At 45.0% G+C, this 57,671-nt stretch carries 55 protein-coding genes, 1 pseudogene and 1 riboswitch (2 of these 57 running past the window's edge); of the genes and pseudogenes, 25 read left to right on the forward strand and 31 right to left on the reverse strand.

Going from position 1 to position 57,671, the window contains the following annotated elements; all coding sequences use genetic code 11:
• The 6 genes from R7Q47_RS08825 to doeA all read right to left on the reverse strand — a co-directional run.
• Positions 1-19, reverse strand: the 5' portion of a protein-coding gene (locus R7Q47_RS08825; RefSeq protein WP_186585493.1) for a DUF2058 domain-containing protein. Its footprint begins 503 nt before the window's first position; 19 of the gene's 522 nt are visible here — the first part of the coding sequence; its start codon is at positions 17-19; the stop codon falls past the left edge of the window.
• Positions 20-191: 172 nt separating this feature from the next.
• Complete coding sequence (locus tag R7Q47_RS08830; RefSeq protein WP_053304591.1) at positions 192-1,595, reverse strand: aspartate aminotransferase family protein; 1,404 nt, start codon at positions 1,593-1,595, stop codon at positions 192-194.
• 41 nt (positions 1,596-1,636) lie between these two features.
• Positions 1,637-3,157, reverse strand: coding sequence for an NAD-dependent succinate-semialdehyde dehydrogenase (locus tag R7Q47_RS08835; protein ID WP_256902798.1), 1,521 nt, complete (start codon positions 3,155-3,157; stop codon positions 1,637-1,639).
• A gap of 155 nt (positions 3,158-3,312) precedes the next feature.
• A complete protein-coding gene (locus R7Q47_RS08840; RefSeq protein WP_005373784.1) occupies positions 3,313-3,792 on the reverse strand; it encodes an Lrp/AsnC family transcriptional regulator in 480 nt (159 codons plus the stop codon).
• 123 nt (positions 3,793-3,915) lie between these two features.
• Complete coding sequence (gene doeB / locus R7Q47_RS08845) at positions 3,916-4,923, reverse strand: N(2)-acetyl-L-2,4-diaminobutanoate deacetylase DoeB (protein ID WP_005373782.1); 1,008 nt, start codon at positions 4,921-4,923, stop codon at positions 3,916-3,918.
• A gap of 54 nt (positions 4,924-4,977) precedes the next feature.
• Complete coding sequence (gene doeA, locus R7Q47_RS08850; RefSeq protein WP_005373780.1) at positions 4,978-6,165, reverse strand: ectoine hydrolase DoeA; 1,188 nt, start codon at positions 6,163-6,165, stop codon at positions 4,978-4,980.
• A gap of 271 nt (positions 6,166-6,436) precedes the next feature.
• Here doeA and R7Q47_RS08855 point away from each other — a divergent pair, with 271 nt between their 5' ends.
• On the forward strand, positions 6,437-7,870 hold the full coding sequence (locus R7Q47_RS08855) for a PLP-dependent aminotransferase family protein (protein WP_137282804.1): 1,434 nt from the start codon (positions 6,437-6,439) through the stop codon (positions 7,868-7,870).
• 20 nt (positions 7,871-7,890) lie between these two features.
• On the opposite strand, the gene R7Q47_RS08860 is transcribed toward R7Q47_RS08855, so the two are convergent.
• Positions 7,891-8,913, reverse strand: coding sequence for a helix-turn-helix transcriptional regulator (locus R7Q47_RS08860; protein WP_154204212.1), 1,023 nt, complete (start codon positions 8,911-8,913; stop codon positions 7,891-7,893).
• A 131-nt stretch (positions 8,914-9,044) separates the two neighbouring features.
• Between R7Q47_RS08860 and R7Q47_RS08865 the strand changes: the two genes are divergently transcribed.
• From R7Q47_RS08865 to R7Q47_RS08875, 3 genes are read left to right on the forward strand one after another with little or no spacing between them, the layout of a single operon-like run.
• The gene (locus tag R7Q47_RS08865) at positions 9,045-9,806 is read left to right on the forward strand and encodes an SDR family NAD(P)-dependent oxidoreductase (protein ID WP_053313809.1); all 762 of its coding nucleotides are present in this window, start codon (positions 9,045-9,047) and stop codon (positions 9,804-9,806) included.
• A gap of 40 nt (positions 9,807-9,846) precedes the next feature.
• A complete protein-coding gene (locus R7Q47_RS08870) occupies positions 9,847-10,359 on the forward strand; it encodes a 2,4'-dihydroxyacetophenone dioxygenase family protein (RefSeq protein WP_154204213.1) in 513 nt (170 codons plus the stop codon).
• Between the two features lie 4 nt (positions 10,360-10,363).
• The gene (locus R7Q47_RS08875; RefSeq protein ID WP_025506853.1) at positions 10,364-11,422 is read left to right on the forward strand and encodes a zinc-binding dehydrogenase; all 1,059 of its coding nucleotides are present in this window, start codon (positions 10,364-10,366) and stop codon (positions 11,420-11,422) included.
• An 83-nt stretch (positions 11,423-11,505) separates the two neighbouring features.
• Here the strand turns inward: R7Q47_RS08875 and R7Q47_RS08880 are convergent, their stop codons facing one another.
• The gene (locus R7Q47_RS08880) at positions 11,506-12,630 is read right to left on the reverse strand and encodes an alkene reductase (protein WP_318088928.1); all 1,125 of its coding nucleotides are present in this window, start codon (positions 12,628-12,630) and stop codon (positions 11,506-11,508) included.
• 10 nt (positions 12,631-12,640) lie between these two features.
• Entirely contained in the window at positions 12,641-13,270 is a 630-nt protein-coding gene (grxB, locus tag R7Q47_RS08885; protein WP_021452472.1) for a glutaredoxin 2, read from the reverse strand.
• A gap of 199 nt (positions 13,271-13,469) precedes the next feature.
• Between grxB and R7Q47_RS08890 the strand changes: the two genes are divergently transcribed.
• Positions 13,470-14,405: a LysR family transcriptional regulator gene (locus R7Q47_RS08890; protein WP_042523243.1), complete on the forward strand. Its 936-nt coding sequence runs from the start codon at positions 13,470-13,472 to the stop codon at positions 14,403-14,405.
• Here the strand turns inward: R7Q47_RS08890 and R7Q47_RS08895 are convergent.
• Positions 14,358-15,269, reverse strand: a complete 912-nt coding sequence (locus R7Q47_RS08895) for a LysR family transcriptional regulator (protein ID WP_318088929.1) — start codon at positions 15,267-15,269, stop codon at positions 14,358-14,360. The two genes, R7Q47_RS08890 and R7Q47_RS08895, sit on opposite strands and share 48 nt — an antisense overlap.
• A 220-nt stretch (positions 15,270-15,489) precedes the next feature.
• Here R7Q47_RS08895 and R7Q47_RS08900 point away from each other — a divergent pair, with 220 nt between their 5' ends.
• Positions 15,490-18,369 carry an MGH1-like glycoside hydrolase domain-containing protein gene (locus R7Q47_RS08900; RefSeq protein WP_318088930.1) on the forward strand — a complete coding sequence of 960 codons (2,880 nt, stop codon included), beginning with the start codon at positions 15,490-15,492 and terminating at the stop codon, positions 18,367-18,369.
• Between the two features lie 103 nt (positions 18,370-18,472).
• On the opposite strand, the gene R7Q47_RS08905 is transcribed toward R7Q47_RS08900, so the two are convergent.
• Entirely contained in the window at positions 18,473-20,041 is a 1,569-nt protein-coding gene (locus tag R7Q47_RS08905; RefSeq protein WP_154204218.1) for a DEAD/DEAH box helicase, read from the reverse strand.
• Between the two features lie 148 nt (positions 20,042-20,189).
• Here R7Q47_RS08905 and R7Q47_RS26890 point away from each other — a divergent pair.
• A pseudogene (locus R7Q47_RS26890) lies at positions 20,190-20,267 on the forward strand (VOC family protein); the annotation flags it as partial.
• Positions 20,268-20,326: 59 nt separating this feature from the next.
• On the opposite strand, the gene R7Q47_RS08910 reads toward R7Q47_RS26890, so the two are convergent.
• Positions 20,327-21,037, reverse strand: coding sequence for a biotin/lipoate A/B protein ligase family protein (locus tag R7Q47_RS08910; protein ID WP_005373753.1), 711 nt, complete (start codon positions 21,035-21,037; stop codon positions 20,327-20,329).
• A 224-nt stretch (positions 21,038-21,261) separates the two neighbouring features.
• Here R7Q47_RS08910 and R7Q47_RS08915 point away from each other — a divergent pair, with 224 nt between their 5' ends.
• Positions 21,262-21,588, forward strand: a complete 327-nt coding sequence (locus tag R7Q47_RS08915; protein WP_017633591.1) for a DUF4156 domain-containing protein — start codon at positions 21,262-21,264, stop codon at positions 21,586-21,588.
• A 79-nt stretch (positions 21,589-21,667) separates the two neighbouring features.
• Here the strand turns inward: R7Q47_RS08915 and R7Q47_RS08920 are convergent, their stop codons facing one another.
• Complete coding sequence (locus R7Q47_RS08920; RefSeq protein WP_186585477.1) at positions 21,668-22,696, reverse strand: hypothetical protein; 1,029 nt, start codon at positions 22,694-22,696, stop codon at positions 21,668-21,670.
• Between the two features lie 412 nt (positions 22,697-23,108).
• Positions 23,109-24,257 carry a PLP-dependent aminotransferase family protein gene (locus tag R7Q47_RS08925; RefSeq protein ID WP_248486507.1) on the reverse strand — a complete coding sequence of 383 codons (1,149 nt, stop codon included), beginning with the start codon at positions 24,255-24,257 and terminating at the stop codon, positions 23,109-23,111.
• Positions 24,258-24,382: 125 nt separating this feature from the next.
• Here R7Q47_RS08925 and R7Q47_RS08930 point away from each other — a divergent pair, with 125 nt between their 5' ends.
• Both R7Q47_RS08930 and R7Q47_RS08935 read left to right on the forward strand, forming a co-directional pair.
• On the forward strand, positions 24,383-25,252 hold the full coding sequence (locus R7Q47_RS08930; protein ID WP_005387011.1) for a GyrI-like domain-containing protein: 870 nt from the start codon (positions 24,383-24,385) through the stop codon (positions 25,250-25,252).
• Between the two features lie 80 nt (positions 25,253-25,332).
• On the forward strand, positions 25,333-26,229 hold the full coding sequence (locus R7Q47_RS08935) for a LysR family transcriptional regulator (protein WP_005387010.1): 897 nt from the start codon (positions 25,333-25,335) through the stop codon (positions 26,227-26,229).
• A gap of 81 nt (positions 26,230-26,310) precedes the next feature.
• Here the strand turns inward: R7Q47_RS08935 and R7Q47_RS08940 are convergent, their stop codons facing one another.
• Entirely contained in the window at positions 26,311-27,348 is a 1,038-nt protein-coding gene (locus R7Q47_RS08940) for a DUF4382 domain-containing protein (RefSeq protein ID WP_248486505.1), read from the reverse strand.
• A 232-nt stretch (positions 27,349-27,580) separates the two neighbouring features.
• Here R7Q47_RS08940 and R7Q47_RS08945 point away from each other — a divergent pair, with 232 nt between their 5' ends.
• Positions 27,581-27,820, forward strand: a complete 240-nt coding sequence (locus R7Q47_RS08945; protein ID WP_005373737.1) for a YdcH family protein — start codon at positions 27,581-27,583, stop codon at positions 27,818-27,820.
• Positions 27,821-27,893: 73 nt separating this feature from the next.
• Here R7Q47_RS08945 and R7Q47_RS08950 read toward each other — a convergent pair whose 3' ends face one another.
• Positions 27,894-28,565 carry a cupin domain-containing protein gene (locus R7Q47_RS08950; protein WP_248486503.1) on the reverse strand — a complete coding sequence of 224 codons (672 nt, stop codon included), beginning with the start codon at positions 28,563-28,565 and terminating at the stop codon, positions 27,894-27,896.
• A gap of 208 nt (positions 28,566-28,773) precedes the next feature.
• Between R7Q47_RS08950 and R7Q47_RS08955 the strand changes: the two genes are divergently transcribed.
• The 6 genes from R7Q47_RS08955 to R7Q47_RS08980 all read left to right on the forward strand — a co-directional run bounded on the left by R7Q47_RS08955 (position 28,774) and on the right by R7Q47_RS08980 (position 35,584).
• Positions 28,774-29,916 (forward strand): hypothetical protein, encoded by a 1,143-nt coding sequence (locus tag R7Q47_RS08955; RefSeq protein WP_182015828.1) that lies wholly within the window; start codon positions 28,774-28,776, stop codon positions 29,914-29,916.
• On the forward strand, positions 29,906-30,832 hold the full coding sequence (locus tag R7Q47_RS08960) for a metal ABC transporter solute-binding protein, Zn/Mn family (RefSeq protein ID WP_213871436.1): 927 nt from the start codon (positions 29,906-29,908) through the stop codon (positions 30,830-30,832). The genes R7Q47_RS08955 and R7Q47_RS08960 overlap by 11 nt, the downstream gene beginning before the upstream one ends.
• A gap of 3 nt (positions 30,833-30,835) precedes the next feature.
• Positions 30,836-31,630, forward strand: a complete 795-nt coding sequence (locus tag R7Q47_RS08965; protein WP_005373725.1) for a metal ABC transporter permease — start codon at positions 30,836-30,838, stop codon at positions 31,628-31,630.
• Positions 31,631-31,930: 300 nt separating this feature from the next.
• On the forward strand, positions 31,931-32,650 hold the full coding sequence (gene fabG / locus R7Q47_RS08970; RefSeq protein WP_248486501.1) for a 3-oxoacyl-ACP reductase FabG: 720 nt from the start codon (positions 31,931-31,933) through the stop codon (positions 32,648-32,650).
• Between the two features lie 312 nt (positions 32,651-32,962).
• Positions 32,963-33,691 (forward strand): hypothetical protein, encoded by a 729-nt coding sequence (locus tag R7Q47_RS08975; protein ID WP_025767960.1) that lies wholly within the window; start codon positions 32,963-32,965, stop codon positions 33,689-33,691.
• A gap of 519 nt (positions 33,692-34,210) precedes the next feature.
• Positions 34,211-35,584: a carbohydrate porin gene (locus R7Q47_RS08980; RefSeq protein WP_239938773.1), complete on the forward strand. Its 1,374-nt coding sequence runs from the start codon at positions 34,211-34,213 to the stop codon at positions 35,582-35,584.
• Between the two features lie 63 nt (positions 35,585-35,647).
• Here the strand turns inward: R7Q47_RS08980 and R7Q47_RS08985 are convergent, their stop codons facing one another.
• A complete protein-coding gene (locus R7Q47_RS08985; RefSeq protein WP_248486499.1) occupies positions 35,648-36,634 on the reverse strand; it encodes a LacI family DNA-binding transcriptional regulator in 987 nt (328 codons plus the stop codon).
• A gap of 235 nt (positions 36,635-36,869) precedes the next feature.
• Here R7Q47_RS08985 and R7Q47_RS08990 point away from each other — a divergent pair, with 235 nt between their 5' ends.
• From R7Q47_RS08990 to R7Q47_RS09000, 3 genes are all read left to right on the forward strand, one after another.
• Positions 36,870-38,309, forward strand: a complete 1,440-nt coding sequence (locus R7Q47_RS08990; protein WP_025767958.1) for a sucrose-specific PTS transporter subunit IIBC — start codon at positions 36,870-36,872, stop codon at positions 38,307-38,309.
• Positions 38,310-38,474: 165 nt separating this feature from the next.
• Entirely contained in the window at positions 38,475-39,398 is a 924-nt protein-coding gene (locus R7Q47_RS08995) for an aminoimidazole riboside kinase (protein WP_151515747.1), read from the forward strand.
• Between the two features lie 31 nt (positions 39,399-39,429).
• Positions 39,430-40,884, forward strand: coding sequence for a sucrose-6-phosphate hydrolase (locus tag R7Q47_RS09000; protein ID WP_154204223.1), 1,455 nt, complete (start codon positions 39,430-39,432; stop codon positions 40,882-40,884).
• A gap of 126 nt (positions 40,885-41,010) precedes the next feature.
• Here the strand turns inward: R7Q47_RS09000 and R7Q47_RS09005 are convergent, their stop codons facing one another.
• On the reverse strand, positions 41,011-41,544 hold the full coding sequence (locus tag R7Q47_RS09005; RefSeq protein WP_154204224.1) for a dihydrofolate reductase family protein: 534 nt from the start codon (positions 41,542-41,544) through the stop codon (positions 41,011-41,013).
• A gap of 99 nt (positions 41,545-41,643) precedes the next feature.
• Between R7Q47_RS09005 and R7Q47_RS09010 the strand changes: the two genes are divergently transcribed.
• From R7Q47_RS09010 to R7Q47_RS09025, 4 genes are all read left to right on the forward strand, one after another.
• Positions 41,644-42,210, forward strand: a complete 567-nt coding sequence (locus R7Q47_RS09010; protein ID WP_154204225.1) for a TetR/AcrR family transcriptional regulator — start codon at positions 41,644-41,646, stop codon at positions 42,208-42,210.
• Between the two features lie 216 nt (positions 42,211-42,426).
• On the forward strand, positions 42,427-43,284 hold the full coding sequence (gene yghU / locus R7Q47_RS09015; RefSeq protein ID WP_005373705.1) for a glutathione-dependent disulfide-bond oxidoreductase: 858 nt from the start codon (positions 42,427-42,429) through the stop codon (positions 43,282-43,284).
• 1,183 nt (positions 43,285-44,467) lie between these two features.
• On the forward strand, positions 44,468-45,637 hold the full coding sequence (locus R7Q47_RS09020) for a D-alanyl-D-alanine carboxypeptidase family protein (protein ID WP_137283143.1): 1,170 nt from the start codon (positions 44,468-44,470) through the stop codon (positions 45,635-45,637).
• 212 nt (positions 45,638-45,849) lie between these two features.
• Positions 45,850-46,257 carry an SPOR domain-containing protein gene (locus tag R7Q47_RS09025; RefSeq protein ID WP_005373701.1) on the forward strand — a complete coding sequence of 136 codons (408 nt, stop codon included), beginning with the start codon at positions 45,850-45,852 and terminating at the stop codon, positions 46,255-46,257.
• A gap of 50 nt (positions 46,258-46,307) precedes the next feature.
• On the opposite strand, the gene R7Q47_RS09030 is transcribed toward R7Q47_RS09025, so the two are convergent.
• From R7Q47_RS09030 to R7Q47_RS09050, 5 genes are all read right to left on the reverse strand, one after another.
• Positions 46,308-46,781: a peroxiredoxin gene (locus R7Q47_RS09030; protein ID WP_005373699.1), complete on the reverse strand. Its 474-nt coding sequence runs from the start codon at positions 46,779-46,781 to the stop codon at positions 46,308-46,310.
• Between the two features lie 126 nt (positions 46,782-46,907).
• On the reverse strand, positions 46,908-47,924 hold the full coding sequence (locus R7Q47_RS09035) for an adenosine deaminase (protein ID WP_017819853.1): 1,017 nt from the start codon (positions 47,922-47,924) through the stop codon (positions 46,908-46,910).
• Positions 47,925-48,013: 89 nt separating this feature from the next.
• Positions 48,014-48,113, reverse strand: a riboswitch (purine riboswitch).
• Between the two features lie 237 nt (positions 48,114-48,350).
• Positions 48,351-48,491 (reverse strand): PA3496 family putative envelope integrity protein, encoded by a 141-nt coding sequence (locus R7Q47_RS09040; RefSeq protein ID WP_017633782.1) that lies wholly within the window; start codon positions 48,489-48,491, stop codon positions 48,351-48,353.
• A 50-nt stretch (positions 48,492-48,541) separates the two neighbouring features.
• On the reverse strand, positions 48,542-48,751 hold the full coding sequence (locus R7Q47_RS09045; RefSeq protein ID WP_005373692.1) for a hypothetical protein: 210 nt from the start codon (positions 48,749-48,751) through the stop codon (positions 48,542-48,544).
• A gap of 240 nt (positions 48,752-48,991) precedes the next feature.
• On the reverse strand, positions 48,992-49,201 hold the full coding sequence (locus R7Q47_RS09050) for a cold-shock protein (protein ID WP_005373691.1): 210 nt from the start codon (positions 49,199-49,201) through the stop codon (positions 48,992-48,994).
• A gap of 401 nt (positions 49,202-49,602) precedes the next feature.
• Between R7Q47_RS09050 and R7Q47_RS09055 the strand changes: the two genes are divergently transcribed.
• The gene (locus tag R7Q47_RS09055; RefSeq protein ID WP_318088931.1) at positions 49,603-50,451 is read left to right on the forward strand and encodes a pirin family protein; all 849 of its coding nucleotides are present in this window, start codon (positions 49,603-49,605) and stop codon (positions 50,449-50,451) included.
• Between the two features lie 142 nt (positions 50,452-50,593).
• Here R7Q47_RS09055 and R7Q47_RS09060 read toward each other — a convergent pair whose 3' ends face one another.
• From R7Q47_RS09060 to R7Q47_RS09095, 8 genes are all read right to left on the reverse strand, one after another.
• Positions 50,594-51,442 carry a patatin family protein gene (locus tag R7Q47_RS09060; protein ID WP_248486495.1) on the reverse strand — a complete coding sequence of 283 codons (849 nt, stop codon included), beginning with the start codon at positions 51,440-51,442 and terminating at the stop codon, positions 50,594-50,596.
• A gap of 255 nt (positions 51,443-51,697) precedes the next feature.
• Positions 51,698-52,036, reverse strand: a complete 339-nt coding sequence (locus R7Q47_RS09065; protein WP_017635147.1) for a hypothetical protein — start codon at positions 52,034-52,036, stop codon at positions 51,698-51,700.
• Between the two features lie 692 nt (positions 52,037-52,728).
• The gene (locus R7Q47_RS09070) at positions 52,729-53,160 is read right to left on the reverse strand and encodes a YccF domain-containing protein (protein ID WP_005373685.1); all 432 of its coding nucleotides are present in this window, start codon (positions 53,158-53,160) and stop codon (positions 52,729-52,731) included.
• Between the two features lie 218 nt (positions 53,161-53,378).
• Positions 53,379-54,311: a Gfo/Idh/MocA family protein gene (locus R7Q47_RS09075; RefSeq protein WP_248486493.1), complete on the reverse strand. Its 933-nt coding sequence runs from the start codon at positions 54,309-54,311 to the stop codon at positions 53,379-53,381.
• 123 nt (positions 54,312-54,434) lie between these two features.
• Positions 54,435-56,090 (reverse strand): phosphoethanolamine transferase, encoded by a 1,656-nt coding sequence (locus R7Q47_RS09080; RefSeq protein WP_170893114.1) that lies wholly within the window; start codon positions 56,088-56,090, stop codon positions 54,435-54,437.
• A gap of 21 nt (positions 56,091-56,111) precedes the next feature.
• Complete coding sequence (locus R7Q47_RS09085) at positions 56,112-56,468, reverse strand: diacylglycerol kinase (RefSeq protein ID WP_017635149.1); 357 nt, start codon at positions 56,466-56,468, stop codon at positions 56,112-56,114.
• A gap of 127 nt (positions 56,469-56,595) precedes the next feature.
• Positions 56,596-56,988 (reverse strand): hypothetical protein, encoded by a 393-nt coding sequence (locus R7Q47_RS09090; RefSeq protein ID WP_005385575.1) that lies wholly within the window; start codon positions 56,986-56,988, stop codon positions 56,596-56,598.
• A 119-nt stretch (positions 56,989-57,107) separates the two neighbouring features.
• Positions 57,108-57,671 carry the end of an ATP-binding protein gene (locus R7Q47_RS09095; protein ID WP_318088932.1) on the reverse strand. Its footprint extends 735 nt past the window's final position, so the window shows 564 of its 1,299 coding nt (coding positions 736-1,299); the start codon falls outside the window, past its right edge — the gene reads right to left on this strand; its stop codon occupies positions 57,108-57,110.

The following is a 57,671-nucleotide window of genomic DNA, read 5'->3' on the forward strand; positions in this document are numbered from 1 at the left end:
GAAGGGTAAGTTTTGCCATGTTTTATCCAGTTAGTGCGCAATTTTGGGCATTTTACCCACTATTGCCACTTGTAGTAAATAATAGTGCTTTCTATGGGTCTAAAATGTTTGGTTGGCTTGTTATCTCTTTAATGGAAAGTGCAAAGCGGGCCTTCTCCAAAGCCCGCGAGCATTACTGAAATCTAGGTGGGTTATGGCTGCCACTGTTTAGATGTGACGAGGTTATCCATCACTTTGTTTACCGCTTGATGCGCTTTGTCGACAATGGTGTCTATATCGTTGCGATTCGCGATAAGCGGTGGAGCAAAACCGAGGATGTCACCATGTGGCATAGCGCGAGCGATTAAGCCTTGCTCTAAACAGGCTGCCGCGATTTGCGGACCTACTTTCAAGTTTGGATCAAAGTGTGCTCGGCGTAGTTTGTCTGAAGAAAACTCCAACGCATGCAACAAGCCAACGCCACGAGTATCACCGACCAATGGATGATCGTTAAACGTCTCCGCCATACGTTGCTGCAAGTAAGCGCCGACTTCGGCTGCGTTTTGCACCAGGCCTTCACGTTCAATGATATCGAGGTTGCAGTTCGCGGCTGCCGCTCCCATTGGGTGACCAGAGTAGGTATAACCGTGTCCGATAGCGCCCCATTGGTCGGTGCCGTTTTCTAGCACACTCCAAACTCGTTCACCGACGATCACGCCAGACAGCGGTTGATACGCCGAAGTTAATCCTTTCGCTACCGTGATGAGATCTGGTTTCATGTCGTAGTGCAGTGAGCCAAAATCGGAGCCGAGGCGACCAAAGCCACACACCACTTCATCCGCAATCAAGAGTACATCGTATTTGTCGAGTACTTTGCGAATCGCCTGCCAGTACCCTGCTGGTGGTGGCACAATACCGCCAGTACCGAGCACTGGTTCTGCAATCATTGCTGCTACCGTTTCTGGGCCTTCTTCCAAGATCATCGCTTCGAGTTGATCTGCGCAATATTGAGAGAATTCAAGCTCAGACATACTCTCGTCTTCACGGCGATAATAATATGGCGCGATGGTGTGTTTGATACGCTCAAGTGGTAAATCAAAATGGGCGTGGAACAGCGGCAAACCTGTCATTGAACCGGACGCGATACTTGAACCATGGTAGCCGCGGTCACGCGAAATGATTTTTTTCTTCTCTGGTAGACCACGAGCATTGTTGTAATACCACACCAACTTAAGTTGAGTTTCGTTCGCGTCGCTGCCTGACATGCCGTAGTAAACTTTGCTCATGCCTTCAGGCGCCATTTTGATGATGCGATCTGACAGTGTCACGAGCGCTTCGTTCGTATGGCCGACGTAAGTGTGGTAGTACGCCAGTTCTTTGGCTTGCTCATAAATCGCATCGGCCATTTCGGTCCTGCCATAGCCAATGTTCACACAATACAACCCGGCAAAGCCGTCTATCAGCTCGATGCCTTCTGAATCGGTGATGCGTATTCCGCTTCCGCTCGAGATAATTCTTCCCGGAAGCTCCCCGGCCGCATACTGCTTCAGGTGGGTTGAGGCATGAAATACTCTCTGACGATCGATCTCTAAAAGTTGTTGGGTTTTGTTACTCATGATCCTTCTCCTCGAATAATTGGATATCCATATTTCGTGTCTCAACTGCCACTGACGGTTGGTAAAGCGCCTAAGCAGCAGTATTTGATTTCACTGTATTCTTCAAATCCGTGACGGCTTCCTTCTCGTCCAAGACCAGACTGTTTCACGCCGCCGAATGGGATAGGGTGCCCTGTCATTTTAACGGAGTTCACGCTCACCATGCCAAACTCCAAACCGCGCATGCAGTGCCAAATTTGGTGAATATCGTGACCATAAACATAGGCAGCTAAGCCGTACTCAGTGTCGTTGCTCATTTCAATCACGGTATCTAAGTCTTGGTAAGGCAATACGCCTGCCACAGGACAAAAGTTCTCTTCGCGATACACCGCCATTTCAGGGGTTACATCGGCTAGCAATGTCGGCGCGAAGAAGTTTTCGCCTGGTACGGGCTGGTGGTATCCCGCTACCAATCGCGCGCCTTTGTCGAGCGCGTCACGCACCAAATCATGCGCTTTATCCACCGCAGTGCGATTAATAAGCGGTCCCATGGTGGTTTTTTCATCTAAGCCATTGCCCAAAACGATGTGGCTCATTTCTTTGGCAAACGCTTCCAAAAACGCTTCGTACTTATCGTCAGGGACGAAAATACGGTTTGCGGCCAAGCAGTCTTGTCCTGCGGTTTGAAACTTCGCATCCACGGCGGCTTTGGCTGCTTGCTCGACATCCATATCTGGCAGCACGATGAAAGGGGCGTTACCACCGAGCTCCATACTGCACTTCTTCACGGTTTGTGCCGCGTCGCGTAGCAATAGTTTGCCCACTCGAGTTGAGCCTGTGAACGAGAGTGCTTTGACTTTATCGGAGTGACACAAGGTTTGTGACACCATCACCGCATCGCCAGTGATCACGTTAAATACACCAGATGGAAAGCCAGCTCGGTCTGCTAATTCTGCCAACGCTAACGCAGAAAAAGGCGTTTCACTGGCAGGCTTAATGAGCACCGGACAGCCTATTGCTAGTGCGGCAGCGGCTTTGCGTGTGATCATGGCATTAGGAAAGTTCCATGGCGTAATCAGTGCTGCGACACCAATTGGCTCGCGCACCGTTGATAGCTGCGCATTCGGAATATGACTTGGGATGGTTTCGCCATAACAGCGGCGTGCTTCTTCGGCAAACCAACGAACAAAGGATGCGCCGTAGTCAATCTCACCTACAGCATCACCTAGTGTTTTTCCTTGCTCCATCACCATCAAATGAGCAAGGTCTTGCTTTGATTCTAGAATCAGGTCGTGCCAACGCATGAGAATTTCAGCGCGCTCTTCTGCTTGCATTTTTCGCCATTGACGAAAGGCTTGGTCGGCTTCATCAATCGCTTGATAGAGTTGTTGCTGAGATAGCTTAGTGATGTAACCGATGACCGTGCCATCTGCTGGATTATCCACCGGATGAAATTGATCACCACTTACCCATTTGCCATTCACGTACGCTAAACCTCTCACCAAACGTACGTCTTTCATTATCGCCATCATGTCGTGTGAGGCTTTTAATTCTTCAGCGTGTAAGCTGTGCAGTGCTGCCATGAGTCCTTCTCCCAGCATCGTTGTCCATAATGAAACTGTAATGGAGAAGTGACCGAAATAATTTCTGATACCGAGGTTTAAAACGTCAGAACTTTCTTTTTAGTGCCGTAAAATATTGTGTTTTTTCTGTTCACGCCTGATACGCATTTTTCCTTTTATAACAAAGCGTTTTGGTTTACTTCGAATGTGCCCGCATCACGTTTGATTGTTTTTGTCACAATGTAAGTAAAGTAGCGCTCAATGCCCACATCTGAGTCTAACCAGTTGTCGATAAGCCGCTGATATTGGTCGATATCTTCTGACTGAATTTTAAGGATGTAATCGACACCACCGCCCGTGGCATAGCAATCAGTGACTTCTGGTGAATGTTGAACCAGTTGCTCGAAGCGTTTGAACGCTTGGGCGTTGTGTTCTTTGAGCGTAACTTCAACCATAACTGACGTTCGTTTGAACAAAATATCGGTATTTACTTTTGCTCCGTAACCTTCAATGATGCCTGCTTCTTCCAGTTTTTTGACGCGCTCCCAGCAAGGGCTCACGGATAGGTTGATGGCCTCGGCAAGGTGAGATTTGGTGATACGACCATTATCATGAAGTATTTGTAGAATTTTTACGTCGTAGCGATCGAGGCGCATTATGAGTCTCCCTGTTGAATACTAATCATTTCATAAAGGCTGATGACTGGTCGCTGTTATAAGGTGCTTTCCAGTTTGCTTCTGGTATGCCATTTGTTTTGATTTCTTTAGTTGGCTTTTCAATCAGCCTATCTCGCCGCAGTCTTCGGCTATAACTGCGATAGTGTCACCGATATTCACCATAGCAGGAAAACGACGTGCCGCGAAAATACCATTGCGCTGTGACTTGTACTCAACGGGGGCGGTACCTGTGCGCTCGGTCGAGAAGATTCTCACTAATACATCGCCCTTTTTGACGGTATCGCCAAGATCAAATAAGTATTCTGTGATGCCGTGGTGCTGGCTTTGCACATAACAACTTGCATCAGGCATATCTAATAACTTAGTTGGTTGGGTTGGTTGTTCGTAGTCACCGGGCAAGTTGCCTGAGAAGCGTAAGAAGTTGCGAATGCCACGGTCGGAATAAGCGATGGTTTCTGGAGTGCTGGTTCCGCCTCCTCTTAGTTCGGTGGTAACAAAGATTTTTCCCTGAGACTCCACGGCAGTGTCATACAGGCTGGTGGCGTCCATTTCGAGCAAGATCATGGTGTAAGGTGCGCCAAACAGTTTTGCACCTAATATGCAGGCTTCTTCTTGATCGAGATTGTCGAGACGATGGGCAGCGGCGAACGGCACGATATCTAACGTTTTACCACCTGAGTGAATGTCTAACGCAAAATCGCACTTAGGAACTAGGTAACGAGTAAAATAATCCGCAATTTTCTCGGTCACTGTGCCTATGGGGTTGCCGGGAAAGCTGCGATTTAAATTCCCTTTATCGATAAACGACGTACGTGAGGCATTTTGTACCGCAGGTAAGTTCATCATGGGTACAATAATGACACGACCTTGGATTTGATCTGCCTGAAGCGAGTTCGTCAATTTTAGCAGGCTGGTGATGCCTTCGTATTCGTCTCCGTGATTACCGCCAGTAAGCAGTGCGGTTGGTCCGTGACCATTTTTGATCACGGTGATAGGTATCATAATACTGCCCCAAGCGGAGTCGTCATGTGAATAGGGCAGCGTTAAAAAGCCGTGCTGTACACCTTCTCGGTCAAAGTCTATGGTGGCTGTGATCGAGCTTTTTTGCATATCAAGTCCTTTTAGTTCTCAGACCTGGCTCAACAGAGCTTAAGGTTTGAAAAATTAGTGTTTAACAAATAAGTGGCGTGGAAAGTCACACAATGTTTTTGCTCCATCATGGGTAATGACGATACTTTCCGTTGTTTCTAACCCCCAATCTTTGAACCACAGCCCCGGCATAAAATGGAATGTCATGCCTTCTCTCAAGATGGTTTTATCGGTGTCTCGCAAACTCATGGTTCGTTCCCCCCAATCTGGCGGGTAGCTCAAACCTATTGGATAGCCACAACGGGCACCTTCGCGTGAGAATCCCGCTTTATCGAGAACCTGGTTTAGTGCATTGGCGATGTCGGCGCAGGTATTTCCGGGCTTTGCCACTTTTAGGCCTGCTTCAAGTCCTAAAGTTAGGGCTTCGTCGGCTCGTTTGAACTTGTCGTCAGGCTCGCCAAGAAAAATAGTGCGTGAGAGTGGACAATGGTAACGGCGGTGCGCCCCTGCAATTTCAAAAAACGTCCCTTCGCCTTTCTTGAAGGGTCTGTCATCCCAAGTCAGGTGAGGTGCGGAAGCATCAGAGCCTGATGGCAAAAGCGGCACAATCGCGGTGTAATCGCCAAAGTGGTCTTCATGCCCGAGCACGGCTTGGCGGTTAATCTCGGCAACAAGGTGGTGTTTCGGTAATCCTGGTTCAATCATGTCGAACGCGACGCGGTGCATATTTTCAACAATGCGAGCGGCACGGTACATGTATGCCAGTTCTTGATCGGATTTAACGGCGCGGCACCAGTTGACTAGTCCGGTTGCATCGAGAAGTTGAGCATTCGGTAGGTGCGTAGTGAGTGATTCGTAAGCGGTGGCGCTAAAGTAATAGTTATCTTTTTCTACGCCGATGCGACCACGATCCCAAAGGCGCGGAGCCAGTACGGCTTCGACCAGGAAATCCATCGGGTGTAACGGCGGGTTCATTACATAATGGTCTGGATAGTAGGTAATGTTTTCTGCCGACATATACGCAGTCCTGTATGCTCCGTTGGCATCTTGGCAGCGTCCAAACCAAACAGGTTCATCAGATGGACCAACAACGACACATTGTGGCACGTAAAAAGACCACCCATCATAGCCTGTCAGCCACGCCATGTTAGAAGGGTCATGAATGATAAGGACATCCAATTCTCTTTCTTCCATCGATTGCCGAACTTTCGTTAACCGATCCTGGAACTCATCCAGTGTAAAATGCAAAGCAACGCCTCTCATATTTTCTCCTTGTTAGAAATCCGACGCCTTATGGGCCTTCGGAGACGCTGAGGTATTTCTACCTTCTACCAGCTAGCCAGATCTGCGTTAAAAATGATTGCAATTTACCTCTGGGGTTGTATTTGGATTAAACGATGCTGTTTAACATGTTTGTTTAACCCATACATTTCATGTCAATCATTACAATTGTGGTTTATTTTTGTGCATTTCACCTCGTTTTGTGAGTTAAAGTTCGCCATTTGTTAAATGGAAGTTACAATGAGCGTTAAAAATGAATCAATTAAAATATTGTGTCATGACAATTTCTTTGAACCCGATCATTCGGCCAGGCACCGCTAAGTACATCTCCATTGGCAACTATCTTGTCGAATGTGTCCGCAGTGGTTATCTAAAACCGGGGACTCGATTACCCACACATCGTGAGTTTGCAGAGCAAATTGGCGTCAGCGTACAAACGGTGAGCCATGCATATGGTTATGCAGAGAAAAAAGGGGCGATCGAGTCTTGGGTTGGGAATGGTACTTTTGTCAAATCAGGTTTTGTGGATGAAAGTACGGACACGGAGTTCATGCTGACACAAGAGATGAAAGAAACGCCGGATGAAATTGATATGTCGATTGCACATCCAGTGGTGACCGATCGCCACATTACGCTTTTTAATCAGGCGTTAATGGAGATTGCTGGGCAAACAAACAATCGTGGTTTGATCAGTAAAGCAAAGCCGGTAACAGGTCAGCCTCATCATATTGAGTCAGGAGCACGATTTCTAAGTAGCCAAGGGCTGGATGTGGGTGCCGATCAAATATTACTCACAAATGGTGCATGCCATGGTTTAACGTTGGCTTTAAGCACAGTTGTTGAACACGGTGATTTAGTTGCTTGTGGTCACTTGGTTGATCATGGCTTGATCTCTCGCTCGAGAATGCTTGGATTTAAGTTGCAACCACTTGAAATGGATGAGTTTGGTATAACGCCGGATGCATTTGAATGGGCATGTAAACACAAACCAATCAAGGTATTGTGTTGCACACCGAGCATGGCTAACCCGACTAGTGCGCATATGGATGTTGAACGCCGAGAGGCGATAGCGAATATTGCGCAGAAATACGACATCTATGTCATTGAAGATGACGTGTATGGAGCACTAGAACCTAACCGTGTCCCACCCCTTGCCACATTGTTACCCGAACAAGCTTTCTATGTCACCAGTTTAACCAAAGTTGTAGCGCCAGGCATGCGCACTGGCTATCTGACGGTCCCACGTCATTTTTTGCAGCACGCGATTGGTCGTTTAGCGGCAACGAGTTGGTCCGCGACTCCATTACCATTTGAAGTCGCTCATTTGTGGATCGAGAACGGTACGTTAAATCGACTTATTCGCTTTCAAGTCAATGAGTTTGCTAAGCGACAGCGAATAGCAAAAGCCGCTTTAGAAGGGCATGTTTATAGCTCGCACCCGAATGGACAGCACATTTGGTTGAGACTACCCGAGCAGTGGAATAGCGATGACCTGGTTGCTTCGGCAAAGCGTTCAGGGGTGCAGATCACGGGATATAAACCGTTTGTTCTCGATACTAATCAACCAATGCCTTACGTGCGAATCAGCTTGGGAGCAGAAACAAACCGAGGCTACATCAAACACGGGTTATCTGTGATTGCTGAAATTCTCGATACCAACCCTCCCACCTCACACTTTTTGGTTTGAACGATAGGTTATTTATGCTTTTAACTGATGGGCTTAAACGTTTGTAACTGAGTTTTTTCTTGTCGCCATTGCCTTGGCGATTTTCCCGTCCAGCGACGAAAGTGGCGGCTGAAGACCGCAGTTTCTGCATAGCCCAGTTGCAACGCGATATCGGTAATACTCTGAATATTCTCACTTAAACGCTGCTCGGCGAAATCCTGACGCACTTGCTGCAATAGCTGTCGATAACTCGTGCCCTGCTGCTTTAGCTTGCTTTGCAGCATTCTCGGGTGTAAATCCAATGCTCTGGCGACACGCTCCACGCTGCATTCTCCAGTCGATAGCAAACGACCAATCATGTTTGCCGCTTGGTCACTGAGATTGTTTGGGTAACGGGTTTGCAGCTCTTTGAGGTGCTGTTGAAAATGGCGCTCTAGTGCGTCTTCATCTTGGTGGTTCTTAGCGTTAAGCAGAGTCGCTTTAAGTAGGATACCGTCAAACTTATCACCGAAACGCAGTTTGTTCTGCTGGGCAAACTTGCTTTTTTCTACTTCCAATGTTGCGTGTTGAGTCAAATGTAGCGCGAAGTGACTTGCTTCAATATCAAGCAGACTGGCAATAAACATCGCCAGATGCGACACACTGAGCTGCATCAACTGCGCGATACCTCGTTCGCTGTGCACATCAATATTGAGCGACAACCGTACCCAATCATCTTGTGGCGTCATGTTGAGAGTGACCCCTGACGAATGCAGATAGAGAAAATCATTCACCCGCGCCAAAGCTTCACCGACCGTTTGCGCCCGGGAAACCAGCATTGGCAAGTCTCCCAAGCTCTGTAGGTTTTGACGCTCGGCGAGCAACACGCCAAACAGCGGTTGCTGACAACGAGCAGCCGCTTCCTCCAGCAATTCAGCCAACCTTGGATAAGCGAGATAGGTATCGGGATCGCGAAATTGCGCCGCAGACAGCCCGGCGGCAGCCATGATCTCAACCGGATTCTGCCCTAGTTCGGAAACCAAGCTATCAAATTTATCGGCGGCGCCACTTCGTACGATATACATGTCTCGATTTTTAAATGTTAATAAGTTGTAAATCGCAATATATCAAATTTACTTCGCAAAAAGTCAAGTGAGTGCCAGTGAGTTGATCTAAGTTACATTTTGATAACAACAACGCATGGATGAGAAGCAGTATGGAACTTATCAATAAAACGGCCATTGTGACTGGGGCGGCTGGTGGAATTGGCCAAGCCATCATTGCAAAGCTGAGAGAGCAAGGAGCCAAAGTGCTTGCTGTCGATATTTCAGAACAATCACTGCAAATGTACACAAGTTTTGACTCAAAGCAGTTGGGAACCTTTGTCGCGGACGTCTCCGATTACCAACAAGTTGAAGCTATGGTGAAGTGCGCGGTCGAACAGTTTGGCTCGCTTGACATCATGGTCAACAACGCAGGCATTGGCGCGCCGAAACCTCTGCTTGACCACGACCCAATTGCCGATTTTGAGCCGATCTCAAAGGTCAACCAAAATGGTGTCTACTACGGCATTCTCGCCGCTGGGCGACAATTCCAAGCACAAGGCACACCGGGCGTAATTCTTAATACATCGTCGGTTTACGCACAAATGGCGTCTGAGATGACTTTTACCTACAACGTCAGCAAAGCAGCGGTCGACATGATGACCAAATGCGCTGCATTAGAACTGGCACCATTGGGTATTCGTGTTTGCGCCGTCGCTCCGGGACGAGTTGATACTCCGATGTTAAGGCAATACGAAGAGATTGGCCTATGGAACCACATCCGCAAAGAACAGATGCGTCAAAACTTCACACAACCAGAAGAGATTGCTGATGTGGTGGCGTTTCTGGTCAGCGAGAAAGCCAACTGTATCAACGGTTGTACCATCAGCGCATCTGACGGTTTCGAGAATTTTAAGTACCCACTCATGGGATAGGCGAGCACGCCCCATTACAGCAATAGCGAGGATGTAAGTTATGTCATTACCAGAAGTTATTCAGCATCAAGATTTCCTATTAACTCTTAATACTAATGAAGAGTCGATCATCGAAGACGCGTTACCGGGTGTGGATGTTTACCCGTTGTTTCTTGATCCAGAAAACGGGACTTGGGTGGTTCGCGCCAAATTCAAACCGGGTATCACTCTGCCTAAGCACTACCACACTGGTGTGGTGCATTTCTATACCCTGAGTGGCGCTTGGCACTACATCGAGTATCCAGACCAAGTCCAAACCGCTGGCAGCTACTTATATGAACCAGGTGGTTCGATTCATACCTTCCACTGCCCTGAAAGCTCAGGCGGTGCCGACGGATTTATGGTGATCCAAGGTGCCAACATTAACTTTGACGAAGAAGGTAACTTCATCAACATCATGGATGCGGGTTGGATTGAGCAAGTTGTTATTGCAACAGCGAAAGCACAAGGCTTCACCGCGCGCTACATCAAACCGGGTGCGATTGCTAGCCTCAGCGATGAGCTAGCGGAGTAACCCCATGCAACAGATGAACAGTATCGTAATGCAGGATGGTAGTGTCCGCCTGAAGCAAGTCGAAATCCCCAAACCCGCAGCGGGACAAGTGTTGGTTCGTAGTCTAGCTTGCGGTATTTGTGGCTCCGACCTTCACATTACTCGACACGCGGATGAGGTATTTGATGTATTCCACCAGCTCGGGTTGATGCCTGATGAAGCCGGTGAGCACGCTCAAGTGATGTTGGGGCATGAGTTCTGCGCGGAAATTGTCGAATACGGCGCCGATACGCAACAAACGCTACCCGTTGGTAGCCGAGTCACCTCAGTGCCGATGTTGCTTAGTCAAAATGGCGCGGGCGTTGGTGTTACTCCGGGTACTTATGGCGCTTACTCTGAGTACTTTCTGCTTGATGAAGCGTTATTGCTACCTGTGCCAGACGGAATGCCGTCTGAGGCGGCGGCATTAACCGAACCACTAGCGGTCGGTTTGCACGCGGTCAACCGCAGTGAAATCGAAACGGAAGAAACCGCGCTGGTTGTCGGTTGCGGTCCTATAGGGCTGGCTGTGATTGCTGCACTGAAACAACGTGGCGTCAGCAATATTCTTGCGGTCGATCTTCAGGAAGAAAAGCTGCAACTTGCCAGCGAGTTTGGCGCAAATCGATTGATCAACTCGACCAAGGAAGACGAGATCGCCGTTGGTGAGCAGTACGCGATGAACTCACGTCTGGTCATTTACGAGTGTGTTGGCAAGCATACTTTGATTGACGATTTTCTGCGCCGCGCCCCTGCCCGAGCGCGAATCGTCATCTCGGGTATCCATACTACACCCGCAATCATTAACTACGCGTACGCGACGGTAAAAGAGCTCGATTTGAGATTCTCTTACTACTACCAACCGCACGAGTTTGAGCAATGCCTACAAGCGATTGCCGAACACACGTTGCCTTGGCAGAAAATGCTTACCGCCAAAGTGGGAATCGATGGTGTGGAAGATGCGTTTAGACAGTTAATGACGCCAAATGACCACATCAAAGTCGTTATCGAACCTTGGCGCTGCGGCGCGTTAGAAGTGATTTAACTCTTAGCCAGATTAAGCTAGCTAAAACCAATTTTAGTTTGGTGACAGCCCCAACCGTAGCAGCTAGGTTGGGGCTTTTTTTGTTAGGCCTGTTCTGCGCATTCCTGTTGCAGAGCAGGGTAATCGGTGTAGCCTCGTTCGTTTCCGCCAAACAACGTTGAGCCATCGAGTTCTGCCAACGGATGGTGATGTTGCAATCGAGAGACTAAGTCTGGGTTTGCTACGAATGGTCGTCCGAATGCGACAAGATCCGCGTAGCCTTTCTCTAACACTTTGTTTGCTCGTTGAGGATTGTAGCGACCTGCGACAATGATAGCGTTGCGAAAGCGCTTTCTAAGTTCGATTCGGAACGTCTCTGGAATCGTTGGTGCATCGGCCCAATCAGCCTCGGACAAGTGCAAGTAGGCGATGTCACGATCCTGCAGTTGTTTTGATGCTTCCAAGATTGTTGGCACGATATCTGGGCAGTCCATATCTTTAAACGTAATGAATGGTGCCAGTCTCACTCCAACTCGATGCGCTCCAACAGCGGCGATAACTGCCTCCACTACTTCGATAAGAAAACGGATACGATTTTCTCGTGAACCGCCGTAGTTGTCTGTTCGATGGTTTGAGTTGGTTCTTAAGAACTGATCGATCAGATACCCATTCCCGCCGTGGATTTCTACACCATCAAAACCCGATTCAATGGCGCGTTTGGCTGCGTTCGCGAAATCACCGACAACTCGGTTGATATCCGCTTGTGTCATGGCGCGTGGCTCAACACAATCGACCATATTGCCGTTGCCTTGTTCATCTGCAATCCAAACTTGCGTCTCTACCGGAGCGAGCGCAGATGGCGCGATAGGCTGTTCACCATTTTGGAATGTTGGGTGAGACACTCTGCCCACATGCCATAGCTGACAAAACATCGCTGCGCCTTGTGATTTGACCGCTTGGGTCACACCTTGCCAGCCCGCCACTTGCGCATCGGTGTAAACGCCAGGGGTGAACGAATAGCCTTGAGAATCGTCCGAAATTTGCGTGGCTTCGGAAATGATCAGCCCGGCAGAAGCGCGCTGTTGATAATACGTTGCCATCATCTCATTCGGGATGTTGCCAGGCTGAGTGGTGCGTGCGCGAGTCATTGGTGCCATGACAATACGGTTTTGTAGTGACAACGCTTTTAGTTGAGCTGGTTCAAACAGCTTATTTGTTCTTTGTTGCATGTTGCGCTCCTTAGATAAGTACAGGCACGTTGGTCGCTTTACGAGCGGTTGCCATCCAGTGAAGTACGGCTGGATCCCATTGCACTTCGGGCGCACTGAAAAAGCCGCGTAGAATGGAAAACATAATGGCTTGATCAACCAGTGACGTTTGCTTTTCTGAACTTAGGTTGAGCAAGGGTTTAGTTTGTTCTATCAAGGCGGCGACTTCTTTCGCAATCGCAGGTGTATCGTTAATCAAAGCTTCAAAATTTAACGCTTCGGTTTCTTTTTTTGCACGCCATGCTTGTTTAGCGGTTTCTGTTGCAAATTCCGGTAACGTCATGTTTGACCAACGCGGATACCCGACTTTTTGTAGCGGTAAAAACGCTTGTTTTTGCCAGTCTAAAACCGGTGTTGAGGGTTGGCTTTTTTCGCTGGAAGATGCCAATTCAAGGAAGTAGTTGATGATGTCTAAGCTTTCCGCCATGGCTTCACCATCGTCTTTGATCAAAAGAGGAACTTGTTTTGCGCCGATAAGGTTTGTGGTGGTGCTCTCGTCGTCATAAGCAATGTTGATGACATCGAGCTGAATATTCAGCATGCCTGCAACAAAACGGACGCGGGCGCTAAAGGGGCAATGTTCATAAATGTACAGTTTCATTTTTTGTTTCCTATCTCTTGGCTGGGCAGGGCGTGTTGTTGTGCGTTGTACAGCGTTACGGCGTTTAACTTTGCCCTGTCACATAACGTTCTGGGTCTAAACAATGTCGATAGGGTCAGTATATGGATTCGACTTAATTTGATAATTGGGTAATATCTGAATTGATTATTCAGTTTTTCAAAATAATAAGGGCGCGAAGATGGATAAGTTTTCGGATATGACGTTGTTTGTCAGCATCGTTAAACATCAAGGTCTGGCAGCGGCGGGAAGGGAGCTAGGTTTATCTCCAGCGACGGTAACGGCAAGGCTGCAAGCGATAGAAGAACGCTATGGTGTAAAGCTGCTCAACCGAAGCACACGCCACGTATCACTCACGGACGCAGGGGCAATGTACCATCAAGCTTGTCTGAACATCATTGATAGCGTGAAAGAGACGGAAAACTTGCTGCAAACGGGTATTTCGGAAGTGCGCGGAACGTTGAAAATTTCAGCTCCACGAGATATTGGCAAACAAATTATTTCGCCGATGGTGTCGGCTTTTTCTGAGCAATATCCGGATGTGACGCCCTATCTTTATCTTAATGACAATTTATCGAACTTGGCTGAATCGGGGCTCGATTTAGTGATTCGTTACGGTGAGTTAGCGGACAGCAATCTCATTTCGCGCAAGCTGGCGTCGAGTCAACGTGTGCTGTGCGCGTCACCTGATTATTTGTCGAAGCAAGGTGTCCCAAACTGCCCACAAGATCTCGCGGATCATCGCTGCTTAGCCATGGTGCGCAGCAATGAAGAATTAAAAACGTGGCACTTTAAAGATGAAGAGTCTCACCAAACGATCACGGTCACGCCAAAGCGCTGTTCTGATGACGGTGAAGTGATTCGACAATGGGCGTTGGAGGGGGCGGGGATTGCGTTGAAATCGATTTTAGATATTCAGCAAGACCTCAAACAACAACGTTTAGTAACGGTTTTGGATGGGTATATGAAAAACTTCAGCGCCTTCTCGCAAGGCGCTGAAGCGGATCTGCATGTCATTTATCAAAGCCGTCAATATCAACCGAAAAGAGTTCGCCTGTTTTTGGACTTTCTAGTTGAGCAATTTAGCGCGCTGAGTGATGCCCGCAATCAGATCTAGATGCGATTCCGAGGTTTCTCGGCGGTGGCGATAAATCCCGACGGTGCCAGGGTTTGGTTCGTTTTCCATGGTTAAGCATCGTAAGCCAAAGGATTCCAAATACGATTGCAGATGGCGGGTATAAGACATCACCGCGACGCTTTCTTTCAGTACATCAATACTGGCGAGCAGAGAATCCGCTTCGTAAGTCGGTCTGTCATCCAGTTGCTGCCTTTCGCGTTCATTTTGTTTCGGGATTGGGTTATCGATGACGTGAGCGAATTTCTTAGCGTCATAAGTGACCGAAAGAGCAGGGTATTCGTGCAGCATCTCTTCGGTGACGGTTTTCCCTAGCAGTGGGTGGTTTGGGGAAACAAAATAGGCATCAACCGTTTGAAATAGTGGAATAAACGTAACATCGCATTTAGACGACAAGCCGACAATCTCGTGGCCGATGAAGAATTCAATCTGTTCGTTTATTAATGAATCCATCAAGCCTAAGTGATTGCCAAATTCGACGTGCGTAGATGCCGAAGGCTGCTTGGTCAGATGTTCATTGAGTGCTTGTTTGACGAATAGCGGCCACCACGCATCGCCAGTACCCATTTTAATTTTTCCGACTTGGTACTGTTTCCGTTCATCAATGCTTTGCATCATTTGGTTGTATTCATGCTGCATCGCGTTGCTATGGCGATAGAGGATGCGTCCGTATTCGGTCAACACCATGCCATTAGGATGGCGTTCAAACAGCGTTACGCCGAGATTCTCTTCCAGCTTCTTTAAATTGCTTGTTACCGTTGGCTGGCTTAACCCTGCCATTCTTGCCGCAGCGCTGATGCTTTGGCAGCGTGCAACCAGTAAAAATTGCTGCAGAGATTTGTCCATTTTCTTTCCCCTCTAAGAACGAGGGGTATTTTGCACAATTTCATTTATAAATCACAAATCTGTAATCTCATTTGATTGAAATTATGCGCATTTCATAGATCTACATCACTGTTGGGGTCTGACGTATAGATGTTATCTATAGCTCGCTCCTGACTTCCTATTTTCCCCTCAAAAAGGTGTTCTTTAGACTGTCGCCAAAACAACAATCTAAGGGATGAACATGAAACCGAGTTTTATTGCGCTTGCTGTCGCGTCTTGTATTGGTCTTGCTGGATGTGGGTCAGATTCCTCTGATGCGCCTGTGCCGGTCGACAAACCAATTATTTCAGCCGACTTATATTTACGTGGTTTAAATGGGGATTGGGGCACGGCAGAGCATGCCAAGCTAAACTATTTGGGTAATAACGAGTACGAAACCGTACTGCGCGTCGCCCGAGGTAGCAATCAGTTCAAGATTGCTGATCCGGGTTGGCAGATCCAATACACCTATTTTGAGGAGCCCGCGGCGTTCGATAAAGCTCAAGAGTACCTGCCAAAACCAGACACGAATGAAGCGTGTATGAACGATGATTGCAACTCTGAGATCACGTTTGAAGACAAAGGGTATTACAAGTTTTCTGTGAGCTTTGCCGATGAAAGTCGCGCGACAATGACTGTGACGAAAGCAACGCAAGAAGAAGCGGAAAAATACTACTCTGATGCGATTCTCGACCCTGCAATGGTGCATGAAGGGCATCAGAGCAGAGAAGTGAAACTGTTCGCCAATTACGATGACTCGAGTGATACCGTGATTTTCTCGGTGAAAGATCCTAAAGCTGAACTGCGTGAATTTGGTATTTCAACGACGACAGAATTGCGTGATGCGCTCGACCAAGGCTTAGTGATTAATGAACAAACAGGGCCGCGAGTGGTGTCGGATGATGTCGCGTTTGATGCGTTGTTTGCGTTGACGATGAAAGAGCTAGACCAGCTTGCTGTTTCTGAAATCAAAGACGGCAATTACAACTACAACAACCCAATCAAAGCGGAAGTTTTTGAGACGGGCGCGAAGTGGCATTACGTGTGGACGCGTGATTTGGCGTACGCAGCAGACCTTTCGCTTGCATTGATGAATCCAACTCGCGTGCAGAATGGTTTGAATTTCAAATTGTCTGCTTTCCGCGACACGACCGATCAGCAATACGATGGCGAGCAGATTGTGCAAGACACGGGCACGGGCGGCAGTTGGCCAATCAGTACCGACCGCACGACTTGGGCGCTTGGTGCTGAACGCTTACTTTCGGCATTAGATGGGGAAGAGTACAACCAATTTGCTGAGCGCGCTTACAAAGCGATCAGTAATACACTTGAAGCCGATCGCCTGGCGGCTTTTGATGCGAAATCCGGTTTATACACTGGTGAGCAATCATTCCTCGATTGGCGTGAGCAAACGTATTCAACGTGGACGCCAAACGATGTCAATACGATTGGGAGCAGCAAAGCGTTATCGACAAACGTGGCTCACTACCGCGCGATTCAGCTCGCGGCTAAGTTGGCAGAGAAGTACGATTCAACCAACGCGGTCAAATACACCGATTGGGCTGCACAGCTAAAAACCGCTATCAACGAGCAGTTTTGGAATGCCGAACGCGGTATGTACGTAAGTTATTTGTTTGATAATGGCAAAGACATCGCGGTCGACAAATATGACATGTTGGGCGAAGCACTTGCGATCATCAGTGGTGTGGCAAGTGATGCGCAGGCGAAACAAATCATGGCCAATTACCCACACAGTGAGTTTGGCGTGCCGGTTTACTTCCCTCAGCAACCGGACGTGCCTGTGTACCATAACCGCGCAATTTGGCCATTTGTTACCGCGTACAGCTTGCGCGCCGCGCATCAAACACAAAACGTGGCAGCAGTGAACAATGCCATTCAATCATTGGTTCGTGGTACGGCAACTAATTTATCCAACATGGAAAACTTAGTGTGGCTTTCTGGTAAGTCATTCATCATCCATAGTGATCATGGCGAAGATCCGAGCTTGGATGGCCCAGTGATTAACTCTCAGCGTCAGCTTTGGTCTGTGGGTGGCTACTTGAACATGGTGGTAGAGACCCTATTCGGCATCCATACCGAAACAGGTAAGTTGGAAGTGAAGCCATTTATCACAAGTTGGGTGCGCAATAATTTGTTGGCTCAGTCTGAACAAATCACGTTGGAAAACTTTGCCTTCAAAGGAAAGAACTACTCGGTAACGATTGACTTGCCTGAAGTAAGCAAAGATGAAACAGGTTACTACCCAGTTGAAAATGTCACGATGGACGAAGAGGGGCATTTCCACGTGACACTGGGCGCGCTTGTGAATGTAGATAGTAGCATTACTTTAGTTTCTGGGGTGAAACCGTATGTGAGTGAAGATAGCCGCGTATATTCTCCGCAAGAGCCAACATTGGTGGTAAAAAGCGTTGATAATTCGGTTTCGATTGACGTGACGAGCAAGTACAACGTGAACTTGTATCGCAATGGCGAGCTGATTCAAAAGAACGTGATTGCTCAATCTTATTCCGATACGCCAACAGGTTTTGCTTGTTATTTGGCTGAAAGCATTAACGATAAAGGCTTCCGTTCTAACCCAAGCCAACCAGTTTGTGTCGGTGAAGAGATCCGCATCAAACTTGATGGCGAATATCAGCCACTCAAAGACAATATCTCAGTGGTTACGGTGAGCAAAGAGAGTGGCGTTGTAAAAGGTTCAGAGTCGTTTACAGCCCCTGTAACGGGCACTTACCAGTTTGATGCTTGGTACAACAATAACCTAGGGCAACTTAATACTGGCATCACGAACACCGTGAAATTGTTAGAGGTATTGGATGATGCAGGTAAGGTGGTTGGCCAAGGTTACTTGCAGATGGGCCATATTGGTGAAAACCAAGGTATGCGTTACTCAACGCCAATTGAAGTAGCGTTGGAGCAGGGAAAAACCTATCAGATCGCGCTGAAGGACCACTTCAATATGAGTTACCTCAAATCGATTGAAACCTACATCTACGCTGGTGGTATTGAGGGTGAAAAGAACGAAGCGCAAATCGCAGATATTCGAATCACACCTTTAATGTAGACTGTTTTAACAAAGCTGTATTCTAAAAACTGTGTTTTAAGAAAAAAAGCCGCTGAGATTATCAGCGGCTTTGTTGTATTTGCTATCGGTGGCCGTTTACAGATTAGTTTGCAGCCTGCGGACGAGGTTTACGGCGCTGACCTGACGGTTTGTTTCCTGCAGGCTTAGCATTGTTTGGCTTGCGGTTACCAGACGGTTTACCAGCGTTGCCACTCTTATTACCGTTTGGTTTATTTCCACTCGGTTTATTGCCATTTGGCTTGTTGCCGTTAGGTTTACGGTCATCTGGTTTGCTGTGTGCACGACCTTGGCCTTCACGGTTACCTTTAGGCTTACCCACACCGCCTTGGTTGGTGCTGTTTTTGTTGCCGTTGTTACCACCGTTGAAGCGACGCTTAGGTTTGTTTGCACCATTGCCTGCTTTCTTATTGGTTGCTGGGGCGTTTTCACTTGCAGCATTTGGCGCTTTTGGTTTTTTCGGCTTCTTAGGTTTTTTCGGTTTGATTGGGCGCGTATCCAGTTTAGATTCTGGCACCACATTGGTTGGCGCAAAACCTTCCAGCTCTTTACGTGGTAGTACTTCTTGAATCAAACGTTCAATCGCAAACAACTCAGATGCTTCTAGCGCACACACGAGTGAAATCGCTTTACCTACTTCGCCCGCGCGGCCAGTACGACCAATACGGTGAACGTAGTCTTCCGCCACTTTAGGTAGCTCAAAGTTCACCACTTGCGGCAATTGAGGAATATCGATACCGCGCGCAGCAATGTCCGTCGCGACCAACACACGAATTTCACCCGATTTGAAATCCGCCAGTGCTTTGGTACGTGCGCCTTGGCTCTTGTTGCCGTGGATGGCAGCAGCCGGTAGATTTTGTTCGATCAGGAACTTCGCCAGACGGTTTGCGCCGTGTTTCGTTTTCGTAAACACCAGCACTTGCTTCCAATCGCCGTCTTTGATCAGTTTAACCAACATCGGTGCTTTCTTCTTCACGTCTGCTGGGTAGATGCTTTGCTCAACCGTTCTCGCTGTCGAGTTCGCCGGGTTCACTGAAATCTCAACCGGGTTGTTCACCAAGCCTTTCGCAAGGTCGCGGATTTCATCCGAGAAAGTCGCCGAGAAAAGTAGGTTCTGACGCTGTTTTGGTAGCAGGGCTAGGATTTTGCGAATATCGCGGATAAAGCCCATGTCCAGCATGCGGTCTGCTTCGTCCAGTACCAGCACTTCTAGTTGGTCGAACTTCACCGCATTTTGGTTGTACAAATCCATCAGGCGGCCTGGTGTTGCTACCAACACATCCGCACCTTTGCGAAGACGCAGCATTTGCGGGTTGATCTTCACACCACCAAAAACAACCGCACTGCTTAGTGGAAGATGACGGCCGTACATAAACACGTTTTCTTGCACCTGAGCCGCAAGTTCACGCGTTGGCGTCAGGATAAGTGCACGAACTTGGTTAGCACGAACGCGAGGGCCGTTCGATAAACGCTCAAGAATCGGTAGCGTAAAGCCTGCAGTTTTACCTGTACCAGTCTGCGCTGCTGCCATTACGTCTTTCCCTTCCAAAATAGCAGGAATTGCTTTTGCCTGAATTGGCGAAGGGGTGTCGTAGCCTTTCTCTTGAATAGCTTTAAGGATTGGAGCAGATAGACCTAACGAGGTAAAACCCATATGTATGATTCTCAATTGTAGAGTTAGATAACAACGCGCCGAAAACAAATCGGTGCGAAAAGTGCGACATTCTGAGGCTTTTACGCGCAGGCTTCAACTAATTCCGTCATGGATAAATATTTGAACTGGATCTCATTTCTTTTTGGCAGGCAAAACTGATAACTGGTTTGGTCGATCGATTGAATGGTTTTACGTTGGCGATGCCCATTCTTACATCGCTATCACGGTATGCAGTTTTAGTTTATCAAATGCTGTTCGGAGTGTGGGGGAGGCTTGCTCCTTTCATTACTCCGCTTTTGCATGCGTTAAAAACGCACTCGTCAATTGCTGAAAGAGCGAATCTACCGATGGGCGGTCGGATACATGATGGAAGAGCGGTGTGTGGACATCACCACGAATATCATCGCTGTGACCGCAAAGCTGATTACACATTCGTACTGGTTCGACAATCTTCTCGACGTCGGCATCAATCAGAATGCATGCTTGTGACAATACCACTTGTCCGCCGCCTTTTTTAAGTAAAACACGCTGCGCGGTTCCCACGACTTTTTGCCCGCCAATGTTGAGGTTGTACTCGCCATCGCAGTAGGAATAAGGCGTAGCATGAACATCCACTTTCACGCCGAGCTGTTTAAAGAAAACCGTTAATATTGCACATAAATCGAGATACGCTTTTTTGATGTTGTAAGGCTCGCCTTCTGGCCAGTGGTAAATGTGGGATAGATTGATAATACCTGGCACCTGAGGGACTGGGGCACCACCGGTTTTACGAGAAAAGAGCTTCCAGCCAGACGTATTTAACGCATGTTCTAACTCATTAGACACTGGCCATTTCTTACCCGCGGGAAGCACGAGCGTTGGACTTTTTACTTGCCAAAGCAATAGCACTTGCGAGAGTTGGTTGGACTGAACTTGTTTAATGAGCTCATCTTCTTTGTCAAATGCATCAGCGACTTCCGTAGCTGTGTAGCGAATTAGCTTATTTTTAGCAACCAAACTCTATCCCTCGCGGCTATTTAATCGTTACTGTTGTATCTCAGATACAGCTTTATTGCTAGGTCTGAGTGATTAGGCTTTTGCTCGCTAGCTGCATGATCACCTTTTGGATCTTTTCCGTTGTCCATTAATTCTGCTTGAACACGCGATAAAAAGTTTTTGCTAGTCATCACATCAGCCATTCATAAAATCTGCCATCTATGAAAAATTTTGGCGATATAAGTATGAAAAAGCGAGTGATGACTCTCGCGTTAGCGGCATCATTAACGGGATGTGTGACGTTCCCAACTCAAGAATCTGAGCAAGTACAGGTGCTTTGGGACAATGTGAATGCGATTGAAAACTGTGAACTAATGGGTACCGTGATCGGCTCAGAAGGACACTTTTACGATTACTGGTTTCACGCAGATAAAGACATGGTTTGGGGGACGCTAAACCAAATGCGCATCAAGGCGGTGGATTTAGGCGCAGATACCTTGTACTTGTATCAACCGTTGAGCTTTTCTACGTCAGTGACGATGTTTGCAAATGCTTACAAGTGCAAACAGTAGCGATTTTCTTGCTCATAATTGAAAGACAGGCGCTGCTCGCCTGTCTTTGATGCGTTCTACAAATACTGGAGACTTTGCGTTAATTAACGTTTGCTGTCGCCACCGCTGATGTATCAGAAAACGACAATGTAAAGTCTCGCTCGGTATTAAGCACTTTGGCTGGAAACTCTAAGCTCAACTGCGTATGTGGCGCGACTTCTGAAGCAATGCTAGTAACGAATTTTCGGGTTTCTCCAGGAGAGATCGATATGTCACTTCCACCTTGTGATGAGAGCTCAGCGATACCCATTGTTTCAAGTGTGTTACCTGCAGTATCCGCCAGGTGTAATAAAGACTCTGACTTGTAGATTAATTCTCCACTTTCTGTGCGATATGCATTAAACGAGTTGAAATTTGGTTGCAATGATCCTTGTGAACCAATGTTAGTAACGGAAAATGTCACATTAGCGCCATCAAAGTTCTCGACTCTTACAAGTACGTTACTGTCTTGGTAACGAGCGGCTGCCGCCGCAGTTGCTTGCTGTTTCTGCCTCTGTTTCTCTTTTTCAATGTCGCTTAACTGTTTCTGCTCATTAGCGATTCGATTCTTTGCCATGTAGTACGACTGATCGACCATTGCTATTAAAGCGGGGATTGAATACAAAGTGAGGCCTTCCAAATGGTCAAAGTCGATTTTGGCATGTTGAGTACGTTTATGATTAGAAAATTGGCAGTAACCATCAATCAAACTGATTAAAGCCACTTCAAAAGTGCCCTGTAATCGGCTTACTTCCTGTGCTGCTTTCTCTAGATTTGAGCGGACTTTCCGAATCTCTTCCAAACTCTTTTGTGAAAGACGACCGTTTGGCGATACGTCGTTAGAAACCGAAACCAGTTCTTCGGTCACAAATGGATTGTTTTCGGCAGGAATCACCGTAGTGATACGGTTGGATTTGGTGATGTCTTCGCCCAATAAAACCATCATTTTTTGCGATGCGGCGGTTGTGTTGCCCGCTAATACGTCACTACAGTTTGGCGACGTATTGGCATACACGGCGAATGCGGTAAAAAGTGAAAGTGTAACGGACCAGCCGATGGTGACGAGTCCTGTCGTGGTTCGAGTATTCATCCTGATAACCCCTCTGTCATTTGGTGCGATTCACTGACGTAATTGCCAATCAAAAGATTGGCTCGCGACATTCAGAATGGTTCTGGTCAACCCTTCGTAGTGGGTATGCCCGCAGATGCTTTCTAGTCGTTTTCTCAATCGCTAAGCCACGACTGAGTAAAGTGTCTGAAATTGAGAGCATTAATGCTGCGAAGTTGATGTCTTTTGTCTGAAAGATAGACGTAACTTTTCTAACCATCAAATACGTGATTAGGTTCTCATTTTTATATGAGTGATAGGATCAAGAGAAAACAGGCACTTACTGTAGAGAGTTGATTTGAAGGAAAAATATAAATTTTTTGGGGAACTTTTTTGATGCTGCCTTTGAGACTTTTTTTGAATCTCAAAGGCAGGTTCTTACACTCGCGCTCAATTACAACGTGTTGAGGACATCCGCGAGTCGAGAGACAGCTGTCGTCAGTTCTTCTGGTGTAGCATTGGTAAAGTTAAGACGCAGAGCGGCTTTTACCTTTGAACCTTCTGGATAAAAGACCGGGCTCGGCACTACAGCAACCCAGTTTGCGAGAAGGTTTTTCGCCAGTTCGAAGGTGTCGCATTCTGGAATTTCGACCCAAACGAACATACCACCATCGACGGGTTTGAGTACGCAACTTTCTGGCAGCTGTTTTTGCAGTTCAGCAAACATGACATCGTAACGTGATTTGTAAAGCGCACAGATGGTTGAAATGTGCGTTTCGAAGTTGTCATGTTGCAGCAGGCCATGCAGCAAAGCTTGCATAGGAATACTAGAGTGCAGATCGGCACCTTGTTTAATTTTGATAAGTGGCTCAAGGTAGCTGCTTTTGCCCGTAACTACACCAATACGCAAGCCTGGTGAAGCTATTTTGGAGAAAGAGCGCAATACGATGGAGTGCTGTGGGCAGAAGTCCGAAACCAGTGGAAGCGCTTCACCAGAAAAACGCAGCTCGCGGTATGGTGCGTCTTCAATGAACGCCACGTCGTATTGTATACAAAGCTCGGCAACTTTTTGGCGAGTCTCTAGCGCCCAGCATACGCCCGTTGGGTTGTGAAAATCGGGTACGGCGTAGAACATTTTTGGTTGCTGCGTGGCAAAGCATTGTTCGAGTTCTTCAAGGTTTGGGCCACACTCGGTTTGTGAAACGGTCACGATGTTGGCTTGCACTAGACCGAATACTTGCATAGCACCAAGGTAGCTCGGTGCTTCCATCACCACTTTATCGCCCAGGTTCACGTACGCACGCGCAATCAAATCTAGCCCTTGCTGAGAGCCCGTTGTGATCATCGCCAAATGAGATTCTGGCAGTTGGTAATAATCGGTCAAAAAATTAAGTAGCGGGGCGTAGCCTGCTGTTGAGCCATATTGAAACACCTCTGGCATATTCGCGAGGTTTTCGAGCGTCGGTTTCATTAAGTCGATCGGGAAGGTTTTTTCGTCCGGTAAGCCACCTGCAAGAGAAATGACGTTCTTATCGCTTGCTGCTGCGAGGATCTCTCGGATGTAGGATGACTTAGTTTGTTGTAATGACTGTGCGATTTCCATGTGCTGTGCTTCTCGTAATTGTCTTTTTTTATGTCAGAAATAGTATAGGTAAATTGCCAAGCTTGGTGTGTCCATCTATGCTGTTAAACATGTCCGTTTATGCTATTTAAGCGAAAATTTACTCCGTGAGCCATCAACAAGTTTCCAGAATCAATGACGTGCTGTTTTACATTCACCAGGACATTAGCAGAGATTTATCGGCTAAAGAGCTAGCGGATGTAGCAGCCTATTCTGAACAGCACTTCCATCGTATTTTTAAAGATGTAGTGGGGGAGTCTGTCCATCAATATATCCGTCGCACAAGAATGGAATACGCCGCCAATCAACTGATGTTTGATACCAGCTCGTCGGTGTTAGACATTGCTAACAAGTGCGGCTTTAGCTCGGTATCTTCTTTTAGCCGAGCATTTAAAGCAACGTTCGCTATGTCTCCTGGCGCGTGGCGAAAGCATGATTTACAAGTCGCAGAAAAGCCGTATCTAAAAGATCCGGAAGTGGCTGCGGGTTATCATCGGGTTGCTAAACGCGAGTTGCCAGAACCTAAAATTATGGAGGTTCCACAACGCTTTGCAGCTTATGTGCGGCATGAGGGTTATAGCCGTTCCATTCGCAATGCGTGGCTGATTTTGAAGGCGTGGGCAAGCTCTGAGAATCGGGACTTTTCGGTTCAATACGGTTTGCATCACTCCAACCCCGCTTGGGTCGAGCTCGATAAGTGTCGCTATGTGGCTTGTATGGCGATTGATAAGCCGCTTAAAGTACGCGGTGTCGTGAATCAAATGACGATTCCGGGTGGTTTGCATGCTGTTTTTCGCTTAACAGGGGTATATGGAGAGCTTCTTCCTCAATTGAGTATGGTGTTAGAGAAGTGGTTGCCGAATTCAGGCTTTAAGCAGCGTTCTACTCCCGCTTATGTTCACTATCATAAAAACCATTTCCTTAGCCATGATGAGGCGTTTGAGCTGGACTTCTATCTGCCCATCAGTTTTTTCTAACTGGAGTATTTATTTACTATCCGTAAGGAAGAGAATGCTAAGCTCTATATGGTGATTTTTTACAAATAATTGAAAATTAAATGAACATCGATCATGTAAAGCTATTTGTCCGTTTGGCTTCGACACACAACATCAGCATGGCTGGTCAGGAGCTTGGACTTTCTCCTGCTGTCGCTAGTGCGCACATCAACAAACTTGAGGACAGCTTAGGAGTTCGTTTAGTTCATCGCACCACACGCAAAGTTTCCTTAACTGAAGAAGGGCAGGCTTTTTTACCTCACGCGGAGGAGGTCCTTGCAACAGTGGAGGCAGCAAGGGGAGCTGTTGGATCAGGGCAGAGTGCGCCAACGGGAGTATTACGTATAACCGCCTCTGCAACTTTTGGTCGCTTACATATTGTGCCCGCATTAAAAGGTTTTATGGCGCGTTACCCAGGGTTAACCGTGGACTGCCGATTTTCTGATTCCATTATTGATCTGGTTGAGGGAGGTTTTGATGTCGCCATTCGTGTCGCTGAGTTGAAAGATTCTTCATTGGTCGCAAGAAAGCTTGCGCCAGATCGTCGTATTATCGTTGCATCACCAGATTATATTGAACAATTTGGGAGACCTAACAAGCCCCAAGACTTGACGAATCATGAATGTATTAACTTAGTTGGAATGAATAATTGGTCATTCAATACAAAAGATGGAATGTTCAATGTAAGAACTTCTGGTCGTTTTAAAACCGATAATGGTGATGCGATGAGAGACGCGACGGTAAACGGGTTAGGTATTTCTATCAACTCGGTTTGGAGTGTTTATCAAGAATTACAAAGTGGTCAGCTAGTGGAAGTACTCGAAGATCACCCTTTAGCGATGGATGCTGGGATTTGGGCTGTGTACCCAAGCTCTCGTTTAATTGCGCCTAAGGTGCGTGCCTTTATTGATTACTTTGCTGAATACTATGGCGCGCCACCTTATTGGGAAGAGGTTTAAAAGTCACAAAGACCATGATCCGTGCTCAGTTGGAATAGCAAAAAAAAGCAGACCCATGCAGGGTCTGCAGTGTTAGAGAGATTAAAAGTCTGCGTCTGTATTAGTACCAACGGATACGTTAAGTCCGCTGGTAGATTGATAAATGCTGAAAGTTTCGCCAGCGACAATACCTTCTTCAGAATCGTCATTTGCGGTACAGGTATAGCCGACGGAGTACGTACCGGGCTCTACAAAGCCAAATTCATATTCGTAATTTGCTTCATCAATGTCTTCCACTACGTTCGCCGCTGCGATTGGCATTATTTGGCCTTCTGCGCCTGCAAATGGCCCCATGTTCTCTTCGGCGATATTTCCTTCATATAGGTAGACCGCGTGTGCATACCCATTTGCGCTTGGGGTATCCGTTTCGCAGTTTTGGTAGGTTAATGTTGCGATATCTCCCTGAATTTCACCCGTTGTAACCGTGTTAATTAAAGTGACGGAGGTGCGTTGAATGCTGTAGCCTTCGTTTTGGCCTGTTCCGTCTTTTAAGCCACGGCGCAGGTCAAACTCCACCACAAATTCGTTGTTGTCAGGGTTGACTGCGAAGGTATTATTAAAGAACAGTACCCCAGAATTCGGATCTTTTCCGACCCCCTGCGGACAAGCCCCATTACCTTTTACGGTCAGTGGTATTTGATTGCCGGTCGCTTCATCAACAACATAGGATGGATAATCCGGATGATCGCCATCATTCGCAAACACGCAGAGTTTGTAATTGCCAGTGGGTATCAGCTCGTCGTCCACTAACTCTTGAGCGTCACTGCCCTGGAAGTCGAGTAAGTTAACGCTTAATGGTATTGGATCTTCATTATCGAGCAGAGGATTACCATTTTCGTCAACGAAATTTCCGTCTTCGTCGGTTTTATACACATCGAAAACTTGTGGTGTACCACCATCCAAAGGGAGAAATGCCACTTTGTTGTATGCGATAACCACTTCTGATACGTCATCAATAGGGGCATCTGATACAGACAAGGTAACCGGAGTCATTGTGCTGACAGAGTCACTGTCTGAATTACAGCCAATCAACGCAACTGTTATTGACGCACTGATCAAGCCAATTTTCATGCTGTTCATTTAGATGTACCTTTTTATGAGAAGTGTATTAAATGTAGTCGATTATTGATAAAACACAGAATAATAACGAGCGGAGTCGCGCGGTTAAAAGAGTGATAAACCATGACTAAGAAGTTCAGTAAAAGTGTGCTCAAATCGACGATATTGTGCTATTTGAAGTGCTATGGTTAGAAATGTGTCGCTCAAAAAATGAGCGGATAAATACATCAACAACTCTAGCCAAGAGGTCTCTATGTTAGGTGAAAATCACTCATTAACTCATGAATTCCCAGAACATTTGGATACCATTACTCAGCTTACCGAAAACGATGCATCATTTGCTGAAACCGTTAAAAACTACAATGCTTTAGATAAGGAAATCCGCGTACTAGAACTTCAAGGAAGCCCGATTGATGATCACGAAATGAACGTATTAAAACATAACCGGGCTGAGCTCAAAGACTGGCTCCACTCGCGAATAATGGGTTCTTAGTGACGAAATGATCATCGGCTCGTAAATAGCGGGCCGATTTTAGTTCCAATGGACGATGCCAAGTGTGCAAACATTAGGAGTGCTGAGCAGGAGCTTGGAGCGGCAGGTGACCAGTTTTTATCCAAATGATCGTTTCTTGCTCTACAAAAGGAAAATGCTCGCTCATATGTGGGCTTCGGATCCAAGAGTAGGGAGGATAGGTTCCTAGCTCGTCTTTAAATTCCCCCGATAACACAAAAATTTCTTCACCACCAAAGTGACGGTGTGGTTGAAACTTCTCGCCTTTCGGCCATTTAACCAATGCGACATGTTCATGCTCAAAATCATGCAGAGGCATGACTTGCAACCCACCGACACCACTCTGCCAGCTCGCTTGGTTTGTATTAATGCGAACTGTTTCAAGATCCTCAGATTCGAACTGATTTAGTTTAACTAAAATCACACAGCCTTCTTTGCTAAATGGTGCGTGTTGACTTCCTGGAGGGTTACGAAGGTAAGTGCCGGCAGGGTAGTCACCGTATTCGTCAGAGAATACCCCCTCGAGCACCAATATTTCTTCTCCTTGAGGGTGAGGATGAGTCGAAAACTGCGAATTTGGCTCGTACTTAACGACGCTGGTGGTATGCCCTGATTCTTTGGCTTCTCGTTCCAAAGGTTTGCGCCACACACCTTTGGAAGGGCTGGCGATCCATTCCTGTTGAGCAGTATCTATCACGATTCTTTTTGAAAAATCCATATTCAACATATTGAAATTCCGTTACTTATTTAATTACTAATTCTCATTAGTATACGTATAAAAAACATCAATTGATTCATTTGTTGATAGCCCAATTCATGGATTGAGTACGAACATGAAATCGGAGCCTAATTTAAATTTCTGCTTGTGTAATGAGAATTGTTATATTATAACATCGCAAAATTAAATGTTATAACATAACAAAAAGGAAAAAGTAGTGAATAAGAAATTGGTGTCTCTCGTGATCGGTAGCATTTTTGCATCCCCTGTTTTTGCCGACACACTATCGAACCCACAGATTGGTGTTGTTGTTGATGGCTACTACCAAGATGGCCAACGTCATAATTCTGAGCGCGAAGAAGGCTTTGGTCTAGGCCATACGGAATTAAACTTCTCATCAAATATCGACGACAAGTTTTACGGCGCATTGACCGCGGTTCTTGAAAGTCATGGTGATGATACAGAATTAGAGCTTGAAGAGGCATTCATCGAAACTTTGGCATTGCCATATGGTGTAAATGTGCGCGCTGGCCGATTCCTATCTGACTTTGGTTATCTGAATAACCAACACATGCACACCGATAGCTTTGTCGAGCGTCCAATTGCTTATCGTACTTTCCTTGGCTCGCACTACTACGATGATGGTGTACGTGCAAACATCGTGTTGCCAACCGACCTTTACGTAAAACTTGGTGTAGAAGCGCTTAGTGGTAGCAAAATGTCTTCTGTCGAAGATGGTTCTGAAGTTGGCGTGTACACCACGACGCTGAAGCTTGGGAATGACTTCTCCGAATCTTCAAGTTGGCAGTTTGGTTTAAGTTACCTGCGCAACGAAAACGGCAAGGTTAAAGAGTTCGAAGATCACGACCACGGTCATGAAGAAGAGCATGATCACGAGCACCATCATGGCGCAGCAGTGACAGGTGCGAACCTTTACGGTGCTGATTTTGTTTGGAAATGGGCACCAGACGGTAATTACAAATACAGCAACTTCACGCTATCGGCTGAATACATGCTGTTAGACGGTGTGGTAGACAGCAAATATAAAAACGATGCAGAGTCACCAGACAACCTAAGCGCATACTATGTTTCGGGCGTTTATCGCTTCAACCCAAGCTGGTCAGCTGGTCTACGTTACGGCGAAGCAGAAAGCTACGATGGTCATGCACACGGCGACCACATGCATTTTACTGAGCTGAATGATAAAGAAATGGATGCGATGATCGCATGGGATTCTTCTCATTTCGGTACTATCCGTGCGCAATACACTCGCATTGATAACCAAGACAGTGAGACAGACAACGTGTTCACTCTGCAATACGTGATGACATTTGGAGCGCACGGTGCTCATGCGTTCTAAGCTGACATTGAATAAATGCAGTTTGGTGATGATGGCGGCAGGAGCTGCCATCATCTCTTCGCCTGCTTTGGCTCTAAACATTTTTGTTTGTGAGCCAGAATGGAAAGCCTTTCTTGAAAGCCACGCGCCAGATGCCAGTATTTATTCAGCGACAACGGTCAAGCAAGACCCACATTACGTACAAGCTCGCCCTTCTTTGATTGCGAAGATGCGCCAAGCGGACATGGCAATGTGTTCGGGCGCAGAACTAGAGGTGGGGTGGTTACCTATGCTGCAAGTTCGTAGCAGCAATGCGGCGGTGCAAAATGGTGCGCCGAGCATGATCTACGCGACGGACTTCGTGCGCATGTTAGATACTCATGCTCACGTTGACCGTAGCATGGGAGATATACACGCTCACGGTAACCCACATGTTCAATTTGCGGCAAATGACATGATTCCATTATCTCGTAAAGTCACGGAGCGCCTAAAAGCGATTGATCCCGACAACGCACAAAGTTACCAAGTGAATGGTATGAAGTTTCGTGCTCATTGGCGTAAAAAGCTTAAAGAATGGAATGAGAAAGGGGCTGCTTTAAAGGGTAAGCAAGTTGTCGGTTATCACGCGACGTATCGTTATTTGTACGATTGGCTCGGAATGAAGCAGATTGCCGATCTCGAACCTAAACCGGGCATTTCACCGACCACATCTCACCTGCAATCGCTTACCAAGTTAGATGCTGACAGTTTTGATGCGATTGTTTACTCCTCTCATCAGGATCAGCGTCCAGCGAACTGGTTGCAAGATCATACTGACAAACCTGTGATTCAACTGCCATTGACCGTTTCTGAGGGTGAAAGCTTGGATGAGATGTACGATCAGGTCATTGATGATTTACTGGATGTGTTAGTGCCGCCCGTTCCTGTGAAGATCTAAGCCATGGCGGATTATGCATGGCTTTTACCTGCGGTTTTGTGTGGTTTAATTGCGTTAGTTGGCAACATCGTTCTGGGGCAACAAGTTCTTAATCGTCAGATCATCTTTATAGATTTGGCGGTGGCGCAAGTCGCGGCATTGGGGGCAGCACTAAGCCACTACTGGTTGAGCCAATACGCGCTGTTCTCAGGCTCATTCTTTGGCGAAATGATTGGCCCTTGGGTGATGTCTTTGATGCTTTGCGGTTTGATCGCCTTAATGGAGAAACGATACCAGCAGCATTTAGAGCCCATGATCGGCAGCTTGTTTGTCGTGTCTGCATCGCTGGCGATCCTGCTGGTGAGCAAAGACCCACACGGCGGAGACTTTATTCAAGGCATTCTTAATGGGCAACTGTTATGGGCGACTTGGGCAGACGTTTGGCCTTTGGCACTCATTACCGCTGCGATGTTGCTATTAGTTTGGTTAAAACCTGCGTTTATGCGCGGTAGTGGTTTTTATCTGATCTTTGCTATTCTGATGCCCATTACGGTCAAGTTAACCGGCATTTATTTAGAATTTGCTTTGTTGGTGATTCCAGCTTTATGTGCGGCAGCATTGAAGGGAACTCGATTCTTTGTCGCCAGTATCAGCATTGGTATTGTTGGGATCTTATCGGGTATTGCCGCATCGGCTCGCTATGACTTACCGAGTGGTGCGAGTATTGTGATCACCCTGTTTATTGCTGGCATGTTGTTTAATCTCTTGCTTCAGCCTTTTCTGGTGAAAATAACAAAACCAGCTTTTGTAAGAGATTAAGAGACAAGTAATATTGGTCTGATGAAGTAGTATTTGATTAATCAGACCAATACTTTTCTATCCAAGTCCTCCAATCGTGTAACTTTGCGCCTTCCAACACACTTTCTTACGTTGATCTTGCCATAGTCATCAAGTTGCCTTGATTAGTTCACATCCGACTCCCAGACTGTTTCTATAGTTTTTGTAAGATATAAAAGACCCTGCGTATGAGAAGCGCAGTTGTAACGCGACTAGGCATAAAAACAAAAAACGCTAGGGATACAAGCGAATTTGTAATCTCAACATTTAAGGAAGACCAAGATGAAACCGGAAAAAGTAGCAGTAGTCACTGGTGCGGCTCGTGGTATTGGCCAAGCGATTTGTGAACAATTACTGGAGGATGGATTCCATGTTGTCGGGCTAGATATAGCGCCCGTGGAATGGAGTCAGTCGGCGCAGCTAAGCAGTTATCAAGTCAACTTGTGTGATGCCGAAGCCGTCAGTGAAGTAGTAGAAAGTGTTGTAGAGCAGCACGGAAGAATCGATGCTCTGGTTAACAACGCGGGCATCACTCGAGATGCATTGTTGCCAGATATGTTAGAGCAAGACTGGGACAGCGTGATCGACGTGAACCTAAAAGCGGTGTTCTTACTCACCCAACGTGTTGCTCCTGTCATGCTAGAGCAGGGTGCAGGTAGTATTGTCAGCATTTCTTCTATAGTGGGAACGGATGGTAACATCGGCCAGAGCAACTATGGCGCAAGTAAAGGCGGCGTCATCTCAATGAGCAAAGGCTGGGCGAAAGAGCTGTCAAGAAAGGGTGCACAGATACGCGTCAACTGTGTCGCGCCAGGCTTTATCGCCACCGATATGACCAAGAACCTGCCAGAGAAAGTCATTCAAATGATGGAAGGCAAAACCCCATTAGGGCGCATGGGCTCAGTTCAAGATATCGCCAATGGCGTCTCTTTCCTAACCTCAGACAAGAGCGCCTACATCACAGGCCAAGTGCTCAAGATTGACGGTGGGTTGGTATTATAGCTCGCTAATCAAAATCTAAAATAAAAATGCCTTTTACTTATGTAAAGGGCTTTTTTGTTTGAGGAATGTTATTCGGGCTTTTGACACTTTCACTTTATTCGTTTCGCACTGCCGGACTTGTATGATTAAGTATAGAGTGAGTACACATAATTCACTTTTACATCGTTCTCTGTTATTAACCTAGATATGTAGCTAATCAAAAATATTAACTTCGAAATAGAATAGCTGTTGAGGTATTAAAGTATGATTTTGTTGCCCATGGTATTAATTTAAATGATAATGCCAAGAAATAATTAACTTTGAATACTCACTATGTACTTAAAAACTGTACTGTTTAGCGCGTCAACTCTTCTTATTTTGGGTTGTAACTCCGAATCAACTAACCCATCTACTGAAGAAAGCGGATGGATAGTTGTAAGCTCTCACTCCGAGCCAAGAAAGCATCAGGTAATTTACGAAAAACATAGCAGGAAAGGTCTAAGTCTTGCCACTAACGTTCCGGATCTTGACCTGCCTTTAACTTACCAACTAGCGAACCAAATTATTGAGGTCAAAGAAGAGCTTACATTTGGTGAAAATATTGACGGGAACCGCCTAACTTGGAAAGCTATTGGCAATGCTAAACTTAGAGAAAATCAAGTCCACTACGGAGTTAATAAAGATTACTCAGCTTCTAATGAAGGTATTGCTATCGGTTATGTTAACTTTGAGTCGAGGTTTGAGGCTGAAGGACAGCTTGGAATCGAAAAGTTAGTAATTGCGATGTATGACGATGTCAAGAGTGTCGAATTTTACTCTGGATGGGATAGTTCTAAAATATCTTGTTACCAAAATACGTTTGATGAAGACTTAGCTTGTTACGGTGAAATTTTAATTAACGACGATATAGTTCATGTTTTTGATAAATATCTTTCGTATGAATATGTAAACATGGTTTACGACACCGTTATGTCCAAAGGTCGAGAAGATATAATTGAGGCAGATTTTCAACATCAAATTAAATACTTACTAGTCGAAGAGAATAACGTTGAGATGCATTAGCTTGATTACTTTTTGGTAATGAGTGGCTTTTCGAAGCCGAAGTGACCATGAGCAAGATTATTAGATTTTACAAAACTCATTTATGTTCAAAAAATGAGTTTTGTAGATATTAAAATGCATGGAGCCAAATTCTCTCACTGATTCTATGAAGTTTTTGTGCGCTCTAACCACAAGACAATCTATAAAAGACGTTGAGCCAACGTCTTTGCCACAATGCCACCTGTTAATAAGGCTTTCAATGCCTCTTTCTCATTGCTATTCAAATGTGCGCTGGTTAATGATTTTTCTGTAAGTAACACAATTGAACGTGATAGAAGTAACAAAATGGCCTCTTAACGGTAACGTTCCCGAAAAGTTTATATATTATCACCCTCATTGATATAAGTAGTAGAGACGCTCTGAGTACGAGCGCTCTGAAATTCAGGCTTTAGATGGACATTTAAAGTCACCATAAGTTTGCGATTTTTCTTGGGAACGTTTGCAGCATGCCTAAGTATAAATTTACGTGAGACTATGGAAATGAAACTACACACTTTGACGATGGCAGTAGCGCTTGGACTGGTTACTGCACCTGCATTCGCAGCAACAGATGTTGACGCTCTTGAAAAGCGAATTAATGAATTAGAACATAGACTTGAGCAGACAGAAAAAGCATCCACAGAAGCAAATGAGAAAGCCTCAAGCTTTGAGTTTCATGGCTACGCTCGTTCCGGGCTACTGATTAATGACGATCTGAATGGTGCAGTGGGTACTGGTCCTTACATGACGGCAGCTGGTGCTATTGGCGCTCCAGTTGGGCGATTAGGGGTAGAGGATGATCATTATGTGGAAGCAAACCTTATTCACAAACGTTTTGCAGATGATGGTTCCAGCGCATTGTTCCGAATCATGTTGGCAGATAGTACGGAAACCAATAACGAATGGACGGCGAGCGAGAGTCAATTAAACGTTCGTCAGGTATATGCTGAGCTAAACAAGTTGAGTATGTTCTCTGAATCAAGAGCTTTTGCTGACGCGACGTTTTGGGCTGGTAAACGATTTGACCGTGATAACTTTGACATTCACTTCTTTGACTCGGATATTGTTTTCTTATCTGGTACTGGTGCTGGTGTGTATGACGTCCAAATGAGCGATTCGTGGAAAGCAAACTTCTCGATCTATGGTCGTGATTTTGGTGAGATTGATAGCTCGTCAACAGATGTTGAAAACTATATCGCGACAATGAACAACCGCTTCGGTAATTGGCAATTGATGCTGAGCGGCATGACGTCTGCTGATAACAATGATCGCGTAGAAGGCGCAGCGGACAAAGGTTTACATGCGATGTTTGCTTACCATGGCGATAACTTCTTTGGCATGAGTGAAGGCTTCTCTAAAACCGGTATTTTGATGGGTGATGGACTGGGTGCGGAACTTAAAGGCATCGGTTCAAACGGAGATTTGTTAGAAGACGCAAAAGCCGTACGCTTGTTCAGCTATGGTGTAACACGCATCGGCGACAACTGGCGTGTAGCACCTGCGTTGCTAGCAGAACACAGCCAAGATCGCTTTGCTGAAAATGATGAATTTACGTGGGCATCGTTCAACATCCGCTTAGCGCAAGAGTTTACGCAGAACTTTGAGATGGTTTATGAAGGCTCATACCAATACATGGACCTAGACAATGCGATTGATAAAGCAAGTGGCAGTTTTTACAAAGCGACAATTGCACCAACGCTTAAGATGTCTACCGCTGCAGGTTTCTTTGACCGTCCGGAGCTACGTTTTGCAGTTAGCTACGTTGATTGGAGCGAAGACTTGAATGGCTACTCGATTAGCCAGGATGCGGGTGCTGCAACGATGGGTGATGGTGGTGAAGTTCTGTTTGCACTGCAAATGGAAACTTGGTTCTAAAGGGACCTAACCTACAAAGAGTAATAAGAAAAGCGCCAACTGATTTCAGTTGGCGCTTTTTCATTAACAGGACTGACGCTCAATAGTTTTGAAGGTTAGTACCATCTTACTCATTTCAAAACTTCTGTTGGCAATTCTATCTAGTAACAGTTTCGCACCATTTTCCCCTGCTTTATCAAATGCATAGTTAAATGTTGATAAGGTTGGGGTGCACACTGATGCGAGCTCATCATCACCAACGCCTAGCACTAAAACGTCTTTACCCGGTGTTAACCCGAGATCTTGAATCGCTCTCATCGCACCGATAGCAATACGGTCTGTCGCACAGAACAAGCCATCTAGCTTAGGGCTCTTTGTTAAGTGTTGTTTTGCCAATGAATAGCCAGAATCGATGGTAAAGTCACCACGAGCATGGAAGGCGAGCTCAAAACCATGATGCTGTAGCGCTTGAACAAATCCTTCAGAGCGTTGCTTATCTACCGCGATATCGTCACCTTGCACACCAATAAAACCCATGGTTTGGCAACCTTTTGCAACCAGTCTATTTCCCGCTTCAAACCCTACTCGTGCGTCATCATGAATGATGCTTGGAATATTAAACATGGAACCATCTTGACCGACGAGCACAACTGGAACGGCTGAGTTTTGAATTGCTTTTACCAGTTTGGAATCGAGGTGGGTGGCGTAAAGAATGATCCCTTCAACCCGTTTTTGGTTAAAGATCTGAATGTATTCCAGTTCTTTTTCGTGGGCTTGGTGAGTGCTAGCAAGTAAGACATGTTTCCCGGCTTTTTCAAGGACATCGGTTAATCCATCGACACCTTGGGATGTGGCATGAGAGGAAACCCGAGGAACAATGACACCAACCAGATTGGTCTTTTGAGATTTTAGATCTTTAGCGACTTGGTTCGGCACATAGCCACACTCCGCTACTGCTTGGCGGACCTTCAGTTTTGTCGCTTCTTTTACGCCATATTCATCGTTTATAACCCGTGACACTGTTGATTTTGATACGCCAGCCAGACGGGCGACATCATGCAGACTCGCCATTGTTCCTATCCATTCTGTTTTTCGTTTTTGGGATTGTTTGCAAAGAGAAGATGAAAAGCTCTTTGATAAGTAGCGATTCTAACCTCCTATACTGCTCTTAGGGAGAGAATTTGACGATCATTCTCACATTCTCTCTGCTTTATCTTTGATCATTTGGTTTTATTGAGCAAAAATCTGTTTTGCAAACGTTCCCGAAAATTTCGCAAGCTCAGATAATAATCCAATGGGGTATGAAATGAATTATCCGGCAGTAGCAAAAGAGTTGTTAACTCTATTAGGTGGTAAAAGCAACATCACCGCACTTGCGCATTGTGCGACACGCTTACGCCTTGCCGTTGCAGATGAGCAAAAAATAGATGAACAAGCGATTGATAGCCTTGAAGGAGTAAAAGGGCAGTTCAAAGTTGCGGGTCAGTACCAAATCATTTTTGGATCTGGCATCGTAAACCAAGTTTATGCAGAAATGGCGAAGTTGACGGGGATGAGTGAAATGTCCACCAACGACGTTGCGTCTGCTGGCGCAGAGAAACAAAACATTGTTCAGCGCGCGGTGAAAGGGCTGTCTGATATTTTCGTTCCAATCATTCCAGCAATCGTCGCTGGTGGTTTGTTGATGGGTATCTATAACCTATTGACTGCTCAAGGCTTGTTCATTGATGGCAAATCTTTGATTGATGCCAACCCAGGACTGACAGACTTGGCGAACATGATCAACACGTTTGCGAACGCGCCGTTTGTTTACCTGCCTATTCTGCTGGCATTTTCAGCCAGTAAGAAGTTTGGCGGTAACCCATATTTAGGGGCGGCGCTAGGTATGTTGATGGTTCACCCTGACTTGCTGAATGGTTGGGGATTCGGCGGCGCATCTGTGTCTGGCAACATTCCGGTTTGGAATATTCTTGGCTTTGAAATCCAAAAAGTGGGTTACCAAGGTTCGGTGTTACCGGTTTTGGTATCGGCATTCATTCTTGCGAAGGTTGAGCTAGGCTTACGTAAAGTCATACCTTCTGTTTTAGACAACCTTTTAACGCCATTACTGGCGATTTTCATAGCGGGTTTGCTGACGTTTACTGTCGTCGGTCCGTTCACGCGTGATATCGGTTTCCTATTGGGTGATGGTCTGAACTGGCTATACAACACTGCTGGCTTTGTTGGTGGTGCGGTATTTGGTCTTATTTATGCTCCGTTTGTTATTACTGGTATGCATCACAGCTTCATTGCTATTGAAACTCAACTTCTTGCGGATATTGCGACGACGGGCGGCACCTTTATCTTTCCTATTGCGGCGATGTCTAACGTTTCTCAAGGAGCGGCTGCGTTGGCGGTGGGCGTGATGAGCAAAGATAAGAAGATGAAAGGTATTGCGATTCCATCTGGTGTTACGGGTTTGCTGGGTATTACAGAACCGGCTATGTTTGGTGTTAACTTAAAACTACGTTACCCATTTATTGCGGCAGTTTGCGCTGCGGCGTTATCAAGTGCGTTCATCACAATGTTTAATGTGAAAGCTCAGGCATTGGGCGCAGCTGGTCTTCCAGGCATCATTTCCATTACGCCAGAGAAGATTGGGTACTACATCGCGGGTATGGTGATCGCGTTCTTGACCGCATTTGTTCTCACCATTGTTCTTGGTATGCGTGACCGCGCTAAAGTCGGTAGAAAAGCAGCGGCTTAATCTGAACTCCTTAGGGGTGGAGTCCCCCAAAATCCACTTCTTTTCCTAAATGTTTGGGATGCTAGCCAAGCACTAATGGCTTGGCTAGCCTTTTTCAATTTTTACTTGGTAGTGAAGGTGTTCAACACGTTGGACTATCAGGGCTTTAATTTCAAGGTAAGCAAGATGAATCAAGTGTGGGTAACTGGTGATGCTGTTGTCGATCTAATACCGGAATCTGAGACTTCTTTACTCAAATGTCCCGGTGGTGCACCAGCGAATGTCGCCGTAGCTATTGCTCGTCTATCTGGTAAGAGTGCGTTTTTTGGACGTGTAGGTGATGACCCATTTGGTCGCTTCATGCAATCAACGCTCGATCAAGAGGGCGTGAGCACGGAGTTTCTCGTTAAAGATCCTGAGCAAAGAACATCAACAGTGGTGGTGGATTTAGACGAGCAAGGTGAGCGCAGCTTTACGTTTATGGTAAAACCGAGCGCTGATCAGTTTATGTCTGTTGAAGACATCCCAAACTTTAAGCAAGGTGACTGGCTACACGTTTGCTCAATTTCACTGGCAAATGAGCCAAGTAGAAGCAGCACGTTTGAGGCGATCAAAAGAGCAAAAGCCGCTGGTGGTTTCATTAGCTTTGACCCTAACTTGCGCGATGAAGTGTGGCAAGATCAATCAGAGATCCAAGCTGTAGTGATGAAGGCTGTAGCGATGGCTGATGTGGTTAAGTTCTCTGAAGAGGAGCTTTTGTTCTTAACTGACTCAACATCGATGGCGCAAGGTTTACAACAAATAGCCGCTTTGAATATTGCTTTGGTCTTGGTGACACAAGGTGCTAAAGGCGTTTGGCGTGTCTTTGAAAATCAGAGTGAGCTGATCACTGGTCAAGTCGTTAGTCCGATTGATACCACAGGTGCGGGTGATGCTTTTGTCGGAGGGCTACTGGCATGTCTTTCTCAGCATGACGATTGGAAAAATCATCCTGTTGTTAGCTCTGCGATTCAATGGGCAAATGCCTGTGGTGCATTAGCGACGACGCAAAAAGGCGCAATGACCGCGCTTCCGACCCAGACAGAATTGCTGCAATTTATTGGGCAATGATCTTCAGATCCAATTTCAGTTGAGAAAAATTATGAGCTTAAACAACCGTTGGACTGTAGAGCAAAGATATCGCCGACTTGAGCAAATCCCTCAGTGTGATATCGAAGAAATGACACTTTCACGTCAGCAAGATAAAGGCTTTCCTAGTTTTCATATCGCCCCTAGATTTGGGCTGTTAAATGACCCAAATGGGTTGTGTTATTTCAATGGTGAGCACCACATCTTTTACCAGTGGACGCCTGTGGGACCAGTCCATGGAATGAAGTATTGGTACCACCTTTCTACTAAAGACTTCATCCATTTTACTGATCATGGTGTGGGTTTTCATCCCGACCAAGACTACGATTCACATGGTGTCTATTCGGGCGGTGCTTTGGTGGAAAACAACAAGGCTTTGCTGTTTTTTACTGGTAATAAGCGTGACCAAAACTGGAATCGAATTCCAACACAGTGCTTTGCCACCATGGATTCAGATGGCAACATTGAAAAGCATGGTGTAGTCATTGAGAACGAACATTACACGGAGCACTTTCGTGATCCAAAAGTTTGGAAGAAAGGCGACGACTATTTGATGGTGGTGGGTGCTCAAACCAAAACCGAGCATGGTTCAATGGCGCTCTATCAAAGCAAAGATTTGAAAACGTGGCAGCATAAAGGTCCTATCAAGACCAAGTTTTCTGACCTTGGGTACATGTGGGAGTGTCCTGATTTCTTTGAGATTAATGGTCAATCGGTGATGCTGTTTTCTCCACAGGGCGTGAGCAGTAATAATCCTTATGATTTCAAAAACATCTATTCTGTTGCGTATATCGTGGGTGATCAGTTGAACCTAGAGTCGATGATTTTAGAAAACCACCAAGATATTTTGCAGCCAGATTATGGGTTTGATTTCTACGCCCCACAAACCTATTTAGATGAGAATGGGCGTCGCATTCTTATTGCATGGATAGGGTTGCCAGAAATCGACACACCATCGGTCACACACCAGTGGGCAGGAATGTTGTCTCTTCCTAGAGAACTAACGTTGAAAGATGGTTTTCTTGTTCAAGCTCCGCTCCCTGAGCTGAAGAGTTTAAGAAAAGAAGAGGTGGTCTTTGCACAATCCCATACACTGGAAAGCACAAGTTGTTTGATCCAATTAGACCTTGAGGGCGATGGCTTTGAACTTGAGCTGAGTAACCTCAAAGGTGACAACATCGTCTTTAGTGCGACAGAGCACGAGTTTATGCTGGACCGTCGTCACATGTCTCATTTGTACGCAGAAGAATTTGGTGGTATTCGAAAAGCACCAAGATTGGACGCTAAGCAGACGATTGAGATGTATATCGACAATTCTGTCATCGAGATTTTCATTAATGGCGGCAAACACACGATGACCAGTCGTTTCTTTATTGATGACCTCAATACGGTAACGTTGAGAGGGTTGGAGCAAGCAAGGCTTTTCCCTTTGAAAGGTATTACAGGCTTGTTTGAGTCATCTTTATAATTGGTCATATCAAGCGGAGTGCCTTTTGATATACGAGCCTTTTGATATAACAGCTCCTCAGTAGGCATCAAAAACGCCCTTCATATCTCCATGAAGGGCGTTTTTTGTTCAAAATACCTAGGTAGATTATCTTTCACGCACGTAGGTCGTTTGAACTAAAGTATCCAAAACAACTTCACTCTTGGTGACTTTGAAGTTTAGCGGTTGTTCTAAATCCCCAAATAGAGGTGCGCCGCCGCCAAGTAGGATAGGGAAGCGCGTGATCACCATTTCATCGATAAGATCTTCTTTCAGGAAGTTCTGAATCGTCACTCCGCCGTCGATGTAAAGATCGTTAAAGCCTTTTGCGTTTAGCTCCGCAAGCACATCTTTTTGCTCGCCTTTTACTAGAAAGACTTTGTCTTCGTAGCCTTGTGGCACTTCTGTCATGGTATTGCTGAGTACAAACACAGGTTTGCTGTATGGCCAATCGCAATCAAAGCTCAGTACGACATCTAGGGTGTTGCGCCCCATTACCAAGCCATCAATACGCTCCATCAGTGAGAAGAAGCCAGTATCAATGTTGTCTGGATTTGGTACTGAATGTAGCCAGTCAAGTTTGCCCTGCTTATCTGCGATGTAACCGTCCAGACTGGTTGCAATAAATACGATATTTGCCATGAGTACCTCATCAAAATTGTGATGCTTGAGCCAAGCTAAAGTATGGTTTAAAATTAATTCTACAATGTAGAATAACTCTGAGTTTATCGGGAAGATCAAATGTCTGTCAACGAAAAGAAACGCGGGAGACCAGCCGCTAAGCAGTCGCAGTTAAGCGCAGAAAGCATCCTAGATACAGCTAAGTCATTGATGAAAAAGGATGGCAAGGTACCAAGCATTCGCTCGTTAGCGACGCAACTAAATGTCGATCCCATGGCGATCTATCACTACTTCAAAAACAAGAATGCGTTGCTTGAAGCGTTAACCACATCGCTGGTGGAGGAAATTTATCAACCGAAAGTGAATGACGATTGGCAAGGCCAATTCAAAAACTTGTGTATTAGCTACATTGAACTGCTGCGTGAGTACAACGGGTTATTGCAAACCATGCTGAGCATGACATCTCATGGCCCTGCTCAAGTGTTTACCGAGCGTTATCAATTGATTGTTCAGCCTTTGGCGTTGTCTCCGCAAGTGGAGAAAGACAGTTTGGATCTATTGGCAGATTACCTACACGGGTTCGTGTTCTCGATCAGTTGTTGCCACGATGCGAGCTTGATTAAGACGGAGATGATGGATGGGCCGTTGAATCTGATCTGTTCTTCGTTATTGGCATCTCGAACCTAGTTCACATTACCGTGACGTTTTTACTTATAGCGTGAAAGAAAATCCCATAACCAAAGGTTCTAACTAAAAGAGATTGCAGGACTTTTATTTAGCGAATTCGACCTAATATCTTGAGTATGCCTAATCGCAGTTGGCGAAGAGGTGATGTTAATAATGCTTGCTGGCGCGTAAGACCCGTCAGTTTGAAGATGCATTCAAACACAATAAGGGAAAACAATGGCTAACGAATACATTCCACCAAAAGTTTGGACAAACGATAATGAAAACGGCGGTCAGTGGGCGAGCATCAACCGTCCGGATTCTGGCGCACGTCATGAGCAAGAGCTTCCAGTTGGTGAGCACCCATTCCAACTTTACTCAATGGGTACCCCAAATGGTCAGAAAGTGACGATCATGTTTGAAGAGCTTTTGGCGGCTGGCGTAACGGCAGCAGAATACGATGCATACCTGATTAAGATTGGCGATGGCGACCAGTTTGGCTCTGGCTTTGTGGCTGTTAACCCAAACTCTAAAATTCCGGCATTGGTTGACCGTTCGGGTTCTGAGCCAGTGAACGTGTTTGAATCTGGCAACATCTTGTTTTATCTAGCAGAGAAGTTTGATCATTTCTTACCAAAAGAAGGCGCTAAGCGTGCTGAGGTAATGAACTGGTTATTCTGGCTGCAAGGTTCTGCGCCATATCTAGGCGGTGGTTTTGGTCACTTCTACGCGTACGCACCAGAGAAGTTCGAGTACCCAATCAACCGCTTTACAATGGAAGCAAAACGTCAGTTAGATGTATTAGACAAGCGTCTTGCGAACAATGAATTCCTAGGTGGCGATGAGTACAGCATCGCTGATATCGCAACATGGCCATGGTACGGCAACCTTGTGTTGGGTCGTGCTTACGATGCGGCTGAATTCTTAGACGTAGAAAGCTACAAAAACGTTGTGCGTTGGGCAAAAGTAATTGATGAGCGTGAAGCGGTAAAACGTGGTCGAATTGTGAACCGTTCATGGGGTGAAGAATGGGAGCAGTTACCTGAGCGCCACAGCGCAGAAGATATTGATAAAGTATTGAAACTTAAACCATAAGCAATCTTGGCCTAGCTACGTCAAATGAGTTTAGTTTTATCTATGCTTATACAGTGACCTTAATCAAATCTATAGCGCACCATATACGGTGCGCTATTTTTATTCTCATTTAGTCTCGAAATGCTAATTTATATCACCTCTTGAAGAGCATTTAGTTCGTAGATGAATCTTTAATGTATTTATATATTATGATGCAAAACAAAGCTCATATTTCCATGTTAAATATGGACTGGTCATACTGCTTTCTAATAATTAAATTATTTAAAAATTATAAACTGATTTTATATCCATTATAAATAAAATTAATGATAATTAATATTTGACATAACCACTAAATTTATGTGGAATATGCGGGTTGATTTGTTTTGAAGAAATAAAATTAATTTCTAGTACTTTTATTTAAGACAAGCTTAGCTTTTAGCGATGTTTAATTATTAATGCTTATATCATGAAAGAGGATATGTATGATGTCGTCGTTTGAGTCGTACTGGGTTGGGATACGTCAAAGAATAGCCGCACAAACCGAAGGTAACCGCAGTTTAAAGTCTCTAGTAATTAAAAAGCAGCGTGTGAACTTAAATAACAGTGGGTTATCCTTTCGCGCTAAGTCCGGATGCCTTATCCCTCACTGTTATACCAAGTTCTCTGATGAGATAAACCTAAAAACATCGAAAAAATCGTCTCTTAGTTTTAAAAAAGGAAAGCTGTATTTTTCTCCAGTTTAATAATAAATGAAATTTACATAAATTATAATATTAGGTTTTTAAATTTATCGATAATTAATTACGATTTTATGATGCGTTTTCAATATGTTTTCTTGGTAAATAATTAGCTGGGCTTATTGTTGATTGTTTTTGTTGTTTCCTATTTAGATATGGATAAAAGCTCAACTACTTTTCCTATACCAACTTACTCCCTGAATTGACTTGCGCGCTTTTTCTCCCCTCTCAAAAAACATAGCGTTACGGAATTATTTTCGCTCCTGTTTCATTCTTCAAGACGAAAGCTCTACCTACCTCTCATTATTTTCGACAAACATTGAGTAAAAGTAACCAATCGTAACAAGGTGGCTGTAACTGAGCGCCGTTTCAATATACTCGTTTTTTAACTAGGTAATCCCGCGCTTTGAATTCATTCGGGTACCGTTTGTAAGCCTTAAATGCTACTAAGATAAGATGTCATGATGAGAAAAAGTACTATATTACACACAGTGTTAATTACAGGGTTCGCTGCTGTATCCTCGTTGGCTTATGCTGCGCCTTCAGTTGTGCCAAATGCGCCGGAACTCAGTTCTCGTGGTTATGTTTTGATGGACTTCCATACGGGGAAAGTACTGGTTGAACGTGATGCCCACAAACGTTTAAACCCCGCGAGTTTAACGAAGTTGATGACTGCTTATGTAGCTGGTCAAGAAATTAATACAGGCAATATTACGTTGAATGATGAGGTTGTCATCAGCCGAAATGCTTGGGCAAAAAATTTCCCAGATTCTTCAAAAATGTTTATTGAAGTCAATACTTCCGTTTCTTTGTCTGACTTATACCGTGGTCTGATTGTTCAATCTGGTAACGATGCCAGTGTCGCTATTGCTGAGCATGTTGCGGGAAGTGAATCAGGGTTTGTGAGTTTGATGAATAGTTGGGCCGCCAAGCTTGAATTGTCTAACACGGCATTCACCAACCCTCACGGCCTAGACAGTGACGGTTTATATTCGACACCTTATGATATTGCCAAGTTGGGCCAAGCGATTATTCGTGACTTACCTGATATCTATCCGCTGTATAGCGAAACCTCGTTTACTTACAATGGCATCACTCAATACAACCGTAATGGCTTGCTTCGTGATCGTAGTATGAATGTCGATGGCATGAAAACTGGTTATACAAGCGGCGCGGGTTATAGTCTAGCGACTTCTGCAACACAAGGTGATATGCGTTTGATTGCGGTAGTGATGGGAGCGAAGAGTGAGAATGTTCGTGAATCAGAAAGCAAGCAGCTGTTAAGTTATGGCTTCCGCTTTTACGATACGGTAATGCCGACTGAGGCGGGTGCGGAACTTGCGAAAGCTCGAGTTTGGATGGGCGAAAAAGACGAGCTTACTGTTGGCGTAGCTAACGATGTTTATCTCACTTTGCCAAAAGGAGATGTAAAAAAGCTGCAAGCGGAAGTTGAATACAACGGTGATTTAGTTGCGCCAATTTCTGAGCAACAAGTGGTTGGTAAAGTGCTTTACAAAGTCGAAGGTAAGGTCGTAAATGAAGCCGAGCTCGTTGCATTGGAGTCCGTGGAGGAAGGCAGTTTATTCAAGCGAATTTTAGACTGGTTTAAGCAATTGGTCGCTAGCTGGTTCTAAACAGTAGCGAACTTCTGTCTATATCACTCTATCTTGTTAATGTTCTATTAAATCAATTTACTAAGGCGACCAACGTGGTCGCCTTACGTTTTTGGAATACTCGTTGCGTTAAAACGCAGGCCTTCTTGTAAGGGGGTGTTTTTACCTGACCAAGAGCGTTTTGTGTTTTTGGGTGCGAGAGAAAAGAAACTAGAACAAGAATGGAGTGACACGTGCACAAGATTTTATCTTTGACATTGATTTTATCGCTCATGGGCTGCGCTATGCCTTACCAGCAGGAGGTCGATAGCGGCCAATGTGTTGGAGTCATGACCTCTCAGGATGCATATGGTTATTTAAACCCAAACCATTACACAATGCAGGTACTCGCGCTAAAGCAAGAAAAAGATGTGAAAGATTATATTCGCTATATCGATCCTAAGCATCCGGTTTGGGTTAACTGGAAAAACAGCCGAGGCACGCGTTGGTATACGGTAACTGTTGGTGATTTTAAAACGAAACAGGATGCCTACAATGCGCTTTCTTCATTACCAAGCCGTGTAAAGCAGTCATCCCCGTTTGTGCTGACTTTTGCGGAAATGCAGCGTAAGCAACAAACGAGTGTTGTGAGAATGCGTTAGCCAACAAAAAACGGAAGCGATGGCTTCCGTTTTTGTATTTAGGAGTAAGCTTAAAGCGCCGCTAAAATCGTTTCTGCTTTGCTTGCTTCAAACTCTTTTGGCTCTTCAACGTTTAGCTTAGTCACTGTGCCGTTTTCAATGATCATTGCGTAACGTTGTGAGCGAATACCACCAAAGCCGCCTGTATCCATTTCAAGACCTAATGCTTTAGTAAAGCTAGCGTCGCCATCACCCAACATCAAAATCTCAGAAGCGTTTTGAGCTTCGCCCCACGCTTGCATCACAAATGCATCGTTTACAGAAACGCACGCAATTAAATCAACACCTTTTGCCTTTAGCTCATCAGCTAATACCACATAGCCTGGTAGATGAGCTTCTGAACAGGTAGGGGTGAATGCGCCAGGTACAGCAAAGAGTACGACTTTCTTGTTCGCAAACAGTTCTGTAACGTCGTGGTTCACCATACCATCTGCAGTCAACTCACTTAGAGTTGCAACTGGTAGAGCTTGGCCTTGTTGAATCATGATTCTATTCCTTTTTGTGTGCTAGTTTAGCTTTCTCAGTCTAGCGTTTATAAATGCGGTTAACCACAGAGTTTTTGTAGGGTTTTAATACCTACGCGTTTGGCCTAAGGCGTGGCACTGATGCCTTTATTGCAAAGCTTCGTGCTGGTTTACGTATTGGCTAACAAGGTGACGATATTTCGCCTTTAACTCGTTATCGATAAAGCTGGCATCAATCGCGTTCATTGTAAATTGGGCAAGTTCACTCTTACTCATTGGATGTGCGTTGTTGACGGCCAGAAAGTTATCCGTCATGTAGCCACCAAAGTACACAGGATCGTCTGAGTTAATCGTTACAGCGACACCTTTTCGTAGCAAATCCACAATATTGTGATCTTTCATATCGTCGAATACACATAGCTTAAGATTCGATAACGGACACACTGTCAGTGGCATTTGGCTTTCGATTAAGGATTCAACTAATGCTTCATCATCAACACAGCGAACACCGTGATCCACGCGGCTCACGTAAAGCATTTCAATTGCATCGCTAATATTTTGTGCGGGGCCTTCTTCACCTGCGTGAGCAACGGTAAGTAAGCCTTCTTCTACTGCTTGTTTAAATACGCGCTTGAATTTAGCTGGCGGATGACCTTGTTCTGAAGAATCTAGTCCAACACCAATGATCTTATCACGGTGTTTCAGAATAGCCTGTAGGGTCTCTATGGCGCTCTCTTCTGAAAGGTGACGGAGAAAACACGCAATAATTTGCGAGGTAATGCCAAGTTTTTCGTGACCATCTTTTAGCGCACGAGCGATTCCATTGATAACAGTGTCAAAGTCTATGCCGCGTTCTGTGTGTGTTTGAGGGTCAAAAAAGATTTCGGTATGAATAACGTTGTCTTCTTTACAGTGCAGTAAGTATTCCCAAGTGAGATCGTAAAAATCTTGCTCCGTACGCAGAACTCCCGCTCCTTGGTAATAGAGGTCGAGAAATGATTGTAAGTCTGTAAACTGATATGCGCTGCGTAGTTCACTCGGAGAAGAGTAAGGGATCTCGATGCCGTTTCGTTTTGCTAATTTGAATAAGAGTTCCGGCTCAAGTGAACCTTCGATATGTAAGTGCAGCTCTACTTTTGGAAGACCTTGAATAAATGCGTTCATATTCCACCTTATGTGTATTGTGGATGCAGTTACTCTAAGAATAGGTATAGATAGAAATAAATCGAACGCTATCACAAAGAGTAAGACCCACGATGATCTCAACTCTTCGTAATCAGCACTTTGCGGGAACTGGTAGAGACCCCCAAACCATATCATTGGGGTTATACGAAGCAAACGAGAGGGATTATACGCAAAAATATCGCTTTGGCTATACGCAAATAACCTAACTGTCATTAGTCACGGGTTTTCCTGTGAGCGAAACGACTATTTGCAAGTCACTTGAGTATAGAGGAGCCAGTTGTTTTTGCGTGTGTGAGAGGCACGTGTAATTAGAAGAGTAGTCTAAAAGAGTGGAGATTCGTTTGAGCAAAGGTAGGTGGCGGTACCTTGCACAACGATAAAGGCAGAGAAAGCACTAGAGAGCATTTATAGATCGAATAACTTATCAAATTCTCTTTGTTCCATAATGTCTTCTATGCGGCGTCGAGTTTTCTGCTTTACCGCCGCCGCGTTTTGTTCAGACTCTTTTTTGTCTTTTTCTGACTGCTTCTTACTTTTTCTAGCCATTGGATACCTTCCAAATTAGTTGCATTATCCATTAATGCATGAAAACTGAATCAGTTAACAGTAAAACTTCCTAACTTTGAACCTGAATCACAGAGAATAGTTCCAGATTGCGTTTTCTCACAATATTCAAAATCGATCATGAAGCTATGAGAAAGAAGTTTCGGTAATACGTGCCTTCGTAAAATATCACCATTTAATTGATGTATTTTAGCGTTCCAAGAGGTTTGAGGTTGTTCTAAATTAAATTCAATTTCTAACATTTATTCTCCTGTTTTTTAGTGATTTTCTCTTTGTTAAGTAATTGATACCAATGCCTTTGACGGCCAGTTCTTTTTGAGGACATGATTTTTCCTATAAATAATAAATTAAGCAGTACTATTCAGTTTATTTTAGATAGCACAAAGCAATGCCTAAAATTAGGCTGAGTGATTGATGAAAGAATATTTTTGAAGGAGAGAGGTTTGGTGCAGCATGGGCATGCTACACCAAGAAAAGCAGTCTTATAGAGGAGTTACTTCAGTCGCTTGAGGACCTTTTTTACCTTGCTCTACATTGAAGCTTACTTTCTGACCTTCAGTCAGTGTTTTGAAACCGTCAGAAACGATAGCGTTAAAGTGTACGAATACATCTTGGCCGCCGTTGTCTTGAGATAGAAAACCGAAGCCTTTAGTTTCGTTAAACCATTTTACTGAACCAGTTACTTTAGACATAAAAATACCTTTGAATTAAACATAAAAATTATGATTTGTTTTGTGGATCTTTTCTAAGCTATTGAATGTTCAATCAAGAGGAAGTTGTACGCAGGTGTCTGAATTGGGGATTCAAGATTTTACTGAGAGGAAACTTAAACTAAATGTTGCATTAACAGCTCTCTTCTAAGAGCCAAGGCACACTATACACCTTGTTTAGAAAATAGCTACATTTATTTTAGATAAATTAAATGTGCTCATTATTAACTCGATAAATTGTATTGTTCGAAAAAGTTGAATAAGTAGAACGAATAGTATGGCTCATAATTTTAGCTCATCAACCTAAAATAGAACCTTATCGATAGCCATAGATTGAACATGCGATTTGCAAGCGGTCACAAAGATAAACTAGGAGAACTAGTATGAGTACATTCAGAGACATTCGTCAGCTTATTCCTGCGCAAGCTACTGCTGATGGTGATGGAGTGAAAATTCGCCGAGTAGCGGGTTTCAATAATGCTAGCTTTTCTCCATTTTTGATGATGGATGAACTCAAATCAGAAGACCGCGCTGACTATATCGGCGGTTTCCCTCCGCATCCGCACCGCGGTATCGAGACGCTTACTTATATGTTGAAAGGTCATTTCCAGCATCGTGATCATATGGATAATGTTGGCGAGCTTCGTTCCGGTGGTGCACAGTGGATGGCGGCAGGAAGAGGCGTCATCCATAGCGAAATGCCTATTATGAAGGAAGGCGAACTGCATGGTTTCCAAATTTGGATTAACCAGCCTGCGAAAAATAAGATGCAGCCAGCTCAATATCATGACTTTCAACCTGAAACGATCACTGAGTTTGATACTCCGAATTCGGGGGTTGTACGTTTGATTGCGGGTCATATGACTATAAACAACGAACGAATTCAGGGGCCGCTAACAGAGACAGGTGTTGCTGCCACGGTAGCCGATTGGAGAGCGATGGGTGGTCAAGCTTTGAATTTGAACACGGAGCAAGATAACAACATGATGCTCTATGTCTATAAAGGTCGTATTCAATTAAGAGGTCGTGAGATCAATCAAGGTGAAATGGCCATTTTATCGAAAGGTGAATGGGTTGAATTGCAGGCCGAAAAAGAGAGTGGTGCACTGATCTTTATTGGTGAGCCAATTAATGAACCCGTGGTGCATTATGGCCCTTTTGTCATGAATAGCATGGGAGAGATAGAACAAGCCATCCAAGACTACAACTCTGGGTTGTTTGAAACTTACTAGTTTTGACAGCCTACTCGCTTTTTCAGTTAGCGAGCAAATTAAAACAGTTTTGAGCCTGAATATTGGGCTCGACCAGAAGCAAATACGATAATCCACTGCCATCGAATTTGCGTTAGCCACGTTTAATCCACGTGGCTTTTTTCTACTTCTGACTCCAACGTATGATGGCTTCCTTTCCTGCTTCAATTCCTAACTCATAAGCATGACGCAGTGGTGCTGGCGATCGACTCAGCCGTTTCAACTTGAATGTTTCAGGAGGACACACTTGAATGATTTCGATACCAGGTGGAGGGTTGTTGATCAGCGCTAAGGTCTGATTGTAGCGAACTTCACGTGTCAACATCGGTTCAATTAATCCGGGCGTTTCTTTCAACATCCTCTTAGTTAGGGCGCTGAATCTTCCTCTTGGCTTTTGATAGCTTGCGGGCTGACTGCGTAAAACCATAATCTTTTTGGCGCCTCGATTTATTGCTTCTGCAACAGGAAGTGCGTCTGAGACGCCACCATCAACGTATTGAATTCCGTTCAGTGATACGCCATTTCGGTAAAGTACAGGCAGTGCGCTGCTGGCTTTCATTGTTTCTGCCAAGTCGTCGACATCAGGAAGGTGGTACTCTGCTTGCCCATTGTCTTGACGCGTCACGCCTAAAAAGAAAGGTCGTGAATCAGCTTTGAGCGCAGATTTATCGATGCCAAGTTCTTCGAGGGTGACATTCCACATCCAGTCTAAGTTCATCATATCACCACCACGTAGAAGTTGAGATGGAGAGATAAATTCTTTTCTTAAGCTGTAATCGAGGTAGATTTTTAAGTTACGTCCGGGCATTTTAGCTAAGTAGGCAGCCACGTTGCTAGCACCCGCAGACACTCCCCAAAAGCTATCAAATGGAGAGAACTCGCTAGCAAGAAAATGATCGAGTATGCCGCATGAAAATACGCCTCGCATGGCTCCACCTTCGACAATCAATGCTCGAGAGCCTACTTTTTCCATCACTTCGCTCCACTCTTTATCAATCGGATAATAGCGTGCAGCTTAACGCATAATGGTTTTATACCCAAGTGGGCCAAAGGTCTAGGTTGCGTTCCTTTGAATAAAAAGGGCATCAACGGATGCCCTTGTCACTTTTAGCCTATGGAATTGCGGGTTTGAGTCGCTAATTTAGTGAAGGAGACCGAGCCAACTAGCCCCCTTACATAGAGCCATACCTGTACTCCCATACTGATCGTTGTTGGAATAGTTTGATGATCACTTGTTAAATAGGCATACAAACACTATCCAGAGCGTTGTAAGCAAAAGTAATGGGGTGAATACTTTCTGGATAGAAGCGCCATCCGTTAAATTGTAAATTTTGATGGATTCATTATAAAACGCTCGTTTGAATTCTTTGAAGCTAATGTCGCTCTTCGCATGCGACTGTTCATAGTGCTGGTGCGCTGCGTCCGATAGTTGGTATTCCAAGTCTTGGAGCTCGTACTCCTTGTTAAAAAACGCATCCCAAGCCGAAAGGCGGGCTATCGTTTTAGGAGATGGATCCCCATTTAGTTTCTCTAGACGTTTAGCATAAGCTGCTTGATATTTATCCACGGTATATTCCTGTCTGAATAGACGTTGAGTTAGAACATATGTAAAAAAGAAAAATAAGTAATAAAAGGTTTTTTACGTTCTATACCTGTGATAAATGCTAAAAATTTCAATGCTCTAGCACTCCGATGTCGCAAATGATATTGATGGAATTGCTCTGCGACAAATAAAATAATTACTCTAGATAACAACGAATTTTTGTTGTTTTTTTTAAAAACTGATCATGAGATTGAGTGGGGATTTTTACCGAGAAGAATTTCGCTACTGTAACTGTCTATATTTACTCAAAAAGAGAAAATCTTAGAAGCTTTCTTTGATTGATGTGAGATATTTTAGATCGAAAAGCATTAATTTTGGCTATGCTTATAGTTCGTCTTTTTTGTTGTTGAACTCTACTTCGAGGGAGAAAGAACCCATATTTCGAGCATAGGATAGCTCGCTTTTTCGTTACGTCGTTCTTGGAGTTTGAATCAGTGACGACGCTATGAGTCTAGCATCTTGAACTCACTTGGGTGTATTAATTAATTATAAAAGTAAAGCAGTGCTGAGCTAGGATAAACTTCAACGTAAAGGTGACGGTATGAATATACAATCAGCCATTATTGAATATGCGATAGCGATTATAGGCTTACTTTTGACGGGCGTTACCCTCTGAGCATGACTGCCCAGAGGATAGAAAGTGCATTAGCCGATCGCTAACGATTGATGTTATATCGAGCCATTGCAGCTTCTTCAGACGATACAACTGTTTTACCAATTGGTGCGAGTGAAATAACCGCTAGTTTGAGGTGTTGGAGCGCAAACGGAATGCCGATTATGGTGACAAAGCATGCTGCTGCAGAAAGTACGTGACCGATAGCTAACCAAAGGCCTGCAAACACAAACCAAAGGACGTTACCAATAACGCCGAGCGGACTCGTGCCAATGTCCATTTCATTGGTCAATTCATCGCGTGAGATGGCCTCTTTACCGAATGGGAAAAAGGAAAAATTACCCATAACGATACACGCACGCCCCCAAGGTATTCCGATGATGCTAATAAAGGCCAAAATACCAAAAAACCACCATAGCAACCCCATAAATACGCCACCAAATACAAACCAAATGATGTTACCAAGTGTTCTCATTCTATTTCCTTTATTCTTGAATGTGATGATTCAGATACCTGAGGGCACCGTAAAACAAATCTAAACCGTCTGTTTTGTCGATGTGTGCTTTCGTGCCCTCATTGACCTGATTGATAGAATAATCGCTGTAGTCTTAACAGAGAATGAATGCCTTCCCTAAGGCAAGTCTTTTTAGTATAGAGCGTAATACTCAATCAAGCATATAGCCAAGAATCGCATTATCTAGAGACAACTTTCTCGATATATTGACAAATTTGCTCTGCGAATCGATGGCTGGCAATGTTGCGTTTTACTACTTCATTAGCAATATTTCCAGACTCAACGACGCCAAACCAGTCGAGCAACATCGAATGGAAACCTTTACTCGTCAGCATTGGCGTCCAGTCTTTCAAATTGATTTTTTGCTCTTGGTTAGCTTGCCATAGTTTGCCTTCAACGAAGGAGTCGAACTCAACTGCCTTGTTTGCATAACAAGCTTGAACGCGCTCTGTAGTGATACCGAAGTGGCGATTCATCGAGGCGTGGAGCAAAGTATCTCCATGTTGCCACTGAATATCTAAGCGCGCCAACTGACCACCTTCAAGTTGATGAGTTACATAAGCATCTTTTAGATCGGCTTTGGCTGTGACGTTAACGCTGTCTAATGGGTGAATAAAATCATCAAATATAAAGGTACGAACATCCCCCGGTAGTTGATGACGGTTCTTTTCCCAGCGTAGCGACTTTAAGTTAGATATGTTGCCTTGCTGCACTTGTGGCATATGTTGGTTGTAAAGTGGAATGTGACGACGGTTAAAGCCCACATAGAGTGGCTGTCTCTCTTTTTCGGCAATGTCGTACAGCTTTTCTACGTCATCAGCACTATTCGCTAATGGTTTGTCGACAAAGGTTGGAATTCCATGCTGCAGAAAAAATGCCGCTATTTGAGGGTGTACGCTTGTTGCCGCATGAATCATGACGGCATCGACGCCAAAGTGCAGAAGTTGCTGGTAGTCTTGGCAGATCTCTGAGATTCGATACTGCTTAGCCAGGCTCTCAAGTGTGTTTGGGTTGCGGGTACAAAATACAAGTTCGATATTTGGAAGCTGAGTGATAACAGGAAGGTATGCTTTCTGAGCGATATCCCCTAGACCAATAATACCAATTTTCATCCTAGTCCTTATCTCGATGTATGGATCGCGGACTGTCAGTATAACGCTTGGCGCGGCGATGAGTTTAAATACCTTGTTAGAAAAAGCCTGATTCACACTTTGAGCCAGGCTTTATTGAATGATTTAGGAAACGGCTCGGCAGGCTTTGAATATATCTAACTTGCTATCGTAGGCTTGAGTTTGTACATCCATAATGCCTAATAAAGAGTGGAACACGTTATCATGTGAGTATTGGCCTGCATTCTGTGCTTGTTTATACAAACAGTCGGTATTGATCTGCTTCGCTTGTTTAAAGCCCGAAGACAGCCACATAATCAAAGGAACGCGTTTTTGGAAATCTGGTGCAAGGCCATAAGGCATACCATGTAAGAACAATCCGTTTTCGCCTAGTGACTCACCGTGATCCGATATGTAAATTAGCGCAGTATTATACTCAGACTCTAACGCTTTAAGTTTTTTGATGGTTTCTGCCAATACAAGATCGGTGTAGCGTATTGTATTGTCATATGTGTTCACTATTTGTTCGATGCTACAGTTTTCGATATCTGCACGTGGACAGTCTGGTTTAAAGAAGGCGTTGTCTCTTGGGTAACGCTGAAAGTAGGTCGGACCGTGGCTTCCTATAAGGTGCATGGCGACCACTCGGTTACCGTGCATATCCGCGACTTCCTGATCAAAATGATCTAATAGCGCCATGTCGTAACAAGTTTGGCCATTACACATAGGGCTTACTTGCTTTCGATCAACTTCGATTTTCTTGATCTTGTGGGCTACTTCTTTATCCCCACCGTCATTTTCTTTCCAAATGAGGTCAACCCCGGCGCGCTGCATTATATCGAGAGCATTGTCCTGGTTATCCGCTTTGGTGCGTTCAAACTCGTTTCGCGTGAGCTGTGAAAACATACAAGGCACAGATACAGCAGTCGCGGTGCCACAAGATGCGACGTCTTGAAATGAGATAACATCCAATTTACTAGTATAAGGGTTTGTCTCTCGTGTATAGCCATTGAGTTGGTAGTTCTGCGTTCGAGCGGTTTCTCCTACGACAAAAACCAGTAGTGTTGGTTTGCGCTGTGCTTGCTGTACGGCGCTATCTGACTGCTTTGCATCTGTGCCGATTTCTCGATATGGCTCTGGCGTGGTGAAATATTTCTCCTTCACATACCCGGTCGCGCTGTAAACGAACTGGGTGGGTATGATGATTTTTTTTAGGTGGCTATTGTTGCGCCCTACAGATGCGTAGTCTTGATAGTACACGCTGGCAATGACGGCGATGACAGCTAGCGACGACAGCATCGATACTAATTTGGTAACAGAGAAGTACAGTAATTGGTGACGTTGAGATTGCAGCTTGACCTTAAAGACAATTATCGCTGGGATAACTCCCATAATCAGCGTCCAAATTACAGAGTGAGCACTCAGGTAAGAACTCGCCTCGCTCGAATCGGTTTCAACAATATTGGCAATCATTCCAGAATCGAAAAGTGTGCCATAGTTATAGCTTGCGTAGCTCACCATACTTGAAACAATGATTAAAATTATAAAGAACGGCTTGCCGATCCAAGGCCAACTAAATAAATTAAAAAGGAAATTGAGCGCGGCAAGAAAGAAAATTGGTATTGTGATAATAAATCCAATCTTGACATTATCTAAGTGTGTAAAGATGCCGATCAGTTCTTTATAAATAGGGATATTTACGACGAGAGCGAAATACAGCGCCAACAGGAAAGTAAAGGTAACGTAAGAGATACCTCTCTGTTGTAAATCATGTGTCTTCATAATGAGTGTCTTGAATAAAAATTAGAGCAAGAACGAAGCCCAAATAAAAAGGGCAAGAGTTAACGCAACAAATACTGCTGCTGAGCCAATATCTTTGGCTCTACCACTGAGCTCGTGCCAGTCATCGCTAACACGGTCGACAACCGCTTCTACGGCGGAATTAATGAGTTCGACGATCAATACCAAGAACAGGCTACTGATCATCAGCACTCTTTCGTATGTGGTGACAGGAAGGAAAAAAGCACAGACGGAAAGTACCAAGGCGAGAATCAATTCTTGTCTAAAAGCGGCTTCGTGTGTCCATGCGGCTTTCAATCCTTGAAATGAATAGCCGGTCGCATCCATGACACGGCGTATACCTGTTTTACCTGGCTTCAAAATATGACCTTACTATTTAAGCATTGGGATGGAACACATATCCCAGAGAGGTAACGAGATTAATCGTTACAGCGTGAAACATTTGTGAATAGAATCCATCGCGCGATAATTTAAGAAAAGTGCTTATTTAATCAAGATCGTAGACGGTATAGCCTTTGTGCTGGAGACATTTACGCAATACGAGAGATTGGGTTTTGGTTGAATCATTTGTTCCACTCAAAGCACCTGCTCCAGCTCCTACAGCTCCGCCGGCAGCAGCACCGACAGCCGCTCCACCTAATCCGTCTTCTAGCGCACCAGCAGCTGCGCCGATCAATGCGCCTGTAACTGCCCCATTAGTGGCTTCAGATTTCGCTGCCTCTGATTTGTCGACATTTTCTGCATAGCCTTGGCAGTAAAGAAAGTCTTGTTCATATGTACTAGGGTCAACATTGGTCATGTCGACGACAGGTTTTTGGTTGTAGGCGCAAGCTGTAAGCGTAGAAGTAAGCGCCATAATCAGGATAAAAGATTTATACATGAGTACTATCCATTTAGTGTGTGAATCTTATGGATTAAATGTACACTGTTTTATTGTTGGGCTCTGTCGCTTGAGTGTATTGAAGTGTCGTCTTCTGTAAACGGGGTAGGAAGGTTAAGTTAACTGTCTGATTTTTTGAGGCTAAGTGTGAAGCAAGCTCCTCCAAGTGGGCTATGGCAAATCGAAACTTCTCCACGTTGAAGCTCCATTATCTGTCTGACAATCGCCAAACCGAGCCCAAACCCGCTCGTCTTTTTGTTGCGAGATTCATCCGCGCTGTAAAATGGTTCGAATAGATGAGGCCAATGCTTTTCTTCAATACCTATGCCATCATCATGAACATTGATGAAGCAGCGGTGCTGATCGTGTTTTATCTCCACTAAAATCTGCTTATCTGCGTACCGCATTGCATTGCGCAGCAAGTTATCTAAGGCTCGCTTTAACAATTTTGGGTTAGCAAACGCGAGAACGTTTTCTGAGTTTACTTCTTGAAGCGAGATAGCGAGCGTAGTCTCTTTTTGCCATCTCTGTCGTAATTCTTTGACTAAGTTGAATAGGACGACTTCTTCTTGAGTTTGTAATGCTGTGTCAGGACGCTCCATCTTTGCGTAGTAAAGCAATTCTTCAACCATTTCTTCCATCTCGTCAATGTCTTCGACGATACTGTAAACATACTTTTTCTG

This window comes from Vibrio sp. Vb0349, assembly GCF_033338975.1.

What these genes read in the sequence shown, in the direction of transcription:
- R7Q47_RS08830 (WP_053304591.1), bottom strand. Translation starts at nt 1,595, where the DNA reads ATGAGTAACAAAACCCAACAACTTTTAGAGATCGATCGTCAGAGAGTA.
- R7Q47_RS08835 (WP_256902798.1), bottom strand. Translation starts at nt 3,157, where the DNA reads ATGGCAGCACTGCACAGCTTACACGCTGAAGAATTAAAAGCCTCACAC.
- R7Q47_RS08840 (WP_005373784.1), bottom strand. Translation starts at nt 3,792, where the DNA reads ATGCGCCTCGATCGCTACGACGTAAAAATTCTACAAATACTTCATGAT.
- doeB (WP_005373782.1), bottom strand. Translation starts at nt 4,923, where the DNA reads ATGCAAAAAAGCTCGATCACAGCCACCATAGACTTTGACCGAGAAGGT.
- doeA (WP_005373780.1), bottom strand. Translation starts at nt 6,165, where the DNA reads ATGAGAGGCGTTGCTTTGCATTTTACACTGGATGAGTTCCAGGATCGG.
- R7Q47_RS08855 (WP_137282804.1), top strand. Translation starts at nt 6,437, where the DNA reads ATGAATCAATTAAAATATTGTGTCATGACAATTTCTTTGAACCCGATC.
- R7Q47_RS08860 (WP_154204212.1), bottom strand. Translation starts at nt 8,913, where the DNA reads ATGTATATCGTACGAAGTGGCGCCGCCGATAAATTTGATAGCTTGGTT.
- R7Q47_RS08865 (WP_053313809.1), top strand. Translation starts at nt 9,045, where the DNA reads ATGGAACTTATCAATAAAACGGCCATTGTGACTGGGGCGGCTGGTGGA.
- R7Q47_RS08870 (WP_154204213.1), top strand. Translation starts at nt 9,847, where the DNA reads ATGTCATTACCAGAAGTTATTCAGCATCAAGATTTCCTATTAACTCTT.
- R7Q47_RS08875 (WP_025506853.1), top strand. Translation starts at nt 10,364, where the DNA reads ATGCAACAGATGAACAGTATCGTAATGCAGGATGGTAGTGTCCGCCTG.
- R7Q47_RS08880 (WP_318088928.1), bottom strand. Translation starts at nt 12,630, where the DNA reads ATGCAACAAAGAACAAATAAGCTGTTTGAACCAGCTCAACTAAAAGCG.
- grxB (WP_021452472.1), bottom strand. Translation starts at nt 13,270, where the DNA reads ATGAAACTGTACATTTATGAACATTGCCCCTTTAGCGCCCGCGTCCGT.
- R7Q47_RS08890 (WP_042523243.1), top strand. Translation starts at nt 13,470, where the DNA reads ATGGATAAGTTTTCGGATATGACGTTGTTTGTCAGCATCGTTAAACAT.
- R7Q47_RS08895 (WP_318088929.1), bottom strand. Translation starts at nt 15,269, where the DNA reads ATGGACAAATCTCTGCAGCAATTTTTACTGGTTGCACGCTGCCAAAGC.
- R7Q47_RS08900 (WP_318088930.1), top strand. Translation starts at nt 15,490, where the DNA reads ATGAAACCGAGTTTTATTGCGCTTGCTGTCGCGTCTTGTATTGGTCTT.
- R7Q47_RS08905 (WP_154204218.1), bottom strand. Translation starts at nt 20,041, where the DNA reads ATGGGTTTTACCTCGTTAGGTCTATCTGCTCCAATCCTTAAAGCTATT.
- R7Q47_RS08915 (WP_017633591.1), top strand. Translation starts at nt 21,262, where the DNA reads ATGAAAAAGCGAGTGATGACTCTCGCGTTAGCGGCATCATTAACGGGA.
- R7Q47_RS08920 (WP_186585477.1), bottom strand. Translation starts at nt 22,696, where the DNA reads ATGAATACTCGAACCACGACAGGACTCGTCACCATCGGCTGGTCCGTT.
- R7Q47_RS08925 (WP_248486507.1), bottom strand. Translation starts at nt 24,257, where the DNA reads ATGGAAATCGCACAGTCATTACAACAAACTAAGTCATCCTACATCCGA.
- R7Q47_RS08935 (WP_005387010.1), top strand. Translation starts at nt 25,333, where the DNA reads ATGAACATCGATCATGTAAAGCTATTTGTCCGTTTGGCTTCGACACAC.
- R7Q47_RS08940 (WP_248486505.1), bottom strand. Translation starts at nt 27,348, where the DNA reads ATGAACAGCATGAAAATTGGCTTGATCAGTGCGTCAATAACAGTTGCG.
- R7Q47_RS08945 (WP_005373737.1), top strand. Translation starts at nt 27,581, where the DNA reads ATGTTAGGTGAAAATCACTCATTAACTCATGAATTCCCAGAACATTTG.
- R7Q47_RS08950 (WP_248486503.1), bottom strand. Translation starts at nt 28,565, where the DNA reads ATGTTGAATATGGATTTTTCAAAAAGAATCGTGATAGATACTGCTCAA.
- R7Q47_RS08960 (WP_213871436.1), top strand. Translation starts at nt 29,906, where the DNA reads ATGCGTTCTAAGCTGACATTGAATAAATGCAGTTTGGTGATGATGGCG.
- R7Q47_RS08965 (WP_005373725.1), top strand. Translation starts at nt 30,836, where the DNA reads ATGGCGGATTATGCATGGCTTTTACCTGCGGTTTTGTGTGGTTTAATT.
- fabG (WP_248486501.1), top strand. Translation starts at nt 31,931, where the DNA reads ATGAAACCGGAAAAAGTAGCAGTAGTCACTGGTGCGGCTCGTGGTATT.
- R7Q47_RS08975 (WP_025767960.1), top strand. Translation starts at nt 32,963, where the DNA reads ATGTACTTAAAAACTGTACTGTTTAGCGCGTCAACTCTTCTTATTTTG.
- R7Q47_RS08980 (WP_239938773.1), top strand. Translation starts at nt 34,211, where the DNA reads ATGAAACTACACACTTTGACGATGGCAGTAGCGCTTGGACTGGTTACT.
- R7Q47_RS08985 (WP_248486499.1), bottom strand. Translation starts at nt 36,634, where the DNA reads ATGGCGAGTCTGCATGATGTCGCCCGTCTGGCTGGCGTATCAAAATCA.
- R7Q47_RS08990 (WP_025767958.1), top strand. Translation starts at nt 36,870, where the DNA reads ATGAATTATCCGGCAGTAGCAAAAGAGTTGTTAACTCTATTAGGTGGT.
- R7Q47_RS08995 (WP_151515747.1), top strand. Translation starts at nt 38,475, where the DNA reads ATGAATCAAGTGTGGGTAACTGGTGATGCTGTTGTCGATCTAATACCG.
- R7Q47_RS09000 (WP_154204223.1), top strand. Translation starts at nt 39,430, where the DNA reads ATGAGCTTAAACAACCGTTGGACTGTAGAGCAAAGATATCGCCGACTT.
- R7Q47_RS09005 (WP_154204224.1), bottom strand. Translation starts at nt 41,544, where the DNA reads ATGGCAAATATCGTATTTATTGCAACCAGTCTGGACGGTTACATCGCA.
- R7Q47_RS09010 (WP_154204225.1), top strand. Translation starts at nt 41,644, where the DNA reads ATGTCTGTCAACGAAAAGAAACGCGGGAGACCAGCCGCTAAGCAGTCG.
- yghU (WP_005373705.1), top strand. Translation starts at nt 42,427, where the DNA reads ATGGCTAACGAATACATTCCACCAAAAGTTTGGACAAACGATAATGAA.
- R7Q47_RS09020 (WP_137283143.1), top strand. Translation starts at nt 44,468, where the DNA reads ATGAGAAAAAGTACTATATTACACACAGTGTTAATTACAGGGTTCGCT.
- R7Q47_RS09030 (WP_005373699.1), bottom strand. Translation starts at nt 46,781, where the DNA reads ATGATTCAACAAGGCCAAGCTCTACCAGTTGCAACTCTAAGTGAGTTG.
- R7Q47_RS09035 (WP_017819853.1), bottom strand. Translation starts at nt 47,924, where the DNA reads ATGAACGCATTTATTCAAGGTCTTCCAAAAGTAGAGCTGCACTTACAT.
- R7Q47_RS09040 (WP_017633782.1), bottom strand. Translation starts at nt 48,491, where the DNA reads ATGGCTAGAAAAAGTAAGAAGCAGTCAGAAAAAGACAAAAAAGAGTCT.
- R7Q47_RS09045 (WP_005373692.1), bottom strand. Translation starts at nt 48,751, where the DNA reads ATGTTAGAAATTGAATTTAATTTAGAACAACCTCAAACCTCTTGGAAC.
- R7Q47_RS09050 (WP_005373691.1), bottom strand. Translation starts at nt 49,201, where the DNA reads ATGTCTAAAGTAACTGGTTCAGTAAAATGGTTTAACGAAACTAAAGGC.
- R7Q47_RS09055 (WP_318088931.1), top strand. Translation starts at nt 49,603, where the DNA reads ATGAGTACATTCAGAGACATTCGTCAGCTTATTCCTGCGCAAGCTACT.
- R7Q47_RS09060 (WP_248486495.1), bottom strand. Translation starts at nt 51,442, where the DNA reads ATGGAAAAAGTAGGCTCTCGAGCATTGATTGTCGAAGGTGGAGCCATG.
- R7Q47_RS09070 (WP_005373685.1), bottom strand. Translation starts at nt 53,160, where the DNA reads ATGAGAACACTTGGTAACATCATTTGGTTTGTATTTGGTGGCGTATTT.
- R7Q47_RS09075 (WP_248486493.1), bottom strand. Translation starts at nt 54,311, where the DNA reads ATGAAAATTGGTATTATTGGTCTAGGGGATATCGCTCAGAAAGCATAC.
- R7Q47_RS09080 (WP_170893114.1), bottom strand. Translation starts at nt 56,090, where the DNA reads ATGAAGACACATGATTTACAACAGAGAGGTATCTCTTACGTTACCTTT.
- R7Q47_RS09090 (WP_005385575.1), bottom strand. Translation starts at nt 56,988, where the DNA reads ATGTATAAATCTTTTATCCTGATTATGGCGCTTACTTCTACGCTTACA.